Origin of the sequence: Nonomuraea sp. NPDC049750, assembly GCF_040659625.1 — a bacterium.
Taxonomy (GTDB): domain Bacteria; phylum Actinomycetota; class Actinomycetes; order Streptosporangiales; family Streptosporangiaceae; genus Nonomuraea.
On the sequence record NZ_JBFANB010000041.1, the window covers coordinates 1 to 56,319 of the forward strand.

Annotated in this window: 52 protein-coding genes (1 of these 52 only partly in view); 32 read left to right on the forward strand and 20 right to left on the reverse strand. The window is 69.4% G+C overall.

The genetic code is table 11. From position 1 onward, the window contains the following. Nucleotides 1–383: 383 nt before the first annotated feature. Nucleotides 384–2,432 (forward strand): S9 family peptidase, encoded by a 2,049-nt coding sequence (locus AB0J16_RS52905; RefSeq protein ID WP_358554812.1) that lies wholly within the window; start codon nt 384–386, stop codon nt 2,430–2,432. Next, nucleotides 2,429–3,427, forward strand: a complete 999-nt coding sequence (gene mgrA, locus AB0J16_RS52910; protein WP_358554815.1) for an L-glyceraldehyde 3-phosphate reductase — start codon at nt 2,429–2,431, stop codon at nt 3,425–3,427. Before AB0J16_RS52905 ends, mgrA begins: the two co-directional genes overlap by 4 nt. On the opposite strand, the gene AB0J16_RS52915 is transcribed toward mgrA, so the two are convergent. Then, entirely contained in the window at nt 3,396–5,774 is a 2,379-nt protein-coding gene (locus AB0J16_RS52915; RefSeq protein WP_358554818.1) for a lysylphosphatidylglycerol synthase transmembrane domain-containing protein, read from the reverse strand. The genes mgrA and AB0J16_RS52915 overlap by 32 nt on opposite strands. 195 nt (nt 5,775–5,969) lie before the next feature. On the opposite strand from AB0J16_RS52915, the gene AB0J16_RS52920 reads away from it, so the two are divergent. Beyond that, nucleotides 5,970–7,985, forward strand: coding sequence for a molybdopterin oxidoreductase family protein (locus AB0J16_RS52920; RefSeq protein ID WP_358554821.1), 2,016 nt, complete (start codon nt 5,970–5,972; stop codon nt 7,983–7,985). Here the strand turns inward: AB0J16_RS52920 and AB0J16_RS52925 are convergent. Beyond that, nucleotides 7,963–8,718, reverse strand: coding sequence for a hypothetical protein (locus AB0J16_RS52925; protein ID WP_358554824.1), 756 nt, complete (start codon nt 8,716–8,718; stop codon nt 7,963–7,965). The two genes, AB0J16_RS52920 and AB0J16_RS52925, sit on opposite strands and share 23 nt — an antisense overlap. Nucleotides 8,719–8,785: 67 nt before the next feature. On the opposite strand from AB0J16_RS52925, the gene AB0J16_RS52930 reads away from it, so the two are divergent. Further along, a complete protein-coding gene (locus AB0J16_RS52930) occupies nt 8,786–9,334 on the forward strand; it encodes a helix-turn-helix transcriptional regulator (RefSeq protein ID WP_358554827.1) in 549 nt (182 codons plus the stop codon). On the opposite strand, the gene AB0J16_RS52935 is transcribed toward AB0J16_RS52930, so the two are convergent. Then, complete coding sequence (locus AB0J16_RS52935) at nt 9,307–9,771, reverse strand: GNAT family N-acetyltransferase (RefSeq protein ID WP_358554830.1); 465 nt, start codon at nt 9,769–9,771, stop codon at nt 9,307–9,309. The genes AB0J16_RS52930 and AB0J16_RS52935 overlap by 28 nt on opposite strands. 84 nt (nt 9,772–9,855) lie before the next feature. Here AB0J16_RS52935 and AB0J16_RS52940 point away from each other — a divergent pair, with 84 nt between their 5' ends. Further along, a complete protein-coding gene (locus tag AB0J16_RS52940; RefSeq protein ID WP_358554833.1) occupies nt 9,856–10,305 on the forward strand; it encodes a hypothetical protein in 450 nt (149 codons plus the stop codon). Between the two features lie 477 nt (nt 10,306–10,782). Here the strand turns inward: AB0J16_RS52940 and AB0J16_RS52945 are convergent, their stop codons facing one another. Together AB0J16_RS52945 and AB0J16_RS52950 are read right to left on the reverse strand one after the other, a co-directional pair. Next, nucleotides 10,783–11,193, reverse strand: a complete 411-nt coding sequence (locus AB0J16_RS52945; protein ID WP_358554836.1) for an alcohol dehydrogenase catalytic domain-containing protein — start codon at nt 11,191–11,193, stop codon at nt 10,783–10,785. Nucleotides 11,194–11,269: 76 nt separating this feature from the next. Then, nucleotides 11,270–12,079: a methyltransferase domain-containing protein gene (locus AB0J16_RS52950; protein WP_358554839.1), complete on the reverse strand. Its 810-nt coding sequence runs from the start codon at nt 12,077–12,079 to the stop codon at nt 11,270–11,272. Between the two features lie 91 nt (nt 12,080–12,170). Here AB0J16_RS52950 and AB0J16_RS52955 point away from each other — a divergent pair, with 91 nt between their 5' ends. From AB0J16_RS52955 to AB0J16_RS52965, 3 genes are all read left to right on the forward strand, one after another. After that, complete coding sequence (locus tag AB0J16_RS52955) at nt 12,171–13,976, forward strand: acyl-CoA dehydrogenase (RefSeq protein ID WP_358554842.1); 1,806 nt, start codon at nt 12,171–12,173, stop codon at nt 13,974–13,976. 107 nt (nt 13,977–14,083) lie between these two features. Beyond that, nucleotides 14,084–15,025: an MBL fold metallo-hydrolase gene (locus tag AB0J16_RS52960; protein WP_358554845.1), complete on the forward strand. Its 942-nt coding sequence runs from the start codon at nt 14,084–14,086 to the stop codon at nt 15,023–15,025. A 65-nt stretch (nt 15,026–15,090) separates the two neighbouring features. After that, a complete protein-coding gene (locus AB0J16_RS52965; RefSeq protein ID WP_358554848.1) occupies nt 15,091–15,315 on the forward strand; it encodes a hypothetical protein in 225 nt (74 codons plus the stop codon). Here the strand turns inward: AB0J16_RS52965 and AB0J16_RS52970 are convergent. Continuing rightward, nucleotides 15,312–16,232: an NAD-dependent epimerase/dehydratase family protein gene (locus AB0J16_RS52970; protein WP_358554851.1), complete on the reverse strand. Its 921-nt coding sequence runs from the start codon at nt 16,230–16,232 to the stop codon at nt 15,312–15,314. The two genes, AB0J16_RS52965 and AB0J16_RS52970, sit on opposite strands and share 4 nt — an antisense overlap. A gap of 243 nt (nt 16,233–16,475) precedes the next feature. On the opposite strand from AB0J16_RS52970, the gene AB0J16_RS52975 reads away from it, so the two are divergent. Next, nucleotides 16,476–17,012, forward strand: a complete 537-nt coding sequence (locus AB0J16_RS52975; protein ID WP_358554854.1) for an RNA polymerase sigma factor — start codon at nt 16,476–16,478, stop codon at nt 17,010–17,012. Then, nucleotides 17,009–18,013 (forward strand): CU044_5270 family protein, encoded by a 1,005-nt coding sequence (locus tag AB0J16_RS52980; RefSeq protein WP_358554857.1) that lies wholly within the window; start codon nt 17,009–17,011, stop codon nt 18,011–18,013. Before AB0J16_RS52975 ends, AB0J16_RS52980 begins: the two co-directional genes overlap by 4 nt. Here AB0J16_RS52980 and AB0J16_RS52985 read toward each other — a convergent pair. Both AB0J16_RS52985 and AB0J16_RS52990 read right to left on the reverse strand, forming a co-directional pair. After that, nucleotides 17,976–18,269, reverse strand: a complete 294-nt coding sequence (locus AB0J16_RS52985; RefSeq protein WP_358554860.1) for a Dabb family protein — start codon at nt 18,267–18,269, stop codon at nt 17,976–17,978. The two genes, AB0J16_RS52980 and AB0J16_RS52985, sit on opposite strands and share 38 nt — an antisense overlap. A gap of 4 nt (nt 18,270–18,273) precedes the next feature. Then, nucleotides 18,274–21,537: a carbohydrate-binding protein gene (locus tag AB0J16_RS52990; protein WP_358554863.1), complete on the reverse strand. Its 3,264-nt coding sequence runs from the start codon at nt 21,535–21,537 to the stop codon at nt 18,274–18,276. A 144-nt stretch (nt 21,538–21,681) separates the two neighbouring features. On the opposite strand from AB0J16_RS52990, the gene AB0J16_RS52995 reads away from it, so the two are divergent. Genes AB0J16_RS52995 through AB0J16_RS53010 form a run of 4 tightly spaced genes read left to right on the forward strand, consistent with a single transcriptional unit; the run spans nt 21,682 to nt 25,423 of the window. After that, nucleotides 21,682–22,413, forward strand: a complete 732-nt coding sequence (locus AB0J16_RS52995; RefSeq protein ID WP_358554866.1) for an NUDIX hydrolase — start codon at nt 21,682–21,684, stop codon at nt 22,411–22,413. Next, nucleotides 22,410–23,252, forward strand: coding sequence for a molecular chaperone DnaJ (locus AB0J16_RS53000; protein WP_358554869.1), 843 nt, complete (start codon nt 22,410–22,412; stop codon nt 23,250–23,252). The genes AB0J16_RS52995 and AB0J16_RS53000 overlap by 4 nt, the downstream gene beginning before the upstream one ends. Nucleotides 23,253–23,262: 10 nt before the next feature. Then, nucleotides 23,263–24,198: a hypothetical protein gene (locus AB0J16_RS53005; protein ID WP_358554872.1), complete on the forward strand. Its 936-nt coding sequence runs from the start codon at nt 23,263–23,265 to the stop codon at nt 24,196–24,198. Between the two features lie 52 nt (nt 24,199–24,250). Next, the gene (locus tag AB0J16_RS53010) at nt 24,251–25,423 is read left to right on the forward strand and encodes an adenylosuccinate synthetase (protein ID WP_358554875.1); all 1,173 of its coding nucleotides are present in this window, start codon (nt 24,251–24,253) and stop codon (nt 25,421–25,423) included. Between the two features lie 61 nt (nt 25,424–25,484). Here the strand turns inward: AB0J16_RS53010 and AB0J16_RS53015 are convergent, their stop codons facing one another. Genes AB0J16_RS53015 through pdhA form a run of 3 tightly spaced genes read right to left on the reverse strand, consistent with a single transcriptional unit; the run spans nt 25,485 to nt 29,138 of the window. After that, a complete protein-coding gene (locus tag AB0J16_RS53015; RefSeq protein ID WP_358554878.1) occupies nt 25,485–27,014 on the reverse strand; it encodes a dihydrolipoamide acetyltransferase family protein in 1,530 nt (509 codons plus the stop codon). Between the two features lie 12 nt (nt 27,015–27,026). Next, complete coding sequence (locus AB0J16_RS53020; protein WP_358554881.1) at nt 27,027–28,007, reverse strand: alpha-ketoacid dehydrogenase subunit beta; 981 nt, start codon at nt 28,005–28,007, stop codon at nt 27,027–27,029. A 39-nt stretch (nt 28,008–28,046) separates the two neighbouring features. After that, the gene (pdhA, locus tag AB0J16_RS53025; protein ID WP_358554884.1) at nt 28,047–29,138 is read right to left on the reverse strand and encodes a pyruvate dehydrogenase (acetyl-transferring) E1 component subunit alpha; all 1,092 of its coding nucleotides are present in this window, start codon (nt 29,136–29,138) and stop codon (nt 28,047–28,049) included. A 226-nt stretch (nt 29,139–29,364) separates the two neighbouring features. Here pdhA and purS point away from each other — a divergent pair, with 226 nt between their 5' ends. From purS to purL, 4 genes are all read left to right on the forward strand, one after another. Further along, nucleotides 29,365–29,610, forward strand: coding sequence for a phosphoribosylformylglycinamidine synthase subunit PurS (purS, locus tag AB0J16_RS53030; RefSeq protein WP_225301645.1), 246 nt, complete (start codon nt 29,365–29,367; stop codon nt 29,608–29,610). A 222-nt stretch (nt 29,611–29,832) separates the two neighbouring features. Continuing rightward, a complete protein-coding gene (locus tag AB0J16_RS53035; RefSeq protein WP_358555030.1) occupies nt 29,833–30,219 on the forward strand; it encodes an ATP-binding protein in 387 nt (128 codons plus the stop codon). A gap of 149 nt (nt 30,220–30,368) precedes the next feature. Continuing rightward, nucleotides 30,369–31,046 carry a phosphoribosylformylglycinamidine synthase subunit PurQ gene (gene purQ, locus AB0J16_RS53040; RefSeq protein ID WP_358554886.1) on the forward strand — a complete coding sequence of 226 codons (678 nt, stop codon included), beginning with the start codon at nt 30,369–30,371 and terminating at the stop codon, nt 31,044–31,046. A gap of 44 nt (nt 31,047–31,090) precedes the next feature. Then, on the forward strand, nt 31,091–33,295 hold the full coding sequence (gene purL / locus AB0J16_RS53045) for a phosphoribosylformylglycinamidine synthase subunit PurL (RefSeq protein WP_358555033.1): 2,205 nt from the start codon (nt 31,091–31,093) through the stop codon (nt 33,293–33,295). A 103-nt stretch (nt 33,296–33,398) separates the two neighbouring features. On the opposite strand, the gene AB0J16_RS53050 is transcribed toward purL, so the two are convergent. Further along, nucleotides 33,399–34,193, reverse strand: a complete 795-nt coding sequence (locus tag AB0J16_RS53050) for a hypothetical protein (protein ID WP_358554889.1) — start codon at nt 34,191–34,193, stop codon at nt 33,399–33,401. 240 nt (nt 34,194–34,433) lie between these two features. Here AB0J16_RS53050 and AB0J16_RS53055 point away from each other — a divergent pair, with 240 nt between their 5' ends. From AB0J16_RS53055 to AB0J16_RS53075, 5 genes are read left to right on the forward strand one after another with little or no spacing between them, the layout of a single operon-like run. Further along, entirely contained in the window at nt 34,434–36,452 is a 2,019-nt protein-coding gene (locus AB0J16_RS53055) for an adenylate/guanylate cyclase domain-containing protein (protein WP_358554892.1), read from the forward strand. Between the two features lie 32 nt (nt 36,453–36,484). Then, nucleotides 36,485–37,147: a Crp/Fnr family transcriptional regulator gene (locus tag AB0J16_RS53060; RefSeq protein WP_225301649.1), complete on the forward strand. Its 663-nt coding sequence runs from the start codon at nt 36,485–36,487 to the stop codon at nt 37,145–37,147. A 44-nt stretch (nt 37,148–37,191) separates the two neighbouring features. After that, on the forward strand, nt 37,192–38,619 hold the full coding sequence (locus tag AB0J16_RS53065; RefSeq protein WP_358554895.1) for an MFS transporter: 1,428 nt from the start codon (nt 37,192–37,194) through the stop codon (nt 38,617–38,619). 30 nt (nt 38,620–38,649) lie between these two features. Continuing rightward, the gene (locus tag AB0J16_RS53070; protein WP_357652174.1) at nt 38,650–38,874 is read left to right on the forward strand and encodes a hypothetical protein; all 225 of its coding nucleotides are present in this window, start codon (nt 38,650–38,652) and stop codon (nt 38,872–38,874) included. Continuing rightward, a complete protein-coding gene (locus tag AB0J16_RS53075) occupies nt 38,871–39,191 on the forward strand; it encodes a type II toxin-antitoxin system PemK/MazF family toxin (RefSeq protein WP_358554898.1) in 321 nt (106 codons plus the stop codon). The genes AB0J16_RS53070 and AB0J16_RS53075 overlap by 4 nt, the downstream gene beginning before the upstream one ends. Here AB0J16_RS53075 and AB0J16_RS53080 read toward each other — a convergent pair. Both AB0J16_RS53080 and AB0J16_RS53085 read right to left on the reverse strand, forming a co-directional pair. Then, nucleotides 39,184–39,933 (reverse strand): methylenetetrahydrofolate reductase, encoded by a 750-nt coding sequence (locus tag AB0J16_RS53080; protein WP_358554901.1) that lies wholly within the window; start codon nt 39,931–39,933, stop codon nt 39,184–39,186. The genes AB0J16_RS53075 and AB0J16_RS53080 overlap by 8 nt on opposite strands. A 10-nt stretch (nt 39,934–39,943) precedes the next feature. Next, the gene (locus AB0J16_RS53085) at nt 39,944–40,600 is read right to left on the reverse strand and encodes a TetR family transcriptional regulator (RefSeq protein ID WP_358555036.1); all 657 of its coding nucleotides are present in this window, start codon (nt 40,598–40,600) and stop codon (nt 39,944–39,946) included. 69 nt (nt 40,601–40,669) lie between these two features. Here AB0J16_RS53085 and AB0J16_RS53090 point away from each other — a divergent pair, with 69 nt between their 5' ends. Continuing rightward, entirely contained in the window at nt 40,670–42,100 is a 1,431-nt protein-coding gene (locus AB0J16_RS53090; RefSeq protein ID WP_358554904.1) for an MFS transporter, read from the forward strand. Here the strand turns inward: AB0J16_RS53090 and AB0J16_RS53095 are convergent. Beyond that, complete coding sequence (locus AB0J16_RS53095; protein ID WP_358554907.1) at nt 42,097–43,974, reverse strand: ABC transporter ATP-binding protein; 1,878 nt, start codon at nt 43,972–43,974, stop codon at nt 42,097–42,099. The two genes, AB0J16_RS53090 and AB0J16_RS53095, sit on opposite strands and share 4 nt — an antisense overlap. 34 nt (nt 43,975–44,008) lie before the next feature. After that, nucleotides 44,009–46,009 (reverse strand): PhoX family phosphatase, encoded by a 2,001-nt coding sequence (locus tag AB0J16_RS53100; protein WP_358554910.1) that lies wholly within the window; start codon nt 46,007–46,009, stop codon nt 44,009–44,011. Nucleotides 46,010–46,205: 196 nt separating this feature from the next. On the opposite strand from AB0J16_RS53100, the gene AB0J16_RS53105 reads away from it, so the two are divergent. Continuing rightward, nucleotides 46,206–46,616: a sterol carrier family protein gene (locus AB0J16_RS53105; protein ID WP_357939646.1), complete on the forward strand. Its 411-nt coding sequence runs from the start codon at nt 46,206–46,208 to the stop codon at nt 46,614–46,616. Here AB0J16_RS53105 and AB0J16_RS53110 read toward each other — a convergent pair. Then, entirely contained in the window at nt 46,613–47,722 is a 1,110-nt protein-coding gene (locus AB0J16_RS53110; RefSeq protein WP_358554913.1) for a hypothetical protein, read from the reverse strand. The two genes, AB0J16_RS53105 and AB0J16_RS53110, sit on opposite strands and share 4 nt — an antisense overlap. 142 nt (nt 47,723–47,864) lie before the next feature. Between AB0J16_RS53110 and AB0J16_RS53115 the strand changes: the two genes are divergently transcribed. From AB0J16_RS53115 to purM, 4 genes are all read left to right on the forward strand, one after another. After that, complete coding sequence (locus tag AB0J16_RS53115; RefSeq protein ID WP_358554916.1) at nt 47,865–48,269, forward strand: MarR family transcriptional regulator; 405 nt, start codon at nt 47,865–47,867, stop codon at nt 48,267–48,269. A gap of 94 nt (nt 48,270–48,363) precedes the next feature. Further along, nucleotides 48,364–49,110 carry an SDR family NAD(P)-dependent oxidoreductase gene (locus AB0J16_RS53120; RefSeq protein WP_358554920.1) on the forward strand — a complete coding sequence of 249 codons (747 nt, stop codon included), beginning with the start codon at nt 48,364–48,366 and terminating at the stop codon, nt 49,108–49,110. A gap of 49 nt (nt 49,111–49,159) precedes the next feature. Then, nucleotides 49,160–50,596 (forward strand): amidophosphoribosyltransferase, encoded by a 1,437-nt coding sequence (purF, locus tag AB0J16_RS53125; protein ID WP_358554923.1) that lies wholly within the window; start codon nt 49,160–49,162, stop codon nt 50,594–50,596. Beyond that, nucleotides 50,593–51,618: a phosphoribosylformylglycinamidine cyclo-ligase gene (purM, locus tag AB0J16_RS53130; RefSeq protein WP_358554926.1), complete on the forward strand. Its 1,026-nt coding sequence runs from the start codon at nt 50,593–50,595 to the stop codon at nt 51,616–51,618. Before purF ends, purM begins: the two co-directional genes overlap by 4 nt. Nucleotides 51,619–51,958: 340 nt before the next feature. Here purM and AB0J16_RS53135 read toward each other — a convergent pair whose 3' ends face one another. Both AB0J16_RS53135 and AB0J16_RS53140 read right to left on the reverse strand, forming a co-directional pair. Next, a complete protein-coding gene (locus AB0J16_RS53135; RefSeq protein ID WP_357939634.1) occupies nt 51,959–52,174 on the reverse strand; it encodes a DUF3073 domain-containing protein in 216 nt (71 codons plus the stop codon). Between the two features lie 151 nt (nt 52,175–52,325). Then, the gene (locus AB0J16_RS53140) at nt 52,326–53,405 is read right to left on the reverse strand and encodes a Glu/Leu/Phe/Val dehydrogenase dimerization domain-containing protein (RefSeq protein ID WP_358554929.1); all 1,080 of its coding nucleotides are present in this window, start codon (nt 53,403–53,405) and stop codon (nt 52,326–52,328) included. 107 nt (nt 53,406–53,512) lie between these two features. Between AB0J16_RS53140 and AB0J16_RS53145 the strand changes: the two genes are divergently transcribed. Then, complete coding sequence (locus tag AB0J16_RS53145; protein WP_357939630.1) at nt 53,513–54,376, forward strand: hypothetical protein; 864 nt, start codon at nt 53,513–53,515, stop codon at nt 54,374–54,376. Nucleotides 54,377–54,698: 322 nt separating this feature from the next. Next, a complete protein-coding gene (gene bldC / locus AB0J16_RS53150) occupies nt 54,699–54,902 on the forward strand; it encodes a developmental transcriptional regulator BldC (RefSeq protein ID WP_013133571.1) in 204 nt (67 codons plus the stop codon). Between the two features lie 136 nt (nt 54,903–55,038). Here bldC and AB0J16_RS53155 read toward each other — a convergent pair whose 3' ends face one another. Beyond that, a complete protein-coding gene (locus tag AB0J16_RS53155; RefSeq protein ID WP_358554932.1) occupies nt 55,039–55,650 on the reverse strand; it encodes a TetR/AcrR family transcriptional regulator in 612 nt (203 codons plus the stop codon). Between the two features lie 278 nt (nt 55,651–55,928). Here AB0J16_RS53155 and AB0J16_RS53160 point away from each other — a divergent pair, with 278 nt between their 5' ends. Further along, nucleotides 55,929–56,319, forward strand: partial view of a LacI family DNA-binding transcriptional regulator gene (locus AB0J16_RS53160; protein WP_358555039.1) — the start only. It continues 581 nt past the right edge of the window; the window shows 391 of its 972 coding nt (coding positions 1–391); the start codon lies at nt 55,929–55,931; its stop codon lies off the right edge, out of view.

Consider the following 56,319-nt stretch of genomic DNA (forward strand, 5'->3'; position numbering starts at 1 on the left):
CGGGGTTGTGCATCATGCACTGGCTTTTAACACACTGTTGAGTTCTCAAGAAACGGACGCGTACTCCCCAACCTGCGAGAGGCGTTCATTTCGTTTTCCGTTGTGTCTCTATTCTTTCACCAGTCCGTTTTTGTGTCAAGTTGACCGGACTTGCTTGGAATTTCGACCGCCTCTTCAATTTACCATCCCGTAGACCGGGTAGCGAATCGAAGCGACTGTCACCAAGCACAACATAACCCACGTCAAAGCCACCGGAGTGGAGGAGGTTGGTTGCGCCGCACCTGGCGACTTCTAAAGATTAGCAGCGCCCCCGACCACTCGAGACGCCTTCACTCCGATCGGAGGCCACAGAACGATCACGGCCCGGAACATAGACTCCCCACGTGAGTAGCAAAACACCGCCGCTGGCGAAGAAGTCACCGACTGAGCGCACCCATCACGGAGACACCGTGATCGACGAGTACGCCTGGCTCACCAATAAGGACGATCCCGACACGATCGCCTACCTGGAGGCGGAGAACGCGTTCCTCCAGGAGCAGACCGCTCACCTCGGCGATCTCCAGGAGCAGGTCTTCCAGGAGATCAAGGGCCGCACCCAGGAGACCGACCTGTCGGTGCCGAGCCGCAAGGGCGAGTGGTGGTACTTCAGCCGGACAGAGGAGGGCAAGCAGTACGCCGTCTCCTGCCGCGTGCCCGCCGACGGCGAGACCCCACCCGCGGTCACCCCTGGCGAGCGCCTCGACCGGGAGCAGGTCATCCTCGACGGCAACGAGCTGGCGGGCGATAGCGCGTTCTTCTCCGTCGGCACCAGCGCCATCACGCCCGACGGGAAGATGCTGGCCTACTCCACCGACTACAAGGGTGACGAGCGCTTCACCCTGAGGTTCAAGAGCCTGGAGACCGGCGAGCCGCTCGACGACGAGATCGAGAACGTCTTCTACGGTGGCGCCTGGTCGGCCGACGGGTCGGCGTTCTTCTACACGCGCGTCGACGACGCCTGGCGTCCCTTCCAGGTCTATCGGCACACGCTCGGCTCGCCGGACGACGTGCTGGTCTACGAGGAGAGCGACGAGCGCTACTGGGTCGGGATCGGGCTCACCCGCAGCGAGAAGTTCCTTGTGCTCGGCGCCGGGAGCAAGATCACCAGCGAGGTGCGCATCCTCGACGCCGCCGACCCGACGGGCGAGTTCCAGGTCGTCCGGCCCAGGAAGGCCGGTGTCGAGTACGGCATCGAGCACGCCGGCGACTTCTTCTACGTGCTCCACAACGAGAACGCCGAGAACTTCGAACTGGCCACCGCCCCGCTCGACGCTCCCGGCACCTGGACACCGGTGATCGCCCACAGCACCGAGACCAGGCTCTTGGAGATCGACGCGTTCGACGGCCACGCCGTCGTCCACTTCCGCCGCGACGGGCTGACCGGCATCCGCGTCCTCCCGTACGGGGGCGACGAGTACGAGATCGAGTTCCCCGAGCCGCTCTACGACGTCGGGCCGGCGGGCAACCCGGAGTTCAGCACCGGCAGGCTCCGGCTCGCCTACACCAGCATGATCACCCCGGCCAGCGTCTACGACTATGACCTGGCCACCCACGAGCTGATCCTGCTCAAGCAGCGCCCCGTCCTGGGTGGTTACGACCCGGACGACTATGAGCAGTTCCGCGAGTGGGCCACCGCCGAGGACGGCACCCGGGTGCCGATCTCCCTGGTCAAGCGCAAGGACACCGCCAAGCCCGCCCCCACCGTCCTGTACGGCTACGGCAGCTACGAGACCTCCATCGACCCCGGTTTCTCCGTCCCCAGGCTGTCCCTGCTCGACCGCGGTTTCATCTTCGCCGTGGCGCACATCAGGGGCGGCGGCGAAATGGGCCGTCGCTGGTACGAGGAGGGCAAGCTCACCAGGAAGAAGAACACCTTCACCGACTTCGTCGCGGCGGCCAGGCACCTGAAGGCGTCGGGCTGGAGCGAGCGGATCGTCGCCAGGGGCGGCTCGGCCGGCGGTCTGCTGATGGGCGCGGTGACGAACCTGGCGCCGGAGGAGTTCGCGGGCGTGGTGGCCGAGGTGCCGTTCGTCGACGCGCTCAACACGATCCTCGACCCGTCGCTGCCGCTGACCGTGATCGAGTGGGACGAGTGGGGCGATCCCCTACACAACGCCGACGTCTACGCCTACATGAAGAGCTACACACCGTACGAGAACGTGGACGATCGCCCGTACCCGCCGATTCTCGCGATAACCAGCCTGAACGACACCCGGGTGCTCTACCACGAGCCCGCGAAGTGGATCGCTAGGCTGCGGGCCACGGCCGGTGGCGGTCCGTTCCTGCTCAAGACGGAGATGGGCGCGGGTCACGGCGGCCGGAGCGGGCGCTATGACGTTTGGCGCGAAGAGGCCTTCGCGCTCTCCTGGATCATCGAGAGAGGCACCTCATGACCTACCAGCCGGACGACGACCGCTACGAGCGCCAGCCGTACAACCGCAGCGGGCGCAGCGGCCTCAAGCTGCCTGCCGTCTCGCTCGGGCTCTGGCACAACTTCGGCGACAACCGGCCGATCGACAACTCGCGGGCGATCCTGCGGCGGGCGTTCGACCTGGGCGTCACGCACTTCGACCTGGCCAACAACTACGGCGTGCCGTACGGCTCGGCGGAGCGCAACTTCGGCGGGATCTTCCGCCAGGACTTCACCCGCTACCGGGACGAGCTGGTCATCTCCACCAAGGCCGGCTACGACATGTGGCCGGGGCCGTACGGCGAGTGGGGTTCGCGCAAATACGTGCTCGCCAGCCTCGACCAGTCGCTGGAGCGGATGGGGCTCGACTACGTCGACATCTTCTACAGCCACCGGCCTGATCCCGAGACGCCGCTGGAGGAGACGATGGGCGCGCTGGACCGGGCGGTGCGCTCGGGCAAGGCGCTGTACGCGGGGATCTCCAACTACTCCGCCGAGCAGACGGCGCAGGCCGCGCGGATCATGCGGGGGCTGGGCACGCCGCTGCTCATCCACCAGCCGTCCTACTCGATGATCAACCGCTGGATCGAGGACGGGCTGCTCGACGTGCTGGAGGAGGCGGGCATGGGGTGCATCGTCTACTCACCGCTCGCCCAGGGGCTGCTGACCGACCGCTACCTCGACGGCGTCCCCGACGACTCGCGGGCGGCGACCAGCCGGTTCCTGAGCGCCGACCGGATCGACCGCGACCTCGCGCGCGACCTCAACGAGATCGCCAAGACGCGCGGCCAGTCGCTGGCGCAGATGGCGCTGTCGTGGGCGATCAGGGACTCGCGGGTGACCAGCGTGCTGATCGGCGCGAGCAGCGTGAAGCAGCTGGAGGACAACGTGGCCTGCGTCGACGGCCCGGCGTTCACTCAGGACGAGCTCGAGGCCATCGACAAGGTCATAGAGCTTCGTGCCGCTGGAGGTAGGTGAAGGCCGCCCAGCCGGGCAGCACCGGCAGCCAGAACGTGAGCAGCCGGTGCAGCAGGACGGCCGACGTGGCCAGCTCGGCGGGCAGCCCGGCCACGGTCAGGCCCACGGTGAGCGACGCCTCGACCGCGCCCAGACCACCAGGTGTGGGCGCGGCCGAGCCGATCGCGTTGGCCGTGAGGTAGACGACGGCGACGGCGGTGAAGCTGATGTCGCCGCCGAAGGCCTCGACGCAGGCGTCGAGGCAGACGACGAACGCGATCGTGATCATCAGGGTGCCGACGCAGGCCTCGATCATCTTGCGCGGCGACTGCAGCACGTCGAGCAGCCTGGGCAGCACGTTGGCGAACAGCTTGTGCATCCGCCCGGTGATGAACCGGCGCAGCGGCGGCACCCCGAACAGCACCACGACCAACACCGCGACCGCCAGCATCACCACGACCAGCCCACGCGACGGGCTGAACGCGGTGGCGGTGTTGGACCCGGTGATGTAGGCGAACAGCAGCAGCAGCGCGATGTGGAAGACCATCATGCTGAGCTGCGAGGCGCCCACGCTGGCCACCGCGAGCGCGGGCGAGATGCCGCGCTTCTGCAGGTAACGCGTGTTGATCGCGACGCCGCCGACGGCGGCGGGCGTGACGAGCTTGACGAACGAGGCCGCGAACTGGACCAGGACCGTGCGCCAGAGCGGTAGATGCTCGGGTACGAAGCCCCTGAGCATCAGCGCGGCGGCCACGAAACTGACGAACGAGGCGGCCAGCGCCAGCACCGACCAGGCCCAGTTGGCGGTGGTCACCACGTGCACGACGTTGACCTGGCTGAGCTGCGACAGCAGGAAGTACGCGGCCAGCGTGCTGGCGATCATCGTGACCAGCGTGCGCGGCCGGAACCGCTCCAGCCGGATCTCCTCGACCTTGCCCTGCGGTTTGAGCGCCACGATGTGCTCGCGCAGCTCGCCGAGCACGCCCTTGTCCTTCGACAGCGCCGCGCGGGTCTCGCGGGTGAGGGCGATGCGCTGGAGCAGCGGCATCGCGGCGGCCAGCGTGTCGGACCCCATGACGGCGGCGGCGGCCCGCACGGAGCGCTCGGCGCCGACGCGCAGTGCCAGATAGGTGAGCAGCTGCGCGACGTCGAGCCGGAGCAGCAGGTCGCCGGCCGCGATCTCGCCGCTGCGGGCGTCGGTGAGCACGACCCGGCCGGCCCGGTCGAGGTGGATGCTGTCGCCGGTCAGCCGCCGGTGGGCGAGCCGCTGGATCTGCAGCAGCGCGACCTGCTCCCAGATCTGGGCGAGCAGGGCGTTGTCGATGTCGGCGTCGGGCACGTCGTCGAGCGGGCGGGTTTCGAGGTGCTCGTAGGCGAGCAGCGCGGCCTCGGTGCCGATCTCGCTGGTGCCGAGCAGGCGCGGGGTGCTCGCGCCCGCCGCCTGCGCGGCGTAGGCCATGAGCGCCTCGCGCTCCAGCTCGGCGCGGAGCGACCTGATCGCCCGGCGCCTGGTCTCCGAGTTGAGCCGGATCCGCCGCCAGAGCCGGTACGGCAGGCCGGCGACCTGCCGGTCGCGGTCGAGCACGGTGACGTCGAGGCTGCTGCCGTCCTTGAGCCCGATGGCGTAGCGGCGGCTGCCCTGGTGGTCATCCTCGATGCGGCGGGCCGTTTGCGGAGAGAAGGAGAGCTTGCGGAGCGCGGCGATGACCGCGTTGCCGGGCGGCCGGGTGTTGGGGCTGCCCACGCCGTACAGGGTGCCGTAGCCCACGGCCATGCCGACCAGGACGGGCACGATCGCGCCCGGCAGCGTGATCTGCCTGGCGGAGAAGAGCGCGAAGATGTCGAGCGCGATCACCGTCCACATGAGCATGCGCCAGGTGGGGCGGCGCGAGATGCGTACGGCGGTGGCGTAGGCGACCACCGAGGTGAGCAGCGTGTTGAGCGGCTCGATGGAGCGCCCGCCGGTCAGCAGCATGCGCAGGTCCTCGACGCTGCCGCCGATCAGCCACTGGCCGAGCAGGAAGGAGCCGACCATGCCGATGATCGCGGCGATCAGGCCCTCGGCCACCCGCAGACCGTCGCGGTGGAAGACGCGCTCGACGGCGAAGGCCACCGGCACGATGAGCACGGCCGCGCCGCCCAGGAACGACGCCACGCGGCTGAGCAGATCGGGGACGAGGGTGGTGCCTTCTTTGACGTCCGCTTCGAGCCCGTTGAGCGTCTGCTTGGCGACCAGGGCGATGAGAACGACCGCGGCCAGCACGAGCAGCGTGGTGAGGAAGCGCAGCAGGTCGGAGGGCCGGCGCAGGCGCTGGGGCAGCAGCGGCTCGACTACATAGACGTCCGTTTCAGCGCGCGCTTCAGCCACGGCTGGATCCCCCTCCGCGAGGTCCTCCGCGTCATCACGTTCCCTGATTTCGGCCACCGACAGAGATTCTGCACCTTCCCGACCGACCGTACGATCTTTAGGCCCCTTCAATCCTTCACCCTTGATTTCTACCGCGCGTCGGGGCATGTCGTGGCTCCCCTAAATGCCTGGCGGGCGACACGTAAGCTGTGTCGCATGTCGGGTGAGTTGCGAGTTTTGGGGGCATGTCCTTTGGACTGCCCTGATACCTGCTCTTGGATCGTCACGGTCGAAGACGGCAAGCCCGTGAAGATGCGCGGCAACCCGGAGCAGCCTTACACCCGGGGCGCGCTCTGCGTGAAGGTCAACCGATATCTGGAGCATACCCAGGCCGACGACCGCATCCTTTACCCACTGCGCCGTACCGGGCCCAAAGGGTCGGGCGAGTTCGAGCGCATCTCCTGGGAGGAGGCGTTCGACGAGATCGCCTTCAGGCTGCGGAACATCATCGACGAGCACGGCGGCGAGGCCATCTGGCCGTACGTGGGGACGGGCTCGCTCGGCTACATCCAGGGCTGCGAGGGCGTCGCCGGGCGCCGGTTCTGGAACATGCTGGGCGCCTCCAAGCACTGGCTGAACATCTGCGCCACGGCCGGCGGGGCCGGGTTGAGCCTGACCAACGGCACGCCCGCCGGCATGGACCCCGAGGACCTCGCGCTGTCCAGGCTGATCCTGCTGTGGGGCACGAACACGCTGACCAGCGGGCACCACCTGTGGAAGTTCGTCCAGGACGCCCGCGCGGCCGGCGCGTACGTGGTGGCCATCGACCCGATCCGCACCAGGACCGCCGACCAGGCGGACCGGCACCTGGCGATCCGGCCGGGCACCGACGCCGTGCTCGCGCTGGCCCTGCTGAACGTGGTGCTCGCCGAGGGCGCCCAGGACGAGGAGTTCCTCGCCGAGCACACCCAGGGCTGGGAGTCCTTCCGTGAGGAGATCCTGGCCTACCCCGTCGAGCGGGCCGCCGAGATCACCGGCATCCCGGCCGCCGACATCCGCGAGCTGGGCACACGGCTCGCGCACACCCGGCCGACCGCGATCCGGACCACGATGGGCATCCAGCGGCACGCCGGCGGCGGCACCGCGCTGCGGACGATCGCCGCGATCCCCGGCGTGACCGGCGACTGGCGCCACCCGGGCGGCGGCGTGGCCTACTCCACCAGCGGCCACGTGCATCTCGACATCGACAAGCGCGACGACCTGCTGGCCAAGCCGGTCCGTACGCTGACCATGACCCGGCTGGCCTCCGAGCTGGACTCGGTGAAGTGCCTCTGGGTGTACGCCGCCAACCCGGTCGGCTCGACCCCCGACGCCAACCGGATCCGGCGACAGCTGCTCCGCGAGGATATGTTCACCGTGGTCATGGAGCAGTTCCCCACCGACACGGTCGACTACGCCGACATCGTGCTCCCCGCGACCATGCAGACCGAGCACATGGATCTGCACGCCGGGTACGGCCACCTCTACCTGCTCTGGAACGAGCCCGCCGTGGCGCCGCCGGGCGAGTGCCTGTCCACCACCGAGACGTTCCGCCGCCTGGCCGCCCACATGGGGATGACGGAGCCGTCGCTGTTCCACTCCGATCTGGAGCTGGCCGAGCAGCTGCTGAGCAGCGGCCACCCGTCGCTGGAAGGCGTCACGCTGGACCGGCTGCGCAAGGAGGGATGGGTGCGGATGAACTATCCCCAGCCGTTCACCCCCTTCGCCGACGGCTTCCCCACCGCCTCGGGCCGGCTCCGCTTCCCTCCGCGCGGCAAGGCGTACGTCCAACCTCATTCCGTGCGTACGGCCGGCGACTCGCCGTACCCGCTGACCCTGGTGACACCGGCGGCGCACACCTTCCTCAACACGATCTTCGGCAACAACCCGGAGCTCAGGCGCCGGGCCAAGGAGCCCGTGGTGCTGGTCAACCCGGCCGACGCCGAGGCGCGCGGGCTGGTGAGCGGGCAGCGGGTGCGGGTGCACAACGCGAGCGGCGAGTTCCTGGCCGACGTCGAGGTGAGCGACCGGGTGGCACGTGGCGTGGTGGCCTCGCCCAAGGGCCGCTGGCCCAAGCACAGCCCCGGCGGCGCGAACGCCAACGCGGTCGTGGCCGAACGCGACGCCGACATGGGCAGGGGTCCGGCCTACCATGACAACCTGGTCGAGGTCAGCCCTTGTGCCGATCCATGAAGTGCCGGTCCATGAAGGCGATGATCCGGTCGAGCACCTCGGGGCCGTGAGGGCTGCCGAACAGCGCTGAGGCGTGCAGGCTCTCGCCCTTGATGACGTGGAGCTCGTTGTCGGGGGCCTTGGTGGCGGCGTCGTGGGTGCGCTGGAGGTCCTTGGCGCCGCCGTACGCGTCGTTCTCGCTGCCGATCTGGAGCAGCGGGACCGTCAGCTTGGCCGCCTCGCCCTCGGCGACCGCGCCGGACAGGGCGACCACCCCGGCCACCCGGGAGCCCAGCCGCTCGGCCGCCGGGACGGAGGCGGTCGCGCCTATGGAGCCGCCGACCAGGAACAGGCGCCGCACGCCCTTCTCCTTGGACAGGCGCTTGGCCATGGCGACCGTCACCTCGTCGGGGTATTCGGCGCTCTTCCTGGCGTACAGCAGGACCCGGTAGCCGGCCGCGACCAGGCGGTCGGAGAGCGGGCGCCAGGTGCAGACGTTGCCGTTGCGCTCGTACGTGATCACCACGCCGACCGCGCCCTTGCCGGTGATGACACCGGGCAGGTCGTCGCCGTAGGTGAAGATCTTGCCGTCCGCGCTGGTGAAGCAGCCCGAGACGTTGGGGCCGGAGACGTTGGGGGTGGTGACCTTCGCCGCCGGTGTAGGCGGAGTGGCGGGCGCGGTCGTGGTGCTGACCGCGCCTCCGCAGGCGGTCAGTGTCAGAACAAGCCCGATCGAACCGATGATCGCGCGCATCGCCGCCCCTTCACCACACTATGTCTGAAGTGACATAGTCGATGGGGACAATACCCTTGGCGGCACCATGACCTCAACGCTGGGATTCGCGATCCTCGCCGTGCTGGCTCGCGGCGACCGCACCGGATACGACATCGCCGCGGCCATGCGGCGGCCCATCGGCTTCTTCTGGACCGCCGGACACAGCCAGATCCACGCCGAGCTGCAGAAGCTGCGGGCCGCCGCCCTGGTCGGCTACGAGGCCGAACACGGACCGGGGCCGCAGGACAAGAAGGTCTACCACCTGACGGACGAGGGCTCCGCGGAGCTGCGCGGGTGGGTGACCCGGCCGCCGAAGGAGCGGCCGGAGCGGGATGAGCTGGTGCTCAAGACGTACGCGGCGTGGCTGGCCGAGGCGGGGCTGGTCAGGCGGATGTTCGCCGACCAGCTGGCCGCGCACGAGGCGCGGCTGGCCGAGTACGAACGGGAGGAGGCGGCGTTCGGCGGCCCACCGCCGTTCGGCGATCCGCGCTTCGGCAACTACGCGACGCTGCGGTGCGGTCTGGGATACGAGCGGCACCGCGCCGAGTGGTGCAGATGGATGATCGATCAGCTGGGCGACAGCGACAGCTTGTAACCCTCGTGCGAGGCGTCGAAGCCAAGCGAGTCGTAGAACCGGTGCGCGTCGGTGCGCGACTTGTCCGAGGTGAGCTGGACGATCGCACAACCCCGAGCCCGCGCCCGGTCGATCGCCCACCGCATCATCTCGCGGCCCAGACCCTGACCCCGAGTGGAGGCGTCGACCCTGACGGCCTCGATCTGACAGCGCTCGGCCCCGAGCCGCGAGAGCCCGGCCAGGTAGGTGAGCTGCATGGTCCCGAGGACCTTGCCGCCGCGCTCGGCGACGATCAGCTCGTCGTAGGGGTTGGCGTCGATCCGGGCGAAGGCCGCCAGATACCGCTCGTCGGCCGGGTCTCCCTCGCGCTTGGCGCCGAGCGGGTCGTCGGCCAGCATCGCCACGACGGCGGGCACGTCGTCGGCACGGGCCGGGCGGATAATCCAGGTTTCGTCCATGCCCGAATCATGCCCGACAAGTCAGGGAGGGCTCAGGGTAGGTCCCCGATGCGATAAAGGGGTGTCGAAAGGCACTCTGGGGACATGAACGAAATCAGTCGACGCGATGAGGTCTCGCTGTCCGGCGCCGCTCTGCGTGGCGCCCCTTGGAAGACCGCCGCCGTCAGCGGTGGCGCGACGGCCGCGGTCAGCTTCGGGCTGGGTGTGCTTACCGACTCCGCCGGCCTGGTGTGGTCGCTCGGCCTGGGGATCAGCGTGTTCGCGCTGGTCGCCGCCATCGGCGCGGTGTCCAAGCCGCACGAGGGCGACCGGGTCACGCGCCAGGCGCGTCTGTGGGCGCTGAAGCACCCGTGGAGGTTCGCGCTGCTGCCGGCCGCCATCACGGCGGTCCTGGACTACCCGGTGCAGCTCGTACTCGACGGGGAGGGGGTGTTCGGCTCGGCGTTCCAGTCGGTCTGGCATGGCGCCCTGGTCTATGTGATCGCCGGCGTCCTGACGCTCACGAGGCAGGGACGAGCACGATCTTCCCAGTGACCCGGCGGTTGATCAGGCTTTCCAGCGACCCACGGTTGATCAAGTCGTCCATGGCCCGCCCGGCCTCCTCCAGTGGCCTGGCCTCTGGAGGTGCCGGGTCGATCCCGGGCATCGTGAGGAACTCTTGGAGCATCAGCCGATACACGCGCCCCAATCCACCGTTCCTGAACAGTGAACGTGAGTTGCACTGGCGCGCCCCGAACGGTGTTGGGCGTGCTGGTTGCCCGCGTTCTAGCCGCATCCGGGCCCGGCGCATCGTGTGCGCGGTCCGGTGTGCAGTGGCGGGTTCCCTCACGCCCGGCGGCACACGGTTCGGCCTGGACGCTCCGATGCCCCACACGATCGCTCTGGTCGTGCGGGGGCGGTGGCGTCCGTCACCGGATCGGATGCCGCTGGGCGCGTCATGCGATGGCCATGGCGGCGGCGCCGGATCACGGCAATCCCACCCCCAGGCCATTACCTACAGCGACCGTTAGATTACCATAAGTTGACCTGCCGGGTAGAACTTGTGAGCGACACACAGCCGCCACAAAGCGCGTACATGGCCGTGCAATAGCTCTGCGCGAACACCGCCGCGGTTCGCGGATCGAGGCCCTCCGGCAGGGGTACGGCCTGCTCCTCCGAAATGACGACATGTGTGGCGTAGCCGCCGAGCCCGGTGATGGCGAGGACCCTGCTGCCGTCGGCCAGCCGCCCGGCCACCTCGTACCCCGGAGTGAAGGGCAGCTGTGGCTTGAGCTGGTAGGTGCCGCCGACCATCAGCCCGTCGACGTAGTTGACCCCGGCCGCCTCGACCTCGACCACCACCTGGCCGGGTCCCGCGACGGGATCGGGCCGCTCGACGAGCTCGACCGGCTTGCCGAACGCGGTGCAGACGACTGCCTTCATCCGGACAGCGTCCCCGATAGAACATCATTCTGACAAGCTGGCCAGTCCACCAGATAGTGACTCAGCGCTCTGCTGGTCAGTCCCACCAGATCGTGGTCCAGCGCTCCCGTGGGAGCGGCCACATGCCGAGCTCCAGGGCCGTCGCGCCGACCTCCGCCGAGCGCGCGGGGTCGAGGCAGGCGCGCTGGCAGACGCTGTCGGCCAGGTCCTCCAGGGAGTTGAACCGGTCCAGCGGCGCCTCCCGCTCCTCGACCCGTACGGGGTAGCCGAGCGCGGCCGCCAGTGCCACGCAGTCCTCGGCGACCGGCCGGACCGGGCGGTCCACGTTGTGGAAGTGCTGCCACAGCGGGGCCATCCAGCTCATGGGGTGGCGGTGCGGGAGTTCGATGACGACGCGGCGCCTGGCGTGGTCGTTCAGCGCGCGGAGGAAGTCGGCCAGGTCGGGCACGTTGTAGACGACATGGGCGCAGACCACCACGTCGACGACCGGCACCTGCTCCGCCACGTCGGGCCAGCGGCCTTCGATCGTGGTGAGCGGGACGCCGAGCTTGTCCGCCCTGAGGGTGAGCTCGTCGAGCATCGCGGCGGAGGTGTCGACCGCGTACAGCATGGAGAACCGGTCGTGCAGCGGCAGTGACGCGGCGCCGGTGCCCGCGCCGACGTCGAGCAGGGTGGCGCCCTCGTCCAGCGCCTCGATGAGGTGCGTCGCGGTCGGCCCGTCGTCGGGCTCGGCGAGCGCCCTGTCGGTGCGCGTGGCGAAGCGCGCCGGGTGATGACCCCACGGATCAACCGGCGCCTTGGCCATGATCTCGGCGGGGATGGCCCAGGAGTCCAGTCGCTCTCGCCAGCGGGTGGCGAGTTCTTCGGCGTCCATGGAGATGAGCATGCCACGCATATTCACGGTTACTCGCGGGTAGCATTTCGAGTAAGGTTACTGGCCAGTACATAACGCCCCCGGTTCAAGGAGATCGACACTCATGGGCCACTACAAGAGCAACGTCCGTGACCTGGAGTTCAACCTCTTCGAGGTGTTCGGGCGACGCGAGATCCTCGGCACCGGGCCGTATGCCGACATCGACGAATCGGTGGCCCGCGGCATTCTGGAAGAGGTCAACAGACTGGCCACCGGTGTGCTCGCGGACTCCTTCGAGGAGGGCGACCGCCACCCGCCGGTCTTCGACGCCGCCACGAGCTCGGTCACCGTGCCCGAGGGTGTCAAGAAGTCGTTCCGGGCGCTGGTCGACGGTGGCTGGGCGCATCTCGACCTGCCGCGTGAGCTGGGCGGCCCCGGCATCCCCCGGAGCCTGGCCTGGGCCACGGCCGAGATGGTCCTCGGCGCGAACCCGGCCCTCTACATGTACGCCGCCGGGCCCAACTTCGCCTACACGCTGTGGGAAGTCGGCACCGAAGAGCAGAAGCGCTTCGCCGAGCTGGCCATCGAGCGCGACTGGGGCGCCACCATGGTGCTGACCGAGCCCGACGCGGGCTCCGACGTCGGCGCGGGCCGGGCCAAGGCGATCCGGCAGCCCGACGGGACCTGGCACATCGAGGGCGTCAAGCGCTTCATCACCAGCGCCGAGCACGACATGTCCGAGAACATCTTCCACCTGGTGCTGGCCCGCCCCGAGGGGCACGGACCGGGCACCAAGGGCCTGTCGATGTTCCTGGTGCCCAAGTTCCACGTGGACCTGGAGACGGGTGAGCTGGGCGAGCGCAACGGCGCCTACGTCACCAACGTGGAGAAGAAGATGGGCCTGAAGGTCTCCACGACCTGCGAGCTCACCTTCGGCGACAAGCACCCGGCCATCGGCTGGCTGGTCGGCGACGTGCACGAGGGCATCAGGCAGATGTTCATGGTGATCGAGCACGCCCGCATGATGGTCGGCACCAAGGCCATCGCCACGCTGTCCACCGGCTACCTGAACGCCCTGGAGTACGCCAAGAGCCGCGCCCAGGGCGCCGATCTGACCCGGATGGCCGACAAGTCCGCGCCTCGGGTGCCGATCACGCATCACCCGGACGTACGCCGCGAGCTGATGCTGCAGAAGTCGTACGTCGAGGGCATGCGCGCGCTGGTGCTCTACACGGCCACCTTCCAGGACACCATCCAGATGAACCCCGGCGACCGGCACGCGCGCGACATGAACGACCTGCTGCTGCCCCTGGTCAAGGGTGTCGGCTCCGAGCGGTCGTACGAGCTGCTCGCCCGGTCACTGCAGACGCTCGGTGGCTCGGGCTACCTGCAGGACTACCCGATCGAGCAGTACATCCGCGACGCCAAGATCGACTCCCTGTACGAGGGCACCACCGCGATCCAGGGCCTGGACCTGTTCTTCCGCAAGATCCTGCGCAACCAGGGCGCCGCGATCGGTTCGCTGCTGGCCGAGATCAACGCCTTCGCCTCCTCCGACGCCGGCAACGGCCGCCTCAAGGAGGAGCGCAAGCTGCTCGCCGAGGCCGCCGCCGACATCAAGGTCATGGGCGACACGATGGCCGGCTGGGCGCTGGGCGCGCTGGAGACGCCGAGCGAGGTCTACAAGGTCGGGCTCAACACGACCAGGCTGCTGCTCGCCCTGGGCGACCTGGTGATCGGCTGGCTGCTGCTGCGCCAGGCCGAGATCGCGCTGACCCGGCTCGCCGACGGCGAGGACGCCTTCTACCAGGGCAAGGTCGCCGCCGCCTCGTTCTTCGCGACGACCGTGCTGCCCCGCCTGGCCACCGAGCGCCGGGTGCTCACCGCCACCGGCCAGGACCTGATGGACCTGCCGGAGGACGCCTTCTAGGCCCGAACAGACCAGCCGCCTCCCGCTGAACGCCCGCTTCCCGGTGAAGCGGGCGTTCTGCTGAGAAACGCACAGTCCGTACGCCCCGCACGGGGTACGTTCGCGGCATGAGCGCGTCCACCCACGATCACCCGCTGGCCCCGCCTCGCGTCGAAGAGGTCTCGGCGGGCGTCTTCGCCTACATCCAGCCCGACGGCAGCTGGTGGATCAACAACACCGGCTTCCTGGCCGGGCGGCGCGGCGTGATCTCGATCGACGCCTGCTCGACCGAGCGCCGCACCCGGGCGTACCGGCGGGCCATCGCCGAGGTCACCGACCGGCCGATCACCACGCTGATTAACACCCACCACCACGGCGACCACACCTTCGGCAACTACCTCTTCCCCGAGGCCACCATCGTCGCCCACGAGCGGACCCGTGAGCTGATCCTGGCCGAGGGCATCCCCGACTACCGGACGTTCGCCTGGTCGCCCGACGTGGAGTGGGGCGATCTGGAGGCGGTGGCGCCGTTCCTCACCTACACCGACGGGGTCACGGTCTACTCCGACGACCTGCGCTGCGAGGTGCGGCACGTCGGCTTCGCCGCGCACACGACCAACGACTCCTATGTCTGGATCCCGGAGCGGCGGCTGCTGTTCGCGGGTGACCTGGCCTTCAACGGCGGCACGCCATTCGTGCTGATGGGGTCGGTGACGGGCGCGATCGAGGCGCTTGCCCAGCTCAGGGAGCTGGGTGCGGAGACGGTCGTGCCCGGCCACGGCGACGTGTGCGGGCCTGAGGTCTTCGAGCCGGTGCGGGGCTACCTGGAGTTCGTGCTGGCGACCGCCGAACGCGGCCGGGCGGCGGGGCTGACTCCCCTGGAGGCGGCCCGCGAGACCGATCTGGGCGAGTGGGGCGAGCTCCTGGACGCCGAGCGCATCGTCGGCAACCTGCACCGCGCCTACGCCGAGCTGGACGGACTGCCCCGTGGCGGCACGATCGACCTCGTCGCCGCCGTCGTCGACATGATCACGTACAACGACGGGAAGCCACTGTCCTGTCTCGCCTGAGTGTGATCACCCATACCCGGGTATGACCGAGGGCGTACGCGTTCTTTGCCGTCCTGGAGGTCGTCATGGGTGTCGGGGTCAGCATCTTCTTCCTCACGCTCGGCGCCATCCTGCGATTCGCCATCGAGCCGGACGTGTTCGGTCAGAGCGTGCACATGGACACGATCGGCGTCATCTTCATGATCGTCGGCGGGGTGGGCGTGGTCCTGAGCATCGTGCTGGACTCGAAGCGGGGCCGCACCTCTGACCACCAGCTGATGCACCGCGAGAACAACCCGCCGGAAGGCTAGTTCGACGCCGCGGCGATGGTGGCCTTGAGGGCGACATCGAGCGGAGTGGCGGTCATGCCGAAGGTGTTCTCGAACGCCGAGGAGTCGACGACGAACGGGCGGTCGAACTGGTAGCGCGTCTCTTTCAGCTCACGGATCACGGGGTTGATCAGCTCGAGTGCGAGCAGGATCGGCGCCGGGGGGCGGTTGAGGCGCGGTGCGGGCGCTCCGGCGAGTTCGCACAGCCGCCCGGCCAACGCGCGGGCCGATAGCGCGGCGTTGTTGGGGGTGTGCCAGGCGCGGCCCCAGGCGCGCTCGTCGGTGGCGGCGATGGCCATCGCGGCGGCCACGTCGGGCAGGTAGGTCCACGAGTGGGGCTGGTCGGGGTCGCCGAGGAAAGAGGTGCTCTTGCCGGCGAGCAGCGAAGGCACGAAACGGGTGCCGACGGGGGTCTGGTCGCTGGCGCCCGGGCCGAAGTAGTCGGAACTACGGATCTCGGTGACGCGGGCCCGGCCGGCCTGGTGCGCGGCCAGCGCGTCGGTCCACATCTTGGCGCGGACACGGCCCTTGACGCCGGGGGCGGCGAGGGGGAGATCCTCGACCATCGGCCTGGTCACGGGTCCGTAGGCGTAGAGGTTGCCAGCGGTGACGAGCACCGCGCCGGTGGCCTCGGCGGCGGCCAGCAACGCGGAGGCCAGCGGCGGCCAGTCCTGGGCCCAGCGGGGGTAGGCGGGGCCCGCGCAGTTGTGGAGGGCGTCAGCGCCCTTGACGATCCGGGTGAGCCGGTCGCGGTCGGTGAGATCGGCCGCGACGGACTCGACGCCGGCTGGGCCCTTGCCTGACCTGGTGATCACGACGACCTGGTGGCCCTGGGCGAGCAGGTGCCCGGCGAGGTGCTTGCCGACTTGTCCAGCTCCGGCGATGACGTGCTTGCCCATGATGTCCTCCGTTTGATGCGCTGCTCTCTTACGAGATCAATGCTCTCTCAAACTGGCGACCGAATCAAGAGCAGTGCTCTCATTTCAGGTCGCCGATCTAACGAATCTTGCGGGACAGCAGGTCGCGGGCTTGGGTGCGGCCACGGTCAACAGGCGTTTGGGTTGCTTGGCGATCTGATGGAAGGGTCTCCCGGGAGCGGGTAATCACAGGTGTCCCTGTTCCCCGGCAAGGGAGACCCTTGCATGATCACATCTCCTGAAGGAGCGGTGGCCGATCCCGAGCGGTTCGCCACGGTCTTCGACGCGCACTACGAGGAGATCCGGCGCTACATCGGCCGCCGCCTCGACCTCGACATCGCCGAGGACCTCGCCGCCGAGACCTTCCTCGCCGCGTTCCGCCGTCGCGACAGCTTCGACGCCGCCAAGGGCGGCATCAGGCCATGGCTGTACGGCATCGCCACCAACCTCATCGGCAAGCATCGGCGGGCCGAGCTCCGGCATTACCGAGCGCTGGCCAGATCGGGTCCGCCGCCGGACGAGGGCGGCCATGACCAGCGGGTCGCCGATCGGGTCACCGCCGGAGTGACCGTACAGAAACTCTCGGCCGCGCTGGCCGGACTGTCGCGCGGTGAGCGCGATGTGCTGCTGCTCGTCGCCTACGGCGAGCTGACCTACGACGACGTGGCGGCGGCGCTCGGCATCGCCAACGGCACCGTCGCCTCCCGGCTGAGCCGGGCCAGGACCAAGCTGCGTGACGCGCTGGGAGTTGAGGTGCGATGAAGGAGTTCCAGCTCATCGACGATGTGATGCCGGACGTGCCGCCCGCCGATCCGGCCAGGACGATGGGGATCCGGGCACAGCTCATGGGCCGCCCCCCGCGCCGGCGGGTGCCCGGCTGGTCCCGGGTGACGCTCGCGGCGGCGGCCGTGACCGTGGTGCTGGTCGGCGGGTTCGTGGTGGTGCCGAGGCTGGGCGGGAGCGAGGTCGACACGGCCGCCACCTCGAACGTGCCCGCGGTGCTCGCGGCGGCGGACCGGCTGGCCGCGCAGCCCCCGGGCACGGGCGCCTGGTGGCGGCGGGAGGTGCGGCAGGTGTCGCGGCAGGTCGGCAAGGCGAAGCCCGCTTATGTCGTCGAGCAGCGGACCGGCGAGGTGCTGTGGGTGAGTCGGAAAGGGGAGACCCGGCTCGAGTTGAAGCCTGTGACCAGCGTGCCGCTCACGCCGGCCGACAAGCGGGCGTGGAAGGAGGCCGGCTCGTTGCGGCTCTGCAATTCAACGCGCGGTTGCACGCTCGGCCGGGTGTTCTTCACCCCCTTTGACCCGAAAAAGCTGAAGCCCGTGGGGCAACTGCCGACCGACGCCAAAGCGCTCAAGGCCGAGCTGCTGAAGCAGTATCCCGCGGACGGCCGCGACACTCAGGAGGCCTGGCTCTGGGCGGCAAGCAGGTGGCTGCTCCTCGACGTTCCGAGCACTCCGGGCACGCGGGCGGCGGTCTATCGGATGCTCGCCGGGCTGCCGCACGTGAAGGTGGCCGACGGAGTCAAGGACGACGAGGGACGCGCGGGGATCGCGCTGCTCCTCGGCGACCCCCTGCAGCAGCAGATCATCATCGACCGGGACAGCGGTGACCTGCTGGCCGTGCAGAGCGAGATGCTCCGGTCGGACGGCAAGCAGGCCACGTTCCCGATCGGCCAGACGTTCGAGTCGTTGCTGGTCGAGCGGCTGGGGTGGACCGACGAGCAGCCTACAGAGAAAGCTGAACGGCGGCTCGGCTCGCGATGATGGGCTTGATGTGCTCCGCGATCACCTTCTGGTGCTGAGGGTGATCGCGGTACACCAGGTAGTCGTCGACGTTGTCGAAGTCGGCGACCACCGCGAACTCGTGGTTGCCCTGGTTGATGCCCGCGTCGGTGTCCGCCGTGTACGCGCGGATCTCCGGGATGATCCCCGGCAGTTTCCGCAACTCGGTGGCCACCGTGGCCTTCTGCTCCTCGGTGGCGTCCTCGGTCCAGGTGAACAGCACGACGTGGCGAATCATGAGCTCAGCCTATCGAGATCCTATCGGCGTTCGGGCCGCCGTTGGCCGTCGTGGCGGTGGCTCTGATCTTGTTGACTCCTTGCGCGAGGGTGACGGTGAGAGTGGAGGTCTGCCAGGTGTCCCAGTTGCCGGTGGCGTTGAAGTCGCGGGTCACGGCGGCGCCGCCGTTGACCGTGATGGTCATCGGCCGGTTCACCGTCGTGCCGTTGGCGTAGCGCAGCTCCAGAGTGACCGGTCCCGCCACGGGGGCGTTGACCGTCCACTCGACGTAGCTGCCGGTCAGGTTGTCGTAGTTCACGAACCCGGTGCCCGTGTAGCCGTCGTGGTTCGACTCCACCACGCCCTGGGAGATCGTCGCGTCCTCGGCCTGGTAGACGACCGGGCCGCTGCCGGTGGTCTCGGTGACCGCGTTCGAGGCGTCCGAGGCGTTGCCGGCCGCGTCGCGGGCCTTGACCGTGAAGGTGTACGCCGTGGCGGCCGCCAGGCCCGAGACCGTCGCCGTCGTGCCGGTGACGGTGATGGCCAGGGTCGTGCCGTTGTAGACGTCGTAGCCGGTCACTCCGGTGTTGTCGGTCGAGGCGTCCCAGGCCAGCGAGACGCTTGAGGACGTCTTGGCGGTGCTGTGCAGGTTGCCCGGCACGCTGGGCTTCTCGGTGTCGGGCGGGCCGGTCGGGCCGGCCGGGACGGTGAGCGTGGCGGTGTTCCAGCCGGAGACCCTGACGCTCGCCGCGCCGCTCAGGTCCGAGGCGCGGAACGTGGCGGTCAGCGTCTTGGACTCGCCCGGCCACAGGCTGATGGCGTTGTCCGACCACTGGATCGGCAGCACCGGCTTGCCGGCCGCGTCCACGACGTGCGCGTCGAGCATGAACGCGGGGATCGCGCCCGTGCCGGTGTTCTTGATCGTCACACTCACGTTCCCCGGGGACGGTGAGGTGGCGGTGGCGGTGATCGGGGCCTGAGCCAGGCCGTTGAGCCCGGTCAGGTTGGCGTAGCTGGTGGTCGGCACGTAGTACCAGTCGTTGTTGTCCCAGTCGATGACGTCGCTCGCGGTGGACAGCGCGTACACGTTGCGGTCGATCTCCTCGCCGCCGCGCAGCAGGCTCAGCCGTACGAGGTAGGTCGTGGACAGGCCGCTGATCGACGGCACGGTGACCGCGGTGGCCTTGCCGCCGTCGGCGGGGGCGGTGACGGTGGCCGTGTTGGTGTACTTCGAGGTGCCGTCCATGTTGAACACGTCCGTCTTGACCGTCAGGCCCGAGGCGGCCGAGGTGCCCGAGTTGACCACGACGACGGACTTGTTGTCGTAGGAGTACTGCACATGCAGCGGCTTGTTCGCCTCACGCGCGCCCCAGTAGGAGCCGCCCTGGTCGAGGTAGTAGTCGAACAGCTGCCAGTGCAGCGACGACCAGCCGCTGTTGAGCATCCAGTAGATGACGCCGGTCGAGGGGTTGCTGGAGTCGGTGAAGTTGCGGCCGTAGGCCTCGAACTGCGCGCGGACCGCCTCGTACTGGGCGAGCTGCGCCTTCTTCACGTAGTCGTTCAGGCTGGACGGCACGCCGTACCGGCCCCTGAGGGCGTTGTGGTAGATCGTCAGGTTGTTGAACGTGCTCGACGGGGAGCGGTGATACTGCGTCGCGCTCGGGCTCTGCCAGAGCGAGTTGATCTGCGCGGTGGTCATCATCCGCTTCAGCGAGTCGAGCGTCGGCACGTCCGGGCCCGCGCTGGTCTCGGAGTTGAAGCCGAACGCGCCGCCTTCGCGCTTGTTGTACCAGTAGTTCGGCGGCACCCACTCGTACGGGCCGGGCATCTTCAGGCCGGAGTTGCCCAGTTGCGGGCTGGACTTGTCCGAGGCCACGGAGACGATCGGCAGCGGCCACTCGGCGGCCGTCAGGGCGTCGAGGTAGTTGGTCTCCTTCTGGGCCGTCGGCGGGTTGTCGGAGCCGATCAGGAACGAGATCACGCTGGGGTGGTTGCGCAGCCGGGTGGCCTCCGCCTGCATCGACGCCTTGGCGATGGGGTAGTCGGCCGTGGCGAACGAGCCCTCCCACTTGTTGCAGCACTCCCAGCCGGGCAGCATCAGGATGCCGTACTTGTCGGCCAGGTCGTAGAGCTCGTCGGTGTCCAGGTGGCCTTCGACGCGGATGGTGTTCAGGCCGAGGTCCTTGACGTAGCGGATCTTGTCTTCGAGGTAGCGCAGGTCCTTGCGCAGGAAGATGTCCGGCGACCAGCCGCCGCCCCTGATCAGTATCGACCGGCCGTTGATCTTGTAGAAGCGGCGGCCGCTGGCGTTCTTGCCCGACTCCACCTTGCGGACGCCGAAGCGCTGGGTCAGCGAATCGCTCACCGCGCCGCCGACGGTCGCGGTCAGGTTGAGGTCGTAGAGGGGCTGGGCGCCCATCTGGTACGGCCACCAGACCTGTGGATTGTTGAGGGTCTGGGAGAAGGTGATGCGCTTGGTCTCGTTCGCGGCTAAGGAGACGTTCTGGGAGAAGGTGAGCGAGCCGATCGTGCCGCTGACCGTGGTGGTCACCGCGCTGCCCGTACCGTTGCGTACATCGGCCTTGATCGTCAGGTCGGCGCGGTCGAGCGCCGGGACGGCCAGGTTGGTGATCACGTGCGCGTCCCGCAGAGAGACGTCGGCGCTGCGCCTGATCAGCACGTCGCGGAAGATGCCGGTGTTGTCGTCGCGCGGGACCTGCACCCAGTCGATCCAGCCGATCGTCAGGTGGTTGTTGGGGTTGTTGGCGTTGACGCGGAAGGCCACCGAATTGGCGCCCGGGTGGACCAGCGCGGTGATGTCGCGCTCGTTGCGGGTGTAGGCGCCGGCGACCTGGGCGGCCGTGGCCACCTGGCTGCCGTTGACCCACACGTCGGCGCTCGACATCACGCCGCTGATGTCGAGGAACGTGCGTAACCCGGTCTCCGAGCCGAGCGTGAAGTCCGAGCGGTACCACCAGGGCACGTCGAAGTCGGCGGTCGGGATCGACTGCATGTTCGTGGAGAAGAACGGGTCGGAGTAGACGTTGTTCTCCAGCAGCCCGGCCAGGACGGTCGAGCGCGGGCCGACCGGATACCAGCCGGAGGCCGCGTAGCCGGGAGTGGAGATCGCGGCGCCGGAGTCCGACACCTTGGCGGATGACTGGATCTTGTAGCCGGAGAGAGCTGTCGAGGAGGCGGTCGCGGCCGGGGCGGCCAGGGCGACACCTCCAGCGCTGACCAGCAAAGTGCAGGTCCAGAGCAGGATGAGGATGAGCCGGGAGCGCGCCATGGGTCCTCGCAAGGCCGATGGAGTTTGTTAATAAACCTTCTTAACAACTAAACGCGATCTCGTAAATGCCCAAATTTCTGGACATCGTGGTGGCGGGTGGTTATTCTCAAGTCGAGATTTACTCAGCTTGAGAAGGACTTGGCGATGGAAGAGTTCCTGGCCGACTACGACCCGCGGCGCTACCCGCCGGTCGCGGTGACGGTCGACGTGGTGGCGCTGACCATCCGCGACCGGCGGCTGCACGTGCTGATCGTGGAGCGCGGTGTCGAGCCGTACGAGGGCGCCTGGGCGCTGCCCGGCGGCTTCATCAGGCCCGACGAGGACCTGGCGGGGGCGGCGGTGCGCGAGCTGGCCGAGGAGACCGGACTGGACACCGCGCCCGCGCACATCGAGCAGCTGGCCAGCTACGGCGGCCCCGGCCGGGACCCGCGAATGCGGGTGGTGTCGATCTCGTACCTGGCCTTCGCCCCCGACCTGCCCGATCCGCGGGCGGGCACCGACGCGGCGGCGGCCGTGTGGCATCCGGTCGACGATGTGCCTCGGCTGGCCTTCGACCATCAGCGCATCCTGGCCGACGGCGTGGAGCGGGCCCGGTCGAAGCTGGAGTACACCCCGCTGGCCACGGCGTTCGCGGGCGACACCTTCACGATCTCCGAGCTGCGGCTGATCTACGAAAGCGTCTGGGGCACCCCGCTGCACGCGGGCAACTTCCACCGGAAGGTGCTGTCGGTGCCCGGGTTCGTGGAGGGCACCGGAGAGACCACGCAGACCGGCGGGCCCAGGGGCGGGCCGCGGGCCAAGCTGTACCGCGCGGGCGACGCCCGGCTGCTGCACCCCGCCCTGCTGCGGCCCTCGCGGGAGGAGGAGATCCGGTGAACGCCCAGGAGGCCGCGTCGATCGTCACAGGGGCGCGTTCGGCCGCCGACCTCTTCACGGGCGACTCCCCCGCGCGGGTCTACCGGCGCTATGCCCGGTTACTCCACCCGGACCTGTCTCCGGGGACCGCTGAGGCGTTCGCCAGGCTGGCCGAGTTGTGGGCCGACTTCAACCGGGGCCGGCAGGTCGGGCCTTATCGGATCGGGCCGCCGCTGCATCGGGGTGGCACCGCCGTCCTCTATCCGGCGGACGGCGACGCGCTGCTCAAGCTGCCGCGCGACCCGGCCGACAACCACCTGCTGGTGCGGGAGGCCGCCGCGCTCACCCGGCTCGCCTCGGACGCGGACCCGCGTTTCCTGCCGTACGTCCCCCGCCTTGTCTCGAAATTTCGGCATAAAGCCGGGCGCGCCGTGCGGCAGGCGAACGTCCTCAGCCGGGCACCTGGCGGCTTCGTCCCCCTGACCCGGATCGGCACCGGCCTCGACCCCCGGGACGTGGCCTGGATCTGGCGGCGGCTGCTGGTGGCCACCGGCCTGGCGCATCGGGCCGGCGTCACGCACGGCGCCGTGCTCCCCCGCCACGTACTCGTCCACCCCCTCGACCACGGGCTCGTCCTCGTCGACTGGTGCCGCTCACAGCTCTCCGACGCGTCGGACGACGTGCTGGGCGTCACCCGATGCGTCGCCGGACTGCTCGGCGAGCACCCCCGCACGATGCGCGCCTTCGTCCGCGGCTGCCTGCTGCGCCCGCCGTCCGACGCGTGGGCGCTGCTCGGCGAGCTCGACGAGCTCCTCGAAGACCTTTACGGACCGCGTACCTACCGGCCCCTTCACCTCTAGGGAGAACATCATGGGCAGCGGAATCTGGTCCACCGACGTCTACAGCTCGGCCGCCCGCTACCGGGCCGCCACCGGCGCCAGCGCCTTCGCCTACAGCGACGGCGGCGCCTCCACCACCCACCCCGACCTCGACCCGTTCGGCGTCACGCGGGAGAGCCGCGACTCCGACGAGCACCCGGACTCGCTGGCCGTCGCCGTGCTCTTCGACGTGACCGGCTCGATGGGCCACGTGCCGCGTACGCTGCAGGCCAAGCTGCCCGACCTGCTCGGGCTGCTGCTGCGCAAGGGGTACGCCGCCGACCCGCAGATCATGTTCGGCGCCATCGGCGACGCGACCTGCGACCGGGCGCCGCTCCAGGTAGGGCAGTTCGAGTCCGACAACCGCATGGACGACCAGCTCGGCCAGATCCTGCTGGAGGGCGGGGGCGGCGGGCAGATGTCGGAGTCGTACGAGCTGGCCATGTACTTCATGGCCCGGCACACCTCGATCGACTGCTACGACAAGCGCGGCAAGCGGGGATATTTGTTCATCATCGGCGACGAGCTGCCCTATCCGCGGGTCAGCGGGAAGGCCGTCGCCAAGCTGATCGGCGACCCGCGCCCGCGCGACATCGACGTGGCCGCGATCGTCGCCGAACTGACCGAGAGGTACGACGTCTACTACATCCTGCCCGCCGGCTCCAGCTACGCCGGCGACGCGCGGGTGCTGCGAGTCTGGCGCGACCTGCTCGGCCAGAACGTCCTGGAGCTCGACGACCTCGACGCGGTCTGCGAGACGATCGCGCTCACGATCGGGCTCGGCGAGGACGCCATCGGTCTCGACGAGGGCCTCGACGACCTGGCCGGGCTCGGCTCCGCCGCGGGCGCCTCGGTGTCGAAGGCGCTGGCCAAGCTGGACCGCGGCACGCTCGTGGTGTCGGAGCCGCTCGACGGGCTCGACTCATGATCGAACGACTCGGCGCGCTCGACGGGCTCGACGCGCTCGATGGGCGCGACGCGTGAGCGAGCACGTCATCGTCGTCGACCTCGGGTACGGCGACGCGGGCAAGGGCACCGTCGTGGACTGGCTGTGCGCCACGCGGCCGGTCCACGCGGTGGTCCGCTTCAACGGCGGCGCCCAGGCGGCGCACAACGTGGTGCTGCCGGACGGGCGGCACCACACGTTCGCGCAGTTCGGCTCGGGGACTCTGCGGGGGGTGCCGACGCATCTGTCGAGGTTCGTGGTGGTCGATCCGCTGGCGCTCTCCGCCGAGGCCGCCCATCTGGAGCGGCTCGGCGTGCCGGATCCGTTCGGGCTGATCACGGTCCATCGGGACTGCCTGCTGGCCACGCCGTACCACGTCGAGGCGGGCCGGCGGCGCGAGCTGGCGCGCGGGGCGGAGCGGCACGGGTCGTGCGGGATGGGCGTCGGCGAGGCGATGGCGTACTCGCTGTCGCACGGCTCGCTCGCCCCGCGCGCGGGCGACTCCCCCGCGACGCTGACCCGCAAGCTGGGCCTGCTGCGGGAAGCGCTGGGGGTGGAGGGGCCGCCGGTGGCGGACTGCGTGGCGGCCTATCAGGCGTTCGCGTCGCGGGTGCGGCTGGTCGACTCCACCGATGAGCTGCTCAGGCGGGGGCCGGTGGTGTTCGAGGGGGCTCAGGGGGTGCTGCTGGACGAGAACCACGGGTTCGACCCGTACACGACCTGGAGCACCACGACCTTCGCGAACGCGCTGGACCTGCTCGGCGGGGCCGGGGCGCTCCGGCTGGGCGTGCTGCGGACCTACACTCCCCGGCACGGGCCGGGGCCGCTGGTCACGGAGGACCCCACGCTGGAGCTCCCGGAGCCGCACAACGGCACCGGGCTGTGGCAGGGGCCGTTCAGGGTGGGGCACTTCGACGCCGTGGCGCATCGGTACGCGGTGGAGGTGGCGGGCGGGGTCGACGGCCTGGCGCTGACGCATCTGGACGCGCCGGTTTCGCGGCTGTGCCACGCGTACGAGGGGGCTGACTTCCGGCTCGGCGACCCCGCGACGCGGACCGCACGGCTGCTGCGGGCCAAACCGGTGTACGGCGACGCCGTCACCGACTGGCCCGCGGCCGTGGCGGACGCTCTGGGCGCACCCGTCTGGGTCGGGTCACACGGCCCGACCTCGGCCGACAAGCGCGTCCTCACGCCCGCCCTCGGCTAGCTCGGGCAGGTCCCGCGCCCGCGCCCGCCCGGCCATCAGACGAGCGCGCACGCGTCCTCGGTCAGCTCCAGGCGAGCATGCGGAGTGGGTCCTCCAGCATGGCGCCGACGTCGCGCAGGAACAGCGACCCCAGCTCACCGTCCACGATCCGGTGGTCGAAGGAGAGCGCCAGCGTCGTCACCTTGCGCACCGCGAGCTCGCCGTCCACCACCCACGGCATGTCCCGTATCTGACCGAAGGCGAGGATGGCGGCCTCACCCGAGTTGAGGATCGGGGTGCCGGTGTCGACGCCGAACACGCCCACGTTCGTGATCGTGATCGTGCCGCCCGCCATCTCGGCCGGTTGGGTGCGGCCCGCCCTGGCGGTCTCCGTGAGCCGGCCCAGCTCGGCGGCCAGCTCGGGGAGGGACAGCCCATGGGCGGACTTGATGTTGGGGACGACGAGGCCGCGCGGGGTGGCGGCGGCGATGCCCAGGTTGACGTAGTGCTTGACCACGATCTCCTGAGCGGCCTCGTCCCATGACGAATTGATCATCGGATGGCGCCGGGCGGCCGTGAGCACGGCCTTGGCGACCAGGAGCAGCGGCGAGACCTTGACCTCGGCGAAGTCCGGGATCGTACGCAGGCGCCGGACCGCCTCCATGGTCTCGGTGACGTCGAGCTGGAGGAACTCGGTGACGTGCGGGGCGGTGAAGGCGCTGGCCACCATGGCTTGGGCGGTCAGCTTGCGGACGCCCTTGACCGGGATGCGCTCCTCCTCGCCCTGCTGGGTGATCGCCCGCTCTTGGGCGGTCACCCGCGGGGCGGGCTGCTCCGCGGCGGCGTGGACGTCGTCCCTGGTGATCGAGCCGTTCGGGCCCGAGCCGACCAGGGTGGTCAGGTCGACGCCCAGGTCCTTGGCCAGCTTGCGTACCGGTGGCTTGGCCAGGACCGCGACCCGCCGCAGCGCCGCCGGGCCGGATGGCGCGGTGACCTCGACGCGGGACGGGTTCGCGACCGGGGTGGCCGGGATCACGGGTGGCTCGGGAGCGGCCGGGACCACGGGTGACTGGGCGGGCCCGTCAGGGCGGGATTTGCGGGGGCGGCGTTTGGTGGTGCCGGTCTTGACGCCGTAGCCGACCAGGACCGCCTGGCGTTCCTCCTTGGGGGCGGGACTGCCGTGGGCGCCGGGTTCGACGGCGCCCTCCGCCGGGGGACGCGGGACCAGGTCGTCCGCCAGCGCCTCGATCCGGTCGGCGTCCGCCTTGACCTCACCGACGTCAGGCGCCCCGGCCCGGTCGGCGTCCGCCTTGACCTCGCCGGCGTCAGCCGCCTCGGTTCGGCGGCCCCCGTTGCCGGAGGTGTCGTCCGGTTCGTCCGTGTCGACGGCGATGATGGGCCGGCCGACGTCGACCGTCTGGCCCTCGTCGGCCATCAGCCCGGAGACCACGCCGTCCCAGGGAATCGGCAGTTCGACGATGGACTTGGCCGTCTCGATCTCCACCACGATCTGGTTGACCTTGACCGTGTCACCGGGCTTGGCGTGCCAGCGGACGATCTCCGCCTCGGTCAGACCCTCGCCCACGTCGGGGAGCTTGAATTCACGTCGCATGAGTCCCCCTCCTCAGTAGCCGAAGGCGCGGTCGACGGCGTCGAGCACCCGGTCGAGGTCGGGCAGGTAGTGCTCCTCCAGCTTCGAGGGCGGGTAGGGCGTGGAGAAGCCGCCGACGCGCAGCACCGGTGACTCCAGCTGGTAGAAGCACTGCTCGGTGATCCTGGCCGCCAGCTCGGCGCCGAAACCGCTGTTGACCGGCGCCTCGTGCACCACCACGGCCCGGCCGGTACGGCGTACCGACTCCATCACCAGCGGCGCGTCGAGCGGGTTGAGCGAGCGCAGGTCGATGACCTCGACCGAGCGCCCGTCGGCCTCGGCCGCCGTGGCGGCCTCCAGGCAGGTCTTCACCATCGGGCCGTAGGCGATCAGCGTGATGTCCGTGCCCTGGCGCACCTGCAGGCCGCGGTCGAGAGGCAGCCACCAGTCGGTGCCAACGGTGTCGACCTCGGCCTTCTCCCAGTAGCGGCGCTTGGGCTCGAAGAAGATGACCGGGTCTTCGCAGCGGATGGCCTGCTGGATCATCGTGTACGCGTCGGCCGGGTTGGAGCAGGCGACCACGCGCAGTCCGGCGGTATGCGTGAAATATGCCTCCGGCGACTCGCTGTGGTGCTCGACCGCGCCGATGCCGCCGCCGCAGGGGATGCGTACGACGACAGGCAGCTTGATCGCGCCGAGCGAGCGCATCGGCATCTTGGCCAGCTGGGTGATGATCTGGTCGGCCGCGGGGAAGACGAAGCCGTCGAACTGGATCTCGCACACCGGCCGGTAGCCGCGCAGCGCCAGGCCGATCGCGGTGCCGATGATGCCGGACTCGGCCAGCGGGGTGTCGATGACCCGGTCCTCGCCGAAGTCCTTCTGCAGACCGTCGGTGACCCGGAACACGCCGCCGAGCTTGCCGACGTCCTCGCCCATGATGAGGACCTTGGGGTCGTCCTCCATGGCCTTGCGCATGCCCTCGTTGAGCGCCTTGGACAGGCTGAGCACGGTCATGACGCCTCCTTGACGGTCATGCGGCGCTCAAGGGTTCGCTCACTCACTGAAGCCCTCCAGGTAAGCGGCGTATTGGGCGCGCTCCTCGTCGATCAACGCGTGCGGCTCGGCGTAGACGTGCTCGAACATCGCGAGCGGCTCCGGGTCGGGCATCGCCAGGCAGCGTCTGCGCAGGTCGGCGCCGAGCTGGTCGGCCTCGCCCTCGACCGAGTCGAAGAACGCCTGGTCGGCGAACTCGTTCTTGAACAGGTACGCCTTGACGCGCTCGATCGGGTCCTTGAGCTTCCACGCCTCCAGCTCGCTGGCCACGCGGTAGCGCGTCGGGTCGTCCGTGGTGGTGTGGGCGCCCATCCGGTACGTGAACGCCTCGATGAGCACCGGGCCCTGCCCTTCGCGGGCGTTCTTGAGCGCCTGCCGGGTCACGGCGAGGCAGGCGAACACGTCGTTGCCGTCGACCCTGATGCCGGGGAAACCGAACCCGGAGGCCCTGCGGTAGAGGGGGATGCGGCTCTGCTTCTCAAGGGGCTCGGAGATGGCCCACTGGTTGTTCTGGCAGAAGAACACGATCGGCGCGTTGAACACGCTGGCCCAGACGAACGACTCGTTCACGTCGCCCTGGGAGCTGGCGCCGTCACCGAAGTAGGCGATGACGGCCGCGTTCGCGTCGTCGCGCTGGACGCCCATCGCGTAGCCGACGGCGTGCAGGGTCTGGCTGCCGATCACGATCGTGTAGAGGTGGAAGTTGTGCTCCTTGGGGTCCCACCCGCCATGGTTCACCCCGCGGAACAGGCCGAGCAGCTTCACCGGGTCGACGTCGCGGCACCAGGCCACGCCGTGCTCCCGATAGGTGGGGAAGGCCATGTCGGCGTCGGTCAGCGCGCGGCCCGAGCCGATCTGCGCGGCCTCCTGGCCGAGCAGCGAGGCCCAGATGCCGAGCTCGCCCTGCCGCTGGAGAGCGACCGCCTCCAGGTCGACGCGCCGGACGAGCACGAGGTCGCGGTAGAGGGACCGGACCTCTTCGGGTTTGAGGTCGATGTCGTAGTCGGGGTGCTCGACCCGCTCACCCTCGGGGGTGAGGAGCTGGACGAGCTCCGGGGGTGCTTGGGCACCACGAGAGGCGTCGAGTGTCACGTGCCACTCCTGTGCGGTCAGGGCCGGAGTCGATGGGGTTGCCACCTTAGGCCAGCCTTTCGAGCGTCGGACCATGTGGTGGTGGTTCGTACGCGTTTGGGGACATGGTGGCAGACGTCACAGCCCTCAGCGCAAGCCCCATGCCCTCCCCGTTCCCGTTGTGTTGCCTGCCACACGCGCCGGTAGGCTGGCTTTCCCAACTCCCGCCGCACCCAGGAGGAACGCAGTGGCGCGCGTCATCGTAGACGTCATGCTGAAGCCCGAGATTCTCGACCCGCAGGGCCAGGCCATCGCCCGCGCGCTGCCCAGGCTGGGCTTCTCCGGCGTCGCGGCCGTACGGCAGGGCAAGCGCTTCGAGGTCGAACTGGACGGTCCGGCCGACGAGGCGGCACTTGCGGACGTCCGAAAGATGGCCGAGACGCTGCTGGCCAACACCGTCATCGAGGACTACGTCGTGCGGGTGGAAGAGTAGAACAGCACATTTGACGCATCGAAATACCCGCGAGCGGCTAAAGTCGGGTTCCGGCATGCCACAATGCCACGGGCTTGCCAACAGTAAATAACAACAACGTGATTTTGCGGTTAGCCCCGATTTCACGGGGAAACCTACTCCAGGTGACATTCCGGAGCCCGGAGGAGTCCGGTGGATATTGAGTTCTCGTTGGCGCTGCCTCGGGATGCGATCGGCATACCGATGGTCAGGCGAGTGCTAGGGGATGCGATGCGTTCGCTCAACGTGAGCGAGGCGTGCATCTCCGACATGCTGCTCGCGGTCTCCGAGGCGTGCTCTAACGCGGTACGCCACGGCGGCCCGGCCAACCGCTATGAGGTCACGGCCTCGATCGGCTACGGCCGCTGCGACGTACGCGTCGTCGACAACGGGGTCGGCCTGCCCTCGATGCCCCTGCACTTTCCGCCCGCCGACACCGAGAACGGCCGTGGCCTGCTGATCATGCGCTCGGTCGTGGACGAGATCTCCTTCGGCATCACCCCCGGCCGCGGCACCACGGTCCACCTCCGCAAGACCCTCGCCTGGGAGGAGACGGCGAACCGCCGCTCCCGCGAGCTGGCCGCGGTCTAGCCGTTCGCTCCATCTGACCCCTTCGCGGGCCGTCGCGGCGGCCCGCCCCTTGGCATGCCCGGCCGTACACGATGACGCTGTTGGGAGGCATCGTCGAGCACCAGATAACCTTGGCGGTGCACACCACGAACGCTGGAGGAACGCAAGACATGAGCGCCCGCGTGGGGGTAGTCACCTTTCCAGGAACTCTCGACGATCAGGACGCCGCCAGAGCGATCAGACTGTCCGGCGCGGAAGCGGTTCCGCTGTGGCACGCCGACCACGACCTCAAGGGTGTGGACGCCGTCTTCCTGCCCGGCGGCTTCTCCTACGGCGACTATCTGCGGTGCGGCGCCATCTCGCGGTTCGCGCCGCTGATGCGGGAGCTCGTCCCGGCCGCCCGTGAGGGGCTGCCGGTGCTCGGCACCTGCAACGGGTTCCAGATCCTGTGCGAGGCGCACCTGCTGCCGGGCGCGCTGACGCGCAACGCCTCGCTGCACTACGTCTGCCGCGACCAGCGGCTCCGGGTCGAGGCGACCGGCACGCCCTGGACGAACTCGTTCGAGGCCGGCCAGGAGGTCGTGCTGCCGATCAAGCACGGCGAGGGCCGCTACGTCGCCGATCCCGAGACGATCGCCGAGCTAGAGGCCGACGGCCGCGTGGTCGTGCGCTACCTCGGCAACCCCAACGGCTCCGCCAACGACATCGCCGGCATCCGCAACGAGGCCGGCAACGTGGTCGGGCTCATGCCGCACCCCGAGCACGCCGTCGAAAACCTCGTCGGCGCGCCGAGCACGGACGGGCTCGGCTTCTTCACCTCCATCCTCAAGAAGCTGGTGAACGCGTGAGCACCGACAGCGTCAAGCGGGCCGTCGAGACGCCCGCCGAGCCGATGCCGTTCGCCGAGCTGGGGATGAAGCAGGAGGAGTACGACCGGGTCAAGGAGATCCTCGGCCGTCGTCCCACGGGCTCCGAGCTGGCCATCTACAGCGTCATGTGGTCCGAGCACTGCTCGTACAAGTCGTCCAAGGTGCACCTGCGGCAGTTCGCCACGAAGGCCCCCAAGTCCGACGCGCTGCTCGTCGGCATGGGAGAGAACGCCGGCGTCGTCGACATCGGCGACGGCTGGGCCGCCACCTTCAAGATCGAGTCGCACAACCACCCGTCCTACGTCGAGCCGCACCAGGGCGCCGCCACCGGCGTGGGCGGGATCGTCCGCGACATCATGTCGATGGGCGCCCGCCCGATCGCGGTCATGGACGCGCTGCGCTTCGGCGGCGCCGACCAGAACGACACCCGGCGCGTGCTGCCCGGCGTGGTCGAGGGCATCAGCAGCTACGGCAACTGCCTGGGCCTGCCCAACATCGGCGGCGAGGTCGTCTTCGACCCCTGCTACATCGGCAACCCGCTGGTCAACGCGCTCTGCGTGGGCCTGCTGCGCAAGGACCAGATCAAGCTGGCCACCGCGCCGGGGCCGGGCAACAAGGTGGTGCTGTTCGGCGCCTCGACCGGGCCCGACGGCATCGGCGGCGCGTCGGTGCTGGCGTCGGCGACCTTCGAGGACGAGTCGCACGCCAAGCGGCCCGCCGTACAGGTCGGCGACCCGTTCATGGAGAAGCTGCTCATCGAGTGCTGCCTGGAGCTCTACGCGGCCGACGTGGTCGTGGGCATCCAGGACCTCGGCGCGGCCGGCGTCTCGTGCGCGACCACCGAGCTGGCCGCCAAGGGCACCGGCGGCATGCACGTTGACCTCAATCTGGTCCCGCTCCGCGATCCCTCGCTCAGGCCCGAGGAGATCCTGATGAGCGAGTCGCAGGAGCGGATGATGGCCGTGGTCCGGCCGTCGGACATCGCGGCGTTCATGGCGATCTGCGAGAAGTGGGACGTCCCGGCCACCGTGATCGGTGAGGTCACCGACACCGGCCGGCTGGTGATGACCTGGGACGGCGAGACGATCGTCGACATCCCGCCCGGCACCGCGGCCGACGACGGCCCGGTCTACGAGCGGCCCTTCCACGAGCCCGCCGGGCAGGTCGCGCTCAACGCCAACACCCCCGACCGCCTCGACCGGCCCGCCGACCTGCGCGTCACCCTGCTGGAGCTGCTCGGCTCGCCGAACCTGGCGTCCAAGGAGTGGGTGACCTCTCAGTACGACCGTTACGTCCGCTCCAACACCGTGCTCGCCCAGCCCGCCGACGCCGGGATGCTGCGTATCTCCGAGGTCATGGCCGGCGCCGAGCCGACGACCCGGGGCATCGCCCTGGCCACCGACGGCAACGGCCGCTACGCGCGGCTCGACCCCTACGCGGGCGCCCAGCTCGCGCTGGCCGAGGCCTACCGCAACGTCGCCGTCACCGGGGCTCGCCCGCTGGCCGTCACCAACTGCCTCAACTTCGGCTCGCCGGAGGACCCCGAGGTCATGTGGCAGTTCGCCGAGGCCGTACGCGGGCTCGCCGACGCCTGCCGGACCCTCGGCGTGCCGGTGACCGGCGGCAACGTCTCCTTCTACAACCAGACCGGCTCGACCCCGATCCACCCGACACCGGTGGTGGGCGTGCTCGGTGTGATCGACGACGTGGCCAAGCGGGTCGCCACCGGGTTCGTCGCCGAGGGCCTGCGCATCGCGCTGCTCGGTGAGACGAAGGAGGAGTTCGGCGGGTCGGAGTGGGCGCACGTCGCCCACGGCCACCTCGGTGGCCTGCCGCCGGCGGCCGACCTGGCGGCCGAGCAGGCCATGGCCACCGTGCTGGTGGAGGCCGCCGCCCAGGGGCTCCTTGAGGGCTCCCACGACCTGTCCGACGGCGGCCTGGCCATCGCGCTGGCCGAGTCCTGCCTGGCGCGGGGCATCGGGGCGACGGTGGCGCTGAGCGGCGAGGCGTTCACCGACCTGTTCAGTGAGTCGTCGGCCCGCGCGCTGGTGGTGGTCCGGCCGGAGGCGTTCGACCGGTTCGCCGCGCTCTGCGCCGACCACGAGGTGCCCTGCTACGGCCTCGGCACCACCGGCGGCACGTCGCTGGTGGTGGAGGGGGTGCTGGAGGTGCCGGTCGCGGAGCTGCGCGAGACGCACTCCGGCACGCTGCCCGCGCTGTTCGGCTGAGGTTTTAGCGCGAAGGCCGGTACGGGGTGCTGTCCGTACCGGCCTTCGCTTGTCAGAGAGTCTTGTGAGTCAGGACTTCTTGAGGGTCAGGACTTCTTGAGGGTCAGGACTTCTTGAGGCAGACCACGTAGACGGTGCCGCTCACACCGTGGTTGCCGCTGGACTGCACGCCCATGTCCTTGTTGGTGTCGTTCTTTGCCGCGGTGACCGACCAGCCCGACCCGCCGCTGGGGGCGCTGCTGGTGACGTTGCCGTTGCCGCTGATGGTGAAGCCGCCGCCGGTCGCGACGTCGCCGCTGTTGCAGGAGACGGAGCCGCTGCCCGAGCTGAAGTTGTTCGAACGGGTGTAGGTCGTGTAGGTGATGCCCTTGCCGTCTACACCGTCCTTGCCATCCCGGCCGTCCTTACCGTCCTTGCCCGGCAGGCCGTCCTTGCCGTCCTTACCGGGAAGACCGTTCTTGCCGTCGGCGCCATCCTTGCCTGGGAGCCCGTTCTTGCCGTCGGTGCCGTCGGCGCCGGGCTTGCCCGGAAGGCCGTCCTTGCCGTCGGTGCCGTCCTTACCGGGCAGGCCGTCCTTACCGTTCTTGCCGGGGAAGCCCTGACGTCCCTGGAGGCCGGTGTCACCCTTCGGGCCCTGCGGGCCGGTGTCGCCCTTGGTGCCCTCCGTGATCGTGGTCGTCGACTGGCCACCGCCGCCGATCACTATCCGGGTCTCCGTCTTCCGGCACGGGGTGGTGGCGTTGACGATGCGGGCGTACCGGGTCTTCTTGTGCACGCACGCGTACACCTCTGTAGCCGACGACGCGGTGGCGACTCCGCCAACGGCGAGGAGCGAGGCGGCGAGCGCTCCAACAGTGGCGAGGGTGAGCGTGCGCGCACCGCGAATCTTGATAGCCACGGCTTTCCTTCCGAGGAACGTGTGTTGCTCAGGTTGAGCATGAGGTTCACGTTTCAACCGTTCCAACGGATGACAGGAACCGTATAACGGGTTCATTACGGGACAAATCAGACAGAAGGCGATAACGCTACTTGACGAGTCATGAAAGTCGGCTGTGGGTAAAAGGACGCATCGGCCGGGCCTGTCTACGATGGATAATCGGGACCGTTCGGGGGCGCACGCACTCCACGGAGGATGACCTTGTCGACCGCCAGTCCCTACCTCCCTCCTGCCACGCAGCCGGTGCGAGGGGTCGTCTGGGCCATCCACCTGGTCCTGCCACTGCTCGGTCTCTGGCTGCTGCTGGCCCAGAGCCACCTCAACATCATGTGGGAGCACCACTCCAGCCACTTCTGGATGATCATCTCCGTGGCCGGCCTCAACGTGGCGCTCGGCGCGCTGATCAGCGAAGCGTCGCGGAAACGGCAGGACGCCCGGCTCTTCCTGGTCTCGATGGTCTTCCTGGCCAGCGCCGGCTTCTTCTTCCTGCACGGCCTGGCCACTCCGCAGATCATCCTGCCCACCGGATCGATGGGGTTCGACCTCGGGCAGCAGGTCGGGCTGACGATCGCCTCGGGGTTCGCGTTCGCCTCGGCGTTCCCGCTGGGCGAGCGGGCGGCACTGACCGTCATGAGATCCCAGCACCTCATACGGGGCGTGCTCCTCGGATTCATGATCCTCTGGGGGCTGGCCTCGCTGATCCCCGGACTGACGCCGCTCAGCGAGCCACCGCTCAGGGAGCCGGTCAACTGGCTCGTATGGCTGTCGCTGCCGGGCCTGGGCCTGTACGGCGCGGCCAGCGTGATGATGTTCCAGCTGCACCGGCAGCGGCCGTCGGCCATGCTGGTCAGCCTGATCACCGCCTACGCGCTGCTCGCCGAGGCCATGATCGCCGGGATGTCGCAGCTCAACTGGCACCTGTCCTGGTGGGAGTGGCACATCCTGCTGACGCTGGCCTTCGTCTTCGTCGCCTACAGCGCCTACATCCAGTTCAGGCGCGAGGGGTCGAGCGGCGGCCTGTTCGACTCGGTCGCGCTGTCGGCGACCGTGGCCCGCATCCAGCTGCACTACGACGAGGCCCTGGAAGAGCTGGTCGAGCACGTACGGCGCGGCGAGTCGCTGGCGGCCACCCGGTTATCGGACAAGTTCCGGCTCAACGAGGGGCAGGCCGCGGTTCTCGACCGGGCCGGCGAGGCACTGGCCCGCGAGCGTGAGCTCTCTGAGCGCCTGAGCGCCCTGGTGGCGGTCAGCGCCCAGACCCGCGTACGCCAGTCCGAGAGCGACCTCCTGGCCACCGCGCTCGAACGCGTCCGTCAGGCGTACGGCGACGTGCGGATCGGCCTCGTCGCCGACGGCAAGACGCAGATCGGCTCCCGCGAGTACGAGTTCGCCGGAGACACCCCCATCAGACGCGACAACCTGTTCGCCTTCCCGCTGACCGTCAAGGGCAACCTGGCGGGCGTGCTCGAAGTGCCGGTCGGCCGCACGGCGCAGGACGAGGCGCTGGCCGCCACCCTGGCCGGGCAGATCTCGATCTCGCTGGAGAACGCCCGCCTCTATCAGGAGCTCAACACGCTCTTCCGGCAGTACATGTCGCCTGACGTGGCCAACGCCCTGCTCGCCGACCCCGGCCAGGCGGCGCTCGGCGGCCAGATGAAGGAGCTGACGGCGCTCTTCGCCGACCTCAAGGGCTTCACCACGTTCTCGGAGCGGGTCACGCCCGGCGAGATCGTCGAGATGCTCAACCGGTATCACACGGCCGCGGTGCCCTGCATCCTGACCAACGGCGGCACGATCGTGCAGTTCGTCGGCGACGCGTTGCTGGCCCTGTTCAACGCCCCGGCCACGCAGAACGGCCATGCCAGGGCGGCCTGCCGGGCCGCGCTGGCCATGCAGGAGGCCGCCTCCGAGGTGGCCGAGGAGATCGCCTGGAAGCGCGAGGACGCCGAAGCGTGGCCCACATTCCGGGTCGGCGTCAACACCGGCCCCGCCCTGGTCGGCAACATCGGCAGCCCGGAGCTGCGCGGCTTCAACGCGATGGGCGACTGCGTGAACGTGGCCGCCAGGCTGCAGTCCCTCGCCGAGCCGGGCACGGTGGTGATCGGCGAGACGACGCGCAGGCAACTGGGAGCCGGCGTCACGGTGAACCCCCTCGGAAAGCTGAGCCTCAAGGGCAAGGAAGAACTCGTGGGTGCCTACGTTCTGACCGCAATGACCTAGAAGGGCGCTGACAGTACCGACATAATCGGCGCATGAACGCAGATCCCGGCGAGTTCCTCTCCATGCTCACAGCCGACGAGGTCGAGGAAATGCGCGCCGCGGGACGACCGCGCAGGTGGGAGCGCGGGACGACCGTGATGAGCGAGGGCGACACCTCCGACTGGGTGCTCGTCCTGACCGAGGGCCGGGTGAAGGTCTCGTCGCACACGAGCAGCGGCACCGAGGTGGTGCTGGCCGTACGTGGGCCGGGCGGGCTGCTCGGGGAGATGTCGGCCATCGACGGATCGCCGCGGTCGGCCACGGTCACCGCGCTGGAGCCGATCGCGGGCATCGTGGTCCGCGACTTCCCCGCGTTCCTGCAGGCCCATGGGCGCATCGCCGTACTGCTCATGCAGCTGGTGACGGGCCGGCTGCGTGACGCGGACCGGAAGCGGATCGAGTACGGGGCGTTCGACACGACGGGCCGGGTGGCGACCCGGCTGATCGAGCTGGCCGAGCGCTACGGCGAGAAGACCAACAGCGGCGTACGCGTGGCGCTGCCGCTCTCCCAGGACGAGCTGGCCGGGTGGACCGGGGCCTCGCGCGAGGCCGTCAGCAAGGCGCTGCGGCTGCTACGGGACCGCGGGCTGATCGAGACCGGGCGGCGGCGCGTGGTGATCCACGATCTTGACGGGTTGCGCAAGCGGGCCAGATAACCCCCTGACAAATCGGACGTACGTCGTACGTCATAGTGGACCGCATGCCCCTCGCGTACGACGACCGCCTCCGTTACGCCTGGCGCGTGTGCTCGGTCACCAGTCTCGGTCTCGTCCTCATCGGCATCGCGGGCAGCACCCTGAACGTCGCGTTGCCCACCGTGGTCCGGCACTTCCACGCGAGCCCGTTCGAATCCGGCTGGATCCTGCTGGCGTTCCTGCTGGTCAACACCGCGAGCCTGGTGTTCTTCGGCCGGGTGGCGGACCTGCTGGGGCGGCGGGAGATCTATCTGGCCGGGTTCGCGCTGTTCACCGTCGCCTCGCTGCTGGCCGGGCTGTCGCCGGGCGTGTGGTTCCTGGTCGCGATGCGCGTGCTGCAGGCGGTCGGCTCGGCGATGATCCTGGCCAACGGCACGGTCATCATCACCGACGCGTTCCCGCCCGACCGGCTCAGCCAGGGCATGGGCGTCTACATCGGCACCCTCTCCGTGGCGCAGCTCGCCGGGCCGACGCTGGGCGGGCTCATCGCGGACACGGCCGGCTGGCAGTGGATCTTCTGGGTGAACGTACCGGCCGGCCTGATCGCCTTCGGCTGGGGCGCGGTGATCCTGCGCAAGATGCCCCGGGGCCCCCGCGAGCCGGTGGACGCGCTGGGCAACGCCCTGGTGTTCGCCGCGCTCTCGGCCATCCTCATCGCCCTGTCGGAGGCGGGCTCCGCCGGGCTGTCGAGCCCTGTCGTGCTCACGGGGGTGGCGGTGTTCGCGGCGCTGGTGCCGGTGATCACGCTGGTGGAGCGGCGGGCCGCGCATCCGGTGCTCGACCTGCGGCTGTTCGGGGAGCGGCTGCTGGCCTTCGCCAACCTGGCCTCGTTCTGCAACGCGCTGGCCCGCTCGGCGCTGATCCTGGTCGTGGCGCTGTACTTCCAGGCGGCCAGGGGCGTAGACGCCTTCACGGCCGGGCTGAGCGTGCTGCCGGTGCCGGTCGGCATGGCGCTGGCCTCGCCGCTGGCGGGCTCGCTGAGGATCTCCCCGTATGCCGTGTCGATCGGCGGCGCGCTGATGAGCGCCGTGGGGCTCGGCACGCTGATGCTGACGGCGGACCCCGCCACGCCGTACTGGATCATCGGGGTCGGCCTCTTCGTGGCCGGGTGCGGGAGTGGCACGTTCCTGACCGGCAACACCACGCAGGTCATGCGGGCGCTGCCGCGCGGCAGCCTGGGGGTGGTCAACGGGTTCCGGGTGATGATCATGAATGTGGGAATCGTGATCAGCGTGGGCCTGTCACTGAGCGTCCTGGCCGGCTCGGTGGGGCCCGCCGAACGGGCCCAGGTGTACGCGGGGACGCTGGCCAAGCTGTCGCCGGTGGCGGTGGGGCAGGTGATGCACGGGTTCGAGCGAACGTACGCGATGCTGTTCGCCGTCGCCCTGACGGGCGCCTTATTCGCGGCGCTGGCCCGGCCGCGACATCAATGACGTATTACAAAACGTGTTACACTTGACCGCATGGGAACCCTCAACGTCCGCACCGACGAGGCGATGGAGACCGCACTACGCGCACTGGCAGGTGACCGGCGGAGCCGCTCGGAGGCGGTCCGTTACGCCATCCTTCACACCTACAAGGAAATGCTGCTGGAGCAGGCCGCAGCTGATGCCGAGCGACTGCGCGACGATCCCGACGATCAGGCCGAGATGCTCGCGATCCAGCGCTTCATGGGCGTCGCCGAGTGATATTTCGTGGCGCGATCTACGAGGTCAAGGCCATTCCTGGCGCTCGGGACCGCGAACAGCAGGGGCGCCGGTATGGGGTGATCATTCAATCGGACCGCTTCGCGACCAGCGTCATCACGATCGCCCTTACGTCGTCGAGCGCTGGACCGGCGATCTACCGGCCCGAAATCGAGTTCAACGGCACGAAGTCGCGCGTCTTGGCTGATCAGATCTACTCCGTGTCGCCGTCCAGGCTGGGTGACTTCATGGGCACACTGGACGCACATGAGGCCGCGGAGGTTGACCGCGCTCTGATGCTGAAACTCGGCCTCATCTGAAAGCCGCCGCCAGCCTCGGCTCCACGTCGCGGTAGCGGCTGACCGGGATCAGGTGGACGCCGTCGAAGGCGCCCGAGTCGCGGATGGCCAGGACCTGCTCGCAGGCCGCGTCCACGCCCGCCATGCGGTCGGCCGCCACCGCGTGGATCAGCCGGTCGGGGATGGCGATGTCGGGGATCGCCGCCGCCAGCGTGCGGGCGTGGCGCTCGCTGGCCAGCACCATCACCCCCGCGTAGACCGGCACATCGACCTGGTTGGCCTCGCGCCAGCGCAGCAGGGCCTCCAGAGAGAAGCCGACCTGGAGGAACAGGAAGTCGGCCGTGCGCTTCCAGGCGGGCAGGGGACGCAGCCCGGCCGCCGCGCCGACGCGGAATCCGCCGTCGAAGTTCCTGGCCTCTTCGATCATCGAGCGGACGGTCAGGTCGCTGGTCCGGTTTCCGCTCGCCGGCTTGTCACCGTAGACGAACAGGAACTGGTCGACCCCATAGGCCGCGGCCGTCAGCAGGTCGCGCTGGAAGCCGAGCAAGTTGCGGTCGCGGGAGTTGAGGCAGGCGATGCTCCGCCCGCCCATCGCCTCGACCTCGTGCGCGACGGCCACGCTGGACACGGTCGCCCGGCCGATGTGGTTGTCGGGGATGAGGAACGAGTGGGCGATCTTGCTCATCGTGCCGATCTGGTGCCGGACGTGCTTCAGGTCCGGCGTGGTGGGCGGCTCGATCTCGCAGACCAGCTCGAAAGTCATGCCGAGCACCCTAACGTCTGGCCGCCAAAGCCTCCACGCCGCTGATGACCAGGTCCACGCCGAACGAGTCATAGAAGCCGGCCGTCATCCCCTCGACCATCGGGCCCGCCATCTCCACCAGGTTCGGGTATTGGTCCGCCGGCAGGGACTCCAGGCCGAGGCGCTTCACCCGGACGATCTCGGCGATCTCCTCCGTGGTGTGGCGGGAGCGGAAGTGGACCGGGGCGTCGGCGATGGAGATGGCGCTCTGCAGCAGGTATTTGGAGATCAGGCAGCACTCCTCCACGGTGAATCCCGCCGTCCGCGCCAACCCGAGGGCCAGGTCCCAGACCTTCAGGAAGCTGGGCACCGCGCCCTGGTCCACCTGCTCCAGCACGCTCTTCGCGCACGGGTGGGCGCGCAGGACCCTGACCAGGCCCTCGACCAGCTCCCGTAGCCGGTCGGGCCACGGGCGGTCGTCGTCGTCGGTCTTGATCCCGAAGCCCAGGATCAGGTGGTCCGCCATGCCGATGAGCAGCTGGTCCTTGTTCTTGAAGTGCCAGTAGAGGGCCATCGGCGTCACGCCCAGGTCGGCCGCCAGTCGCCTGATCGTCACGATGTCGAGCCCTTCGGCGTCACCGATCTCCAGGGCCCGCTCGACGATGGCCGCCGCGGTCAGTTTTCCCATCACGGTTGACAACTATACGACGTACAAGTTCACTATACGACGTACAAGTACGGCGTATAGGAGACGAACATGGACCGGCGCTGGTGGGCGCTCACCGCGGTGACGCTCGGGACCTTCATGACCTACCTCGACAACAACCTGGCGAATGTCGCGCTGCCGACGATCCAGCGGGAGCTCGGGCTGACGATCTCCGGTCTGGAGTGGATCGTGAGCGGCTACATCCTGGTGTTCGCCGGGCTCATGCTGGTCGGCGGCAGGCTGGCCGACGTGTTCGGCGCCCGGCGGGTGTTCACGACCGGATTGGTGATCTTCACACTGTCGTCCCTCGCCGCCGGGCTGGCCACCGACGGCACCATGCTGATCGCCGCCCGCGCCGTGCAGGGCTTCGGCGCGGCCATGCTCACGCCGACGGCGCTCTCGCTGCTGACGCAGATCTTCCCCGACCCGGGCGAGCGCGGGCGGGCCGTGGGCATCTGGAGCGCCTCCGGCGCATTGTCGATGGCGCTCGGCCCGGCGGCCGGCGGCTTCATCAGCGAGCGGCTGCACTGGGGCTGGATCTACCTGATCAACGTGCCGATCGGGGCGGTCACGCTCGGTCTCGCGCTCTGGGCCGTCCGTCCCGCCTTCACCCGCGCACCGCGCGGCCTCGACCTGCCGGGCCTGGCCACCTCGGCGCTCGCGCTGTTCGCCCTCACCTACGGGTTGATCGAGGGCGACGGCGCCGGATGGACCTCGCCGGAGATCCTGGCCGCCTTCGGCCTCGCGCTCGCTTCGGCGCTGGCGTTCCTGCTCGTCGAGGCGCGGTCCGCCGAGCCCATGATCGACCTGTCACTGTTCAGGGCGAGGATGTTCAGCGGCGGGCTGATCACCATGGGCATCTGGTCGTTCGGCGTGTTCGGCATCTACTTCTTCAGCGCCCTCTGGCTGCAGAACGTGCTCGCCTTCTCCCCCTCCGAGGCCGGCGCCGCGTTCGTGCCGATGGCCCTGGTCATGGCGGTCACGGCGATCCTGTCGCAGCGGGTCAGCGCACGGCTGGGCATCGGCCCGACCGTCGCGCTCGGCATGGCGCTGATGGGCGGCGCCCTGTTCATGATCTCCGGGATCGGCGCCGACGGCGGGTACGGCGACGTGGCGCCCTGGTTCCTGCTGTACGGCCTGGGCGGCGGCCTCCTGGTTCCCCTGACCGCCGCGATCCTCTCCGGCATGCCCCAGGGCCGGTCGGGCGTCGCCTCTGGGGTGCTGAACGTGTCGCGCGAGGTGTTCGGGCTGCTCGGCATCACCGTCCTGGGCGCGGTCCTGAGCTCCAGGCAGAGCGCCAGTGACCGGCCGCCGCTGGCCGCCTTCCTCGACGCCTACCAGTTCACGCTGGTGCTGGCGGCCGTGCTCGTGCTGACGGCGATCCCGGTCAGCCTGTACGCCCTGCGCGCCCGCCGTACGAGTGACAGCGACCAGGTGAACCAGCCCCGGCCCGAGCGGCACGAGCAGACGACCGCCGCCTAAGCGACCCCGACGGTGGCGGGCTCGTCGAACTGGGTGCGGTACAGCTCCTCATAGCGCCCCCCGGCGGCGAGCAGCTCGGCGTGCGTACCCCGCTCGACCACCCGCCCGTCCTCGATCACCAGGATGACGTCGGCGGCGCGGATCGTGGACAGGCGGTGCGCGATCACCACGGCGGTCCTGCCCTGCAGCGCCTCACCCAGCGCCTCCTGCACGGCCGCCTCCGAGGTGGAGTCGAGCGCCGCGGTGGCCTCGTCCAGGATCACCACCCTGGGCCTGGCCAGCAGCAGCCGGGCGATCGTCAGCCGCTGGCGCTCGCCGCCCGACAGCCGGTAGCCGCGCTCCCCGACCACGGTGTCGAGACCATCGGGCAGGGACTCGATGAGCGTGGCCAGCCGGGCCCGGCCGAGCACCTCCCAGAGCTCCGTCTCATCGGCCTCGGGCCGGGCGAGCAGCAGGTTGGCCCTGATCGTCTCGTGGAACAGGTGCCCGTCCTGGGTGACCATGCCGAGCGTGTCGCGGATCGAGTCGGCGGTCAGGTCGCGGACGTCCACACCGCCGATCCTCACAGTCCCCGAGTCGGCGTCGTACAGCCTCGGCAGGAGCTGGGCGATGGTCGACTTGCCCGCGCCCGAGGAGCCGACGAGGGCGACCATCTGGCCCGGTTCGGCCGTGAAGGAGACGCCGTGCAGCACCTCGACCCCGCCGCGCGAGTCCAGGACGGCGACCTCCTCCAGTGAGGCGAGCGAGACCTTGTCGGCCGCGGGGTAGGCGAAATGCACGTCGTCGAACTCCACGGAGACCGGCCCGTCGGGGACGCTGACCGCGCCCGGCCGTTCCTTGATCAGCGGTTCGAGATCGAGCACCTCGAAGACCCGCTCGAAGCTGACCAGCGCGCTCATCACGTCCACCCTGGCGCTGGCCAGGGCGGTCAGCGGCGTGTACAGGCGGGTGAGCAGCAGGGCCAGTGCCACGACCGAGCCGGGGTCGAGCTGGTCGCGCAGGGCGTAGAAGCCGCCGAGGCCGTACACGAGGGCCAGGGCCAGCGCGGAGACCAGGGTGAGCGCGGTGACGAAGACCGACTGGGTCATGGCCGTGCGCACGCCGATGTCACGTACCCGCCTGGCCCGGGCGGCGAACTCCGCCGACTCGCGGGCGGGCCGGCCGAACAGCTTCACCAGCGTCGCGCCGGGCGCGGAGAAGCGCTCGGTCATCTGCGTGCCCATGGCCGCGTTGTGGTCGGCCGCCTCACGCCGCAGCCGGGCGATCCTGGTGCCCATCCGGCGCGCGGGCAGGACGAACACCGGCAGCAGCAACAGCGCGAGCAGCGTGATCTGCCAGGAGATCCCGATCATCACGATGAGGGTCAGCACGAGCGTCACGATGTTGCCCGCCACGCTGGACAGGGTGTCGGTGAAGGCGCGCTGCGCGCCGATCACGTCGTTGTTCAACCGGCTGACCAGAGCGCCCGTGCGGGTCCTGGTGAAGAAGGCGATCGGCATCCGCTGGACGTGGTCGAAGACCGCCGTACGCAGGTCGAGGATCAGTCCTTCGCCGAGTCCCGCCGACAGCCATCTGGTCACCAGGCCGAGCCCGGCCTCCGCCAGGGCGAGGACCGCGATCAACCCCGCCAGACCGGCCACGATGCCGAACGTCTCACCCTTGACGATCGCGTCGACGACCCGGCCCGCGAGGACGGGCGAGACCACCGCCAGGGCGGCCATCACCACGCTCAGCACCAGGAAGTACGTCACCCGCCGCCGGTGCGGCCGGGCGAAGGCGCCGACGCGACGGAGCGTCGCCCTGGACAGTGGGCGACGCTCCGTCTGGTTGTTCATCGAATACAGCTGATGCCAGGCGGTCATTTCCATGCTCATGCATGGCAGCCTAGGACCTCAACTTAACTTCAGGTCAAGAACCGATCTTCTGGCCCTTCTCGTGCCAGACGACCGCGACCGACGGACGCGGCTGGTCACCGTCGGGCCAGTGGCTGGCCGGCTTGTCGGGGGTGGCGCCGTCCAGCTCGCCCGGATGCTGCACCGCGACGAACACGCTGCGCTGGTCCTCGGTGACCATCGGGCCGCAGGTCTCCGCGCCGAGCGGGACCGTGAGGAACTGCCGCAGGTGCCCGCGCTCCTTGCCGCGCACGGGCATCACGAACATACCGTCGTTGCTGCCGAGCTGGTTGCCGTCGGTGGCGATCCAGAGGTTGCCGTCCCGGTCGAAGGCCACGTTGTCCGGGCAGGAGATCGGCGAGACCTTCGTCTTGTCGTAGCCGGCGAAGTAGGTCGCGGCGTCGTTCGGGTCGCCGCAGACCAGCGGGATCGACCAGGCGAACGTCTTCTCCCCCGCGTCGTCGCGCCGTTCGACGATCTTCAGCACGTGGCCGTGCTTGTTGGACGGGCGCGGGTTGGCCTCGTCGACCTGCGCGGCGGTGCGGTTGGTGTTGTTGGTCAGCGCCACGTACACGCCACCGGTGACGGGGTTGCGCTCCATGTCCTCGGGGCGGTCCATCTTGGTCGCCCCCACCTTGTCTGCGGCGACGCGGGTGTAGACCAGCACCTCGGTGGCGGTCATGCCGTCCACGTACGACTTGCTGCCCGAGACCAGCGGGATCCACTGGCCGGAGCCGTCGAAGGCGCCGTCGGAGGGCAGCTTGCCCGACCCGTCGATCTCGGCGGCGGGGCTGTCGCCGGTGAACTTGGCGACATAGAGCGTGCCCTCGTCGAGCAGGTCCCTGTTGTGCCGGTCGTTACCGGGGATGAAGCGATTCTTCGACACGAACTTGTAGATGTACTCGAAGCGGGAGTCGTCGCCCATGTACACGACCACACGCCCGTCGCGGGCCAGTGTCGTGTTGGCGGCCTCGTGCTTCAGGCGGCCCAGCGCGGTCCGCTTGACGGGCGTCGAGTCGGGGTCGAAGGGGTCGATCTCCACGACCCAGCCGAACCTGTTGGCCTCGTTCGGGTGCTTGGCCAGGTCGAAGCGCTCCTCGACGCGGTCGAAGCGGCGACTGCTCGACGGGGTGCCGGTGGTGATCGTGTAGCGGGAGATGTACGGGAGCTGCGCCGCCGGGACCTTGTCGCCGTTGACGAAGTACTGGTCGATGTTCTCCTCGGCCGTCAGCACGGTGCCCCACGGCGTGGAACCGCCGGAGCAGTTGTTCAGCATGCCGACGGGGGTGCGGCCCTTCGGGTCGGCGGCGGTCTTGAGCAGGTCGCTGCCCGCGGCCGGGCCGCTGAAGCGCATCGGCGTCTGGGCGGTGACGCGCCGGTTGTACCGCCTGCGGCCGGAGGTGACCAGCTTCCACTGGCCGGTGCCGCGGACGCGCTCGATCTCGACGACGGAACCGCCATGGGCGGCCAGCGCGATCTTGATCTGGTCCTCGGTGGCGGCGGCACCGGTGGTGTAGCCGCGGAACATCAGGTTCTCGTTGGTGTACTCGTGGTTCACCCAGAGCAGCCCGCGGTTGGCGCCCATCGGGAAGAGCGTGACGAAGTCGCAGTTGTACCCGAACTGCTTGGCCTGCGCCTCGGGGCTCTGCTTGTCGAAGTCGAACGCGGGCGCGTCGGCCGTCACGGGGTCGCCCCAGCGCGCGACGACGCCCGAGGTGTAGCCCTCGGCGACGGTCAGCGCATCCTCCTTGTTCGGCGGCACGGGGGTGAAGCGGATGCCGCCCGAGGAGCGGCCCGCGAGCTCGGCCTCCGGCGGCTCCGTCGGGTCGGCCAGAGCCGGTACGGCCCCAGCGACGCCGACCCCGACGACCCCGGCGGCCAGAGCGCCCAGGGCGCCGGCGCGGAGCATGCCCCGGCGGGACATCGCCTCGGCGACCACGTCGCCGAAGTAGGTGTTGTCGCTGGTGTTGGCCACGTCGTGCGCACAAGCGTTGCCGCAGCGGAACCGGCAGGTCATCGCCGATCGTCCAGATGTATGCGCGGGAAGCAGCGGTAGCAACCGGTTCGCCACAGTTCCTCCAAAAATGAGCTGTCTTACGGCGGGGACGCTACGACCGCCATCGAAACCGCAGGTGAACGAGGCCCTCCGCCACGATGAACGCTTTCCACGACACAATGGTCAAGTGCCTTCGCGGAAATTGGACCCGGAAAAAATGCGGGCCGCACTGGACGCCCAGCTCGTGGCGCTGGACGAACCGCCCTTCGACGGACCGTCCTCGGCGCTGGCCGACGCGCTGGTCTCGGCCGTGCTCGCCGCCTACGAACGGGATCTCCGGCCCGAGCGCGACGCCGCCCGGCAGGCCGTACGCCACCTGCTCGACCGGCTGGCGACCGCCGCGCCCGGCCGGACGGTGGAGGTGCGCGTGCCGCCGTACGCGGCCGTACAGGCCATCGCCGGGCCGCGCCACACACGCGGCACTCCCCCGAACGTCGTGGAGACGGACGGACGCACCTGGATCGAGCTGGCGCTAGGCCGCCTCACCTGGGCCGAGGCCATGGCGAAGGGCGCCGTCTCAGCGAGCGGCGCCCGTGCCGACCTGTCCGGCCATCTCCCGCTCTCCTAGCGGGTCCGTCGCATCCAGGGGAACTTGCTCTCGAAGCACTGGTCGGCGAGCTGGCCGGGAAGGTGGCCGCACTCCTGGACCACGCTCCAGAACCAGATGGCCACAATGGCGAAGAGGATCAGGGCCAGGATGCTGACCGCGATGCCCGCGATGGCGCGGCCCTTGCCCACGCCCTTGCTGAGCGCGACGCAGCCGAAGACGATCGACAGGATCGCGGTGAGCAGGCCGGTGAAGCAGACGAAGACGAGGAACGGGCTGGCGACCCCCAGCACCAGCGAGGCCGTGGCCAGGCCGCTGCCGGGCGGGGCGGGCGGGCTGGCCTGGTACGGCTGGTACGGACCCCCTTGCTGGTACGAACCCCCTGGCGGATAGGCGCCCCCTGGCGGCGGGCCGTAGCCGGGGCCACCTCCGCCGGGCGGGCCGCCGTACGGGCTGGAGGGCGAGGTGCCGGGCACGGCCGGGATGGGCTCGGTTCGAGGGGGCGGGCCCGGCGGCTGGCCTTCCCCATAGGACGGGGTCTGCGGCCCGGTTTCCCCGTACGACGGGGGCTGCGGCCCGGTTTCCCCGTACGACGGGGGCTGCGGCCCGGTTTCCCCGTACGACGGGGGCTGCGGCATGAACGACGGCCGCTCCTCCTGCGGTGACGGCGGCGGCCCACCCTGTGGCGAGGTCGGGGGCGCGGTCGGCGGCTCATGACGCGGCGGCACACCCGGCGGCGACGGCGGTGGCTCATGGCGCGACGGCACACCCGGCGGCGTCGGCGGCTCATGGCGCGCGGGCTCGCCCTCGGGCGAGGTCGGCGGCTCGTAACGCGACGGCGGCGTGGGTCCCGGTGCGCCGTTCTGGGGCCCCGCTCCTTCGTCGTCCCACCCCGGGTAGGACGGCCGCGCGCCCGGCGCCGGAAACACCTGGGTCTCCTCCGCCTCCTCCGCCTCCTCACCCTCCTGGCCCTCGGCCGGACCAGGGGTCTCGGGCGCCGTGGGCAGGTCGGGGTGGAACGGCTTGCCCGGCTCGCGGCGGGGCCGCGGCTGCTCCTCCGGAGGCTCGTCCTTCGAAGGGTCGCCGTCGTTCGGGCGAGGCTGGTTCGGATCCCCAGGTGTGGTCACGTCTGCGTCTCCCGACGGGTCTGTATGCCGGATACTTCACCTTTTCGCGGCTGACATCGCCAAAACCGCGCGACACGGTAAGAGCCCGCTCATCCTTGGGTCACCATGCGCCAAAATGGCAGGCGACGGGCAAGATGAGGACATGCTGGAAGAGACCCTGACCTACGCGTTGATCATGGTCATGAAGACGAAGCGCAACCAGATGGCCGCGGCCCTGGTCCCGCTCGGCCTGCACAGCGGCCAGGAGCTGCTGCTCAACCAGCTGTGGCAGCAGGACGGCCTCACCCAGAGCGAGCTCATCCGGCGGCTGGGCGTCGAGCCGCCGACCGTCACCAAGACCATCCAGCGTCTGGAGCGGGCCGGCTTCCTGCACCGCTCGCCCGACCCCGACCGGCCACGGACGAGCCGGGTCTGGCTGACCGACGCGGGCAAGGCCGTCCGCGAGCCCGTGGAGCAGATCTGGACCAGGATGGACGAAGAGCTGCTGAGCGCGTTCGACCCAGATGAGCGGGACATGTTCGGCCGCCTGTTGCGTGCCATGCCCTAACAACCCTTTCACTCCCAGCGAAACCGCCTTGCGGGCAGGCGTCGCCATGGAGTTAGCTGGCTAATTAGTCGGCTAACAGCTGAGGGAGTTCATCATGCACGTGCTCGTCACCGGCGGTTCGTCCGGCATCGGCGCGGCCACGGCCGTCGCCTACGGAGCCACGGGAGCCCGCGTCACCATCACCTACCACTCGGGCGAGGAACGGGCGGCCGAGGTGGTCAAGCGGGTGGAGCAGGCCGGAGGCAAGGCCACGGCCGTCCACCTCGATCTTGAGGACCACGCGAGCATCACCGCCGCCGTGTGGGAAGCGGGGCCCGTGGACGCGCTGGTCGCCAACGCCGTGCGCTGGGGCACGATCATGCCCAACAGCATGGCCTTCGAGGACGTACCCGCGGCTGAGTGGACGGCCGCCCTGCACGCCAACGTGGTCGGAAACGCGATCCTCGCGGGGGCCGTACTACCCAATATGCGGCGGAACGGTTTCGGGCGGATCGTGTTCGTCTCGTCGGGCGCGGCGGAGGAGGGACTGCCGGGCCCCGGGGCGTACGGCACGGCCAAGATGGCCCTGCACGGCATGGCCCGCGCGCTGGCCTGGGAGGCCGGCAAGGACGGCATCCTGGTGAACGTCGCCGCCGCCGGATTCACCCTCACCGAGCGCGAACGGCCCGTCCCGCAGGAGGTCGCGGACGCGCTCGCCGCCCGCACGCCCACCCGGCGGCTCTCGACGGCGGACGACCTGGCGGCGCTGATCGTCTTCCTCGGCTCCGCAGCGAACCGCAACCTCACCGGCGAGATCATCCGCGACGGATCCAACGCCGGCCGGTCGGCGCACGCCCTCTGATCTGGCCCCCGGGTGCGAGCAGGGGAGCGGCCGACCTAGACTGAAGCACGTGCTGAAAGGCGACGGCCGGCTCGGCCATGACCTGGACCCCCAAGACCATGCTCCTAAAGACGCCTGCGGCGTCTTCGGTGTCTGGGCGCCAGGCGAGGAAGTCTCCAAACTCACCTACTACGGGCTGTACGCGTTGCAACACCGCGGACAGGAGTCCGCGGGCATCGCGGTCAGCGAGGGCAGCCGCATCCTCGTCTACAAGGACATGGGCCTGGTCTCCCAGGTCTTCGACGAGTCGGTGCTCGGCACCCTCAGGGGTCACCTGGCCATCGGCCACTGCCGCTACTCCACGACCGGCTCCAGTGTGTGGGAGAACGCGCAGCCCACGCTGAGCTCCACCGACGAGGGCGGCCTGGCGCTCGCCCACAACGGCAACCTGATCAACACCCCGGAGCTGGCCCAGCGGCTGGCTCCCGGGGCGACCAGGGCGACCACCGACACCGAGGTGCTCACCACACTGCTCGCCCAGGACCGCGACCGGTCCATCGAGGACGCGGCGGCCGAGCTGCTGCCGCAGGTCAAGGGCGCCTACTCACTGGTGTTCATGGACGAGAAGACGCTCTACGCGGCCCGCGACCCGCAGGGCATCCGCCCGCTGGTCCTGGGCCGCCTGGAGCGGGGCTGGGTGGTGGCCTCCGAGACGGCCGCGCTCGACATCGTGGGCGCCACGTTCACCCGCGAGATCGAGCCGGGCGAGATGCTCACCATCGACGAGCGCGGCGTCAGGTCGCGCCGGTTCGCGCTGGCCGAGCCGAAGGGCTGCCTGTTCGAATACGTCTACCTGGCCCGCCCCGACACCACCATCGCCGGGCGCGGCATCCAGGTCACCCGGGTCGAGGTCGGCCGCGCGCTGGCTCGCGAGCACCCCGTCGAGGCCGACCTGGTCATCCCCACGCCCGAGTCGGGCACGCCCGCCGCCGTCGGCTACGCGGAGCAGAGCGGGATCCCCTACGGCCAGGGCCTGGTGAAGAACTCCTACGTCGGCCGCACTTTCATCGAGCCCTCGCAGACCATCCGGCAGCTCGGCATCAGGCTCAAGCTCAACCCGCTGCGCGAGGTCGTCGAGGGCAAGCGTCTGGTCGTCGTCGACGACTCGATCGTGCGCGGCAACACCCAGCGCGCGATCGTCAGGATGCTGCGCGAGGCCGGCGCTAGAGAGGTGCACGTACGCATCTCCTCGCCGCCCGTGGCCTGGCCCTGCTTCTACGGCATCGACTTCGCCACCAGGGCCGAGCTCATCGCCGGCTCGCTCAGCGTCGAGGAGATCCGGGCCTCGCTCGGCGCCGACTCGCTGGGCTACATCTCGCTGGAGGGCCTGACCAAGGCCACCACGATCCCCGCCGAGCGGCTGTGCCGGGCCTGCTTCGACGGCTCCTATCCCATCCCCATCGACCAGGACAACGTGGGCAAGTTCGTGTTGGAGAGCAAGGCGTGACGACGTACGAGGCCGCCGGGGTCGACATCGAGGCGGGCGAGCGCGCCGTCTCCCTGATGAAGGCCAAGGTGGCCCGCTCACGCAGGCCCGAGGTGGTCGACGACGCCAGCGGGTTCGCCGGCCTGTTCGACGCCTCGGCCCTGCTGCGCTACCAGCGCCCGCTGCTGGCCACCTCGACCGACGGCGTGGGCACCAAGGTCATGCTCGCCCAGCAATACGGCAAGCACGACACGATCGGCGTCGACCTCGTCGCCATGGTCCTCGACGACCTGGTGGTGTGCGGCGCGGAGCCGCTGTTCATGACCGACTACATCGCCTGCGGCAAGGTGGTGCCCGAGCGCATCGCCGAGATCGTGGGCGGCGTCGCCGAAGGCTGCCGGCTGGCCGGGGCGGCCCTGCTCGGCGGCGAGACCGCCGAGCACCCGGGGGCCATGGGCCCCGACGAATACGACCTGGCGGGCGCGGGCACCGGCGTCGTGGAGGCGTCGGCGATGCTCGGCGCCGACCGCGTACGGGCCGGCGACGTGGTCCTCGGCCTGGCGTCGTCGGGAGTGCACTCCAACGGCTATTCGCTGGTACGCCACGTGCTGCGCGAGGCGTCGCTGTCGCTCGACGCCGACCTGCCCGAGCTGGCCAGGCCGCTGGGCGCCGAGCTGCTGGAGCCCACCAGGATCTACTCGCTCGACTGTCTGGAGCTGGCCCGGAGGGTCGATGTCCACGCCTACGCCCACATCACCGGCGGCGGCATCGAGAGCAACCTGTCCCGCTCACTCCCCGACCACCTCGACGCCGTCCTCGACCGTTCTTCGTGGACCCCGCCACCGATCTTCTCGGTCCTGGCCGGGTATGGCGGGATCGAACAGAAGGACATGGACAAGACCTTCAACCTGGGCATCGGCATGGCCGCCATCGTCGCCCAGGAGGCAGCGGACGAGTCCATCCGCCTACTGACCGAACGCAACCTGTCGGCCTGGGTGCTGGGCGAAATCACAGAAGGCACCGGCCAAGCCACCTACCGCTGACGCGGGGGCAACGCCAAAACCGTGGACACACGGGGGTGGAGGGTCGCGTAGATGCACCGGGTGGCAGGAGTCACTGACGACACCTGCCAGCCGTTCGCACCCAGACGGTTACACCGTCTTGTAACGGCGCCCGGCCCTGTGCGGGCTCAGCGGCCGTGTTCCTGGAGGCCCTCAGCCCTGTACGGCGGGTGGGGCCAGCCGGGCTTGCCGTAACCCCAAAGGACCGAAAGGGGTGGGGCCAGCCGGGCTTGCCGTAACCCTAAGAAGTAAAAACCCCCAACGGCAAGAAAGCGCCCCACGGATGGTTGCCGTGGGGCGGCGCACTCAACCGGACCAACCGCTACCGGTCGTCGGCGTCCTTGTTGCCGTAGTCGTCGGCGTAATCTGCATAGCGATCCGCCAGCTCATCGCTGAGGTCGTCGGCGGCGTCGTCATTGTCGCTGGAGTCTCCGACCCCGAGTTCATCGCGAAGACGATCAAGATCCGTGCCACCGCTGTTGTACTTCAGCTGGCGAGCAACCTTGACCTGCTTGGCCTTTGCTCGGCCGCGCCCCATTGGCTCGACCCCCTCGTGTGGGGTCGTCCCCGACCCCTCGTCGCTAACGCACCACACACTGACGCCGCCTGACTTTGGGCGTCAGCCTATCGTTCGCCTATTACCGTACCTGTTTTGTGCCCAGCTCGGTACGTCGTATGGGCGCGGGGCGTCAGCGGCCCAGCCAAATGCCCCTAATACGCCCGACTTCCGACATTCTGCGCTCGGCCAGCCTATCTGCTGCGACCGCCGGAGGGACGCCCTCGTCGGCCGCGATCCCGAAGATCTTCAGAGTCGTGTCGTAGATCTGGGTCGCCTTGGCTCTGGCACGCTCCATGTTGAAGCCCTCCAGCTCGTCGGCGACCTGGATCACGCCGCCCGAGTTGACCACGTAGTCGGGCGCGTAGAGGATGCCGCGCTCCGCGAGCTGCTTCTCCACGCCCGGATGGGCGAGCTGGTTGTTGGCCGCGCCGCAGACGATCTTGGCGCGGAGCCTGGCCACCGAGTGGTCGTCGAGAGCCCCGCCCAGCGCGCAGGGGGCGAACACGTCGATGTCGGCTCCGGTGAGCGTCACCGCGTCGCCCACGACGTCGACCGCGGGGTGGCGCTGTCGTACGCGCTCGACCGCCTTGGGATCGACGTCACACAGGACGACGTCGGCGCCGTCCTCGCGCAGCAGGTCGACCAGCCGATGGCCGACCTTGCCGACGCCCTCGACGCCGACCCGCTTGCCGCGCAGCGACGGCGAGCCGTAGACGCGCTCGGCCGAGGCGCGCATGCCCTGGTAGACACCGAAGGCGGTGAGGATCGAGGAGTCGCCCGCGCCGCCGTGCGCCAGCGTGCGGCCGATCACGTGGCGTGACTCCCGGGCGATGACGTCCATGTCCTCGCTGTAGGTGCCCACATCACAGGCGGTGATGTAGCGCCCGCCGAGTGACTCGACGAAGCGGCCGTAGGCGCGCAGCAGCGCCTCGCTCTTGTCCCGGCGCGGGTCGCCGATGATGACGGCCTTGCCGCCGCCATGGTCGAGACCGGCCAGCGCGTTCTTGTAGGCCATGCCCTTGGCCAGGTTGAGCACGTCGGCCAGAGCCGCCTGCTCGCCCGCGTACGGATAGAACCTGGTGCCTCCCAGGGCCGGCCCGAGTGCGGTGTTGTGGATGGCGATGATGGCCCGCAGGCCGCTCTGCTCGTCGGCGCAGAACACGACCTGCTCATGGACGTCCTTGTGGGACGAGCCGAAGACATCGGTCACGGTAGTGACTCCCTGTCCCGTGTCCGCCGCCCCGTTGCGACGGATCTCGTCTATCAGCGTAGTAGCGCGACGATGCGAGCAGGTTGTCTTCATGACACGATGCCTCCGTGCTGCCCTATGCCGCTTACCTCCGGGTCTACGAGCCGCTGACCGCGTTCGCCGAGTCCGAGCGCAAGGTCTGGGCCGAGTACGCCGAATCGCGTGATCGTCCCCGCCGGGCCACCGCGCTCAACGCCGAGCACGCCGAGGCCGTCAGGCGCCTGCTCGGCATGCCGCCCCACCCGGCACCCGCGCAGGAGAGCCCCAACGCCTATCTGCGGCGCGTTGAGGACCGTCTCTATGTGTGTCCGTGGCAGACCCGGCTTCGCTCGTGGCTGGCCTTCTCAAGGCTGCGTGGCAGTACTCCCGCGAAGCTCATGGACCGATTCGTGCCCAAGGCGATCGCCGAGCAGACCGCCGACGACTTCGACCGGTACAAGCGCACCGGTGACTCCGCCGCGCTCCGCACCCACATCCGCACGACGGCCTGGCACGTGCCACCCGCGTGGTTCGTGCCCTTCGACGGCAACGAGCGCTGGCTGGTGCTCGGCTCCGCGACGCCCGGACAGGACGTGACCACCACGACGGGTCGCAACCTCATCTACGTCACCTCCATGGCCCAGGCCAGGAGGCGCTCCGCGCGGGCGCTGCAGGTGCTGCGCAGGCACCTGGGCGACGTGGCGGCCAACCTGGACGTGGAGGACGTGGCCAGGTGGCTGGAGGAGTTCCACCCGCACTCGCTGGTCGAGCTCGACTACGGCGGTCTCGTGCGCCTCATGAATGATGACGCTCTGCAAGCGGATCAGTCCGTCGCGGAGCTCTCAGCGGCCCTCACGGGCCTGGACACGGGTCAAGAAGAGCTTGCCTACGCCATGTATCAGAGGGTGATCCTGCGCTGGAAGTCAATGCAACTTCTGGAATCTGCCAACTGAACCCCAATACAACCGTCTGACCTGCATAAGTAGGTCATGACTCGCGGCTGCTCTCTTCTGCGAACTGAGTAGTTTGCCGTTTTCACTGCGATACCACGAAACGTGTCGCTAGAATCACCGAGCGTGACATCGCCATGTGAGCGGGCAGTTGGGTCAAAGAAGGGCTCGCAAATCGCTCTGCGTGGCGGTATGGTCACTTCGGGTGATGCCGCATATGGCTCAGAAAAGCCGCACGCTCTGGGCTATAGGGGGACATCCGTGACACGCGCAAAGGGAGTCACAGGATCGCTGAGCCGGTCCACACGGAGGAGAGGCCGCACAAATGTCAGCTCGTACACCCGAGGCCGAGCCGCTGCTCACGCCCGCCGAGGTCGCGACCATGTTCAGGGTCGACCCCAAGACCGTTACCCGGTGGGCGAAGGCAGGCAAGTTGACGTCGATTCGTACCCTCGGCGGTCACCGGCGTTACCGGGAGACCGAGGTCCGCGCACTGCTGGCGGGGATTCCGCAGCAGCGCTCGGAGTAGTGCCGAGGTCGTCACGAACCTCAGGGGGGTTGAATGGTGGGCCGTGCTGGACAGCCCGGTCCACCCAGGTGACGACGTCATGTCGTAAATGGGGAGCTGGCGCCGCCCGCCCGGCGCCATCCTTCCCGAAGGGGACCTAGGCCAGTTGTTCCTTGGTCAGCAGATCCAGCAGCCGGTTGACCTCCGGGTCATAGCCGGCGGCTACTCTGAGTAGTGAGACCATCTGGTCCACGAGCATCTTCTCGAGCGTCGGACGCTCGATGTCGCGGTGTTCCAGCCAGTCGAGGCCGGCGGTCTCCACCGACGCGATCCACGATCTCAGCGTCGTACGCAGCACCGGACTCGGCCGCTCCACCCGCATCTGCCGCTGGATGAGCCGGAAGAGACGTTGCCGCACACCGTCGACGATCTCCCCGACCTCCCCCGCCCGGTTGGCGGGGCCGCCGCGCAGCAGCGCCGCGAAGCCGGCCGCGTGCTCCTCGACGAAGTCGAAGTAGCGCCCGAGCCCCGAAGCCAGCTCATCGAGAGGTCTGCCGCCGCCCTGCGGGCGCAGCCGCGACTCCAGCTGGTCGGCCGCGCTCTTCAGCGCCGCCACATAGAGCTCCTGCTTGCCGCCGAAGTAGTGGTAGACCAGTGCCCGCGAAGCGCCGGCGGCCGAGGCCACGTCATCGATCGAGACGTCTTCCGCGTCGCGTGTGCTGAAGAGTTCGAGGGCCGCGGCCATGAGCTCCTCGCGACGGCGATCCACGCTGAGCCTGCGCCGAGCCGGTCGGGCCGCTTCGGCTGACTTCCCGGGTGTCACAACAGCACAGTATCCGACGCCATGCCTAATAGCGGACATGTAGCCAAGTGGTCAATATCAGCCTTCCCTAACATGAGGCCGTACCCTGCGGCGAACTCGATCGTTTGGTCAGACAGGTGCCCAACTTCGCATCGCGGGGGAGACACATGTCAGGACCACCCGTCAACACTTCAACTATTACCGAGCTCCGGGAGGTAGACGCGGTACCTCGGCCACGACCGACCATCCGCAACGTCGCCGAGCGAGCCGGCGTCTCGAAATCGCTGGTCTCGCTCGTACTACGCGGATCCCCGCACGTGAGCGAGCACCGGCGGCAAGCCGTGCTGCAGGCGGCCCGCGAGCTCGGCTACCGGCCCAACGCGGTCGCGCGGAGCCTCGTGGAAGGCCGTACTCACCTCGTCGGCGCGCTCGTCGCCGACCTGCACAACCCGTTCTACGCCGAGTTCCTCGACGGACTGCAGGAGAGCCTGCACGGCGACGGACTGCGCATGCTGATCGGCAACAGCCAATGGGACCCCGCCTTCGAGGACGAGGCCGTGGAGGCCTTCCTGGAGCTCAGGGTCGACGGGCTGGTGTTACTCGGCATCGCGCCGACCAGCGAGACGCTGATCGAGG

Excerpts from the sequence above, each read along its gene's own strand:
- mgrA (WP_358554815.1), top strand. The coding sequence starts at position 2,429 with ATGACCTACCAGCCGGACGACGACCGCTACGAGCGCCAGCCGTACAAC.
- AB0J16_RS52920 (WP_358554821.1), top strand. The coding sequence starts at position 5,970 with ATGTCGGGTGAGTTGCGAGTTTTGGGGGCATGTCCTTTGGACTGCCCT.
- AB0J16_RS52925 (WP_358554824.1), bottom strand. The coding sequence starts at position 8,718 with ATGCGCGCGATCATCGGTTCGATCGGGCTTGTTCTGACACTGACCGCC.
- AB0J16_RS52930 (WP_358554827.1), top strand. The coding sequence starts at position 8,786 with ATGACCTCAACGCTGGGATTCGCGATCCTCGCCGTGCTGGCTCGCGGC.
- AB0J16_RS52935 (WP_358554830.1), bottom strand. The coding sequence starts at position 9,771 with ATGGACGAAACCTGGATTATCCGCCCGGCCCGTGCCGACGACGTGCCC.
- AB0J16_RS52940 (WP_358554833.1), top strand. The coding sequence starts at position 9,856 with ATGAACGAAATCAGTCGACGCGATGAGGTCTCGCTGTCCGGCGCCGCT.
- AB0J16_RS52945 (WP_358554836.1), bottom strand. The coding sequence starts at position 11,193 with ATGAAGGCAGTCGTCTGCACCGCGTTCGGCAAGCCGGTCGAGCTCGTC.
- AB0J16_RS52950 (WP_358554839.1), bottom strand. The coding sequence starts at position 12,079 with ATGCTCATCTCCATGGACGCCGAAGAACTCGCCACCCGCTGGCGAGAG.
- AB0J16_RS52955 (WP_358554842.1), top strand. The coding sequence starts at position 12,171 with ATGGGCCACTACAAGAGCAACGTCCGTGACCTGGAGTTCAACCTCTTC.
- AB0J16_RS52960 (WP_358554845.1), top strand. The coding sequence starts at position 14,084 with ATGAGCGCGTCCACCCACGATCACCCGCTGGCCCCGCCTCGCGTCGAA.
- AB0J16_RS52965 (WP_358554848.1), top strand. The coding sequence starts at position 15,091 with ATGGGTGTCGGGGTCAGCATCTTCTTCCTCACGCTCGGCGCCATCCTG.
- AB0J16_RS52970 (WP_358554851.1), bottom strand. The coding sequence starts at position 16,232 with ATGGGCAAGCACGTCATCGCCGGAGCTGGACAAGTCGGCAAGCACCTC.
- AB0J16_RS52975 (WP_358554854.1), top strand. The coding sequence starts at position 16,476 with ATGATCACATCTCCTGAAGGAGCGGTGGCCGATCCCGAGCGGTTCGCC.
- AB0J16_RS52980 (WP_358554857.1), top strand. The coding sequence starts at position 17,009 with ATGAAGGAGTTCCAGCTCATCGACGATGTGATGCCGGACGTGCCGCCC.
- AB0J16_RS52985 (WP_358554860.1), bottom strand. The coding sequence starts at position 18,269 with ATGATTCGCCACGTCGTGCTGTTCACCTGGACCGAGGACGCCACCGAG.
- AB0J16_RS52990 (WP_358554863.1), bottom strand. The coding sequence starts at position 21,537 with ATGGCGCGCTCCCGGCTCATCCTCATCCTGCTCTGGACCTGCACTTTG.
- AB0J16_RS52995 (WP_358554866.1), top strand. The coding sequence starts at position 21,682 with ATGGAAGAGTTCCTGGCCGACTACGACCCGCGGCGCTACCCGCCGGTC.
- AB0J16_RS53005 (WP_358554872.1), top strand. The coding sequence starts at position 23,263 with ATGGGCAGCGGAATCTGGTCCACCGACGTCTACAGCTCGGCCGCCCGC.
- AB0J16_RS53015 (WP_358554878.1), bottom strand. The coding sequence starts at position 27,014 with ATGCGACGTGAATTCAAGCTCCCCGACGTGGGCGAGGGTCTGACCGAG.
- AB0J16_RS53020 (WP_358554881.1), bottom strand. The coding sequence starts at position 28,007 with ATGACCGTGCTCAGCCTGTCCAAGGCGCTCAACGAGGGCATGCGCAAG.
- AB0J16_RS53035 (WP_358555030.1), top strand. The coding sequence starts at position 29,833 with ATGGTCAGGCGAGTGCTAGGGGATGCGATGCGTTCGCTCAACGTGAGC.
- purQ (WP_358554886.1), top strand. The coding sequence starts at position 30,369 with ATGAGCGCCCGCGTGGGGGTAGTCACCTTTCCAGGAACTCTCGACGAT.
- purL (WP_358555033.1), top strand. The coding sequence starts at position 31,091 with ATGCCGTTCGCCGAGCTGGGGATGAAGCAGGAGGAGTACGACCGGGTC.
- AB0J16_RS53060 (WP_225301649.1), top strand. The coding sequence starts at position 36,485 with ATGAACGCAGATCCCGGCGAGTTCCTCTCCATGCTCACAGCCGACGAG.
- AB0J16_RS53065 (WP_358554895.1), top strand. The coding sequence starts at position 37,192 with ATGCCCCTCGCGTACGACGACCGCCTCCGTTACGCCTGGCGCGTGTGC.
- AB0J16_RS53070 (WP_357652174.1), top strand. The coding sequence starts at position 38,650 with ATGGGAACCCTCAACGTCCGCACCGACGAGGCGATGGAGACCGCACTA.
- AB0J16_RS53080 (WP_358554901.1), bottom strand. The coding sequence starts at position 39,933 with ATGACTTTCGAGCTGGTCTGCGAGATCGAGCCGCCCACCACGCCGGAC.
- AB0J16_RS53085 (WP_358555036.1), bottom strand. The coding sequence starts at position 40,600 with ATGGGAAAACTGACCGCGGCGGCCATCGTCGAGCGGGCCCTGGAGATC.
- AB0J16_RS53090 (WP_358554904.1), top strand. The coding sequence starts at position 40,670 with ATGGACCGGCGCTGGTGGGCGCTCACCGCGGTGACGCTCGGGACCTTC.
- AB0J16_RS53095 (WP_358554907.1), bottom strand. The coding sequence starts at position 43,974 with ATGAGCATGGAAATGACCGCCTGGCATCAGCTGTATTCGATGAACAAC.
- AB0J16_RS53100 (WP_358554910.1), bottom strand. The coding sequence starts at position 46,009 with ATGACCTGCCGGTTCCGCTGCGGCAACGCTTGTGCGCACGACGTGGCC.
- AB0J16_RS53105 (WP_357939646.1), top strand. The coding sequence starts at position 46,206 with ATGCGGGCCGCACTGGACGCCCAGCTCGTGGCGCTGGACGAACCGCCC.
- AB0J16_RS53115 (WP_358554916.1), top strand. The coding sequence starts at position 47,865 with ATGCTGGAAGAGACCCTGACCTACGCGTTGATCATGGTCATGAAGACG.
- AB0J16_RS53120 (WP_358554920.1), top strand. The coding sequence starts at position 48,364 with ATGCACGTGCTCGTCACCGGCGGTTCGTCCGGCATCGGCGCGGCCACG.
- AB0J16_RS53135 (WP_357939634.1), bottom strand. The coding sequence starts at position 52,174 with ATGGGGCGCGGCCGAGCAAAGGCCAAGCAGGTCAAGGTTGCTCGCCAG.
- bldC (WP_013133571.1), top strand. The coding sequence starts at position 54,699 with ATGTCAGCTCGTACACCCGAGGCCGAGCCGCTGCTCACGCCCGCCGAG.